The following is a 56,283-nucleotide window of genomic DNA, read 5'->3' as shown; positions in this document are numbered from 1 at the left end:
CAAGAGATTCGCGAACTCACCGACAAGATCACCGTGGTCGAGAACAACGAGCTGCCCGTGCGCAAGCCCTCGTTCCTGATCACCAACCCCGGCACCGACACCGGCCTGCGCTTTGCGGGCGTGCCGCTGGGCCACGAGTTCACCTCGCTGGTGCTGGCGCTGCTGCAGGTGGGCGGCCACCCGTCGAAGGAATCGGCCGAGCTGCTGGAGCAGATCCGCAGCCTCGACGGCGACTACCATTTCGAGACCTACTACTCGCTCTCGTGCCACAACTGCCCGGACGTGGTGCAGGCCTTGAACTTGATGAGCGTGCTCAACCCGCGCATCACCCACACTGCCATCGATGGCGGGCTGTTCCCCCAGGAAGTGGAGCAGCGCGAGGTGATGGCGGTGCCCATGGTGTTCCTCAACGGCCAGCATTTCGGCCAGGGGCGCATGGCGCTGGCCGAGATCGTCGGCAAGCTCGACACCAATGCCGATGCCCGCGAGGCGGCCAAGCTCAGCGCCAAGGAGGCGTTTGACGTGCTGATCGTCGGCGGCGGCCCCGCCGGCGCGGCAGCCTCCGTGTATGCGGCGCGCAAGGGCATCCGCACCGGCATCGCCGCCGAGCGCTTCGGCGGCCAGGTGCTGGACACGGTGGACATCGAGAACTTCATCTCGGTGCAAAAGACCGAAGGCCCGCAGTTCGCCGCGGCGCTGGAGCGCCATGTGCGCGACTACGACGTGGACATCATGAACCTGCAGGCCGCGACCGAGCTGGTGCCGGCCGCGGACGCGGGCGGGCTGATCGAGGTGAAGACCGCCTCGGGCGGCAGCCTCAAGGCCAAGACGGTGATCCTGTCGACCGGCGCGCGCTGGCGCAACATGAACGTGCCCGGCGAGGACGAGTACCGCACCAAGGGCGTGACCTACTGCCCGCACTGCGACGGCCCGCTGTTCAAGGGCAAGCGCGTGGCGGTGATCGGCGGCGGCAACTCCGGCGTCGAGGCCGCGATCGATCTGGCCGGCGTGGTGGCGCATGTCACGCTGCTGGAATTCGCCCCCGAGTTGAAGGCCGATGCGGTGCTGCAGCGCAAGGTGCGCAGCCTGGAGAACGTGGACATCATCCTCAACGCGCAGACCACCGAGGTGAACGGCGACGGCAAGAAGGTGACCGGGCTGAGCTTCAAGGACCGCACCAACGACGAGCTGCGCCAGCTGCAGCTCGAAGGCATCTTCGTGCAGATCGGCCTGCTGCCCAATACGCCGTGGCTCAAGGGCGTGGTGGAGCTGACGCCGTTCGGCGAGATCAAGGTCGATTCGCACGGCCGCACCAATGTGCCCGGCGTGTTTGCCGCGGGCGACTGCACCGATGTGCCCTACAAGCAGATCGTGATCGCCGCGGGCGAGGGCGCCAAGGCCGCGCTCAGCGCCTTCGACTACCTGATCCGCACCAGCGCGCCGGCGGCATAAGCAGCCGAGTTGTTGGAGCGAAAAGCCAGCCCGTTCGGGCTGGCTTTTTTTCGGGTTCTTCACGGATTTGCGGGGAACCTGGGGCTGACTGGCGGCGATCGGCCAGGGGCGGTCGATCAGCATTTGCTGCTGGTAGCTATATCTAAGGTGTGCAGCGTTTTATAGAATTGGGCATGAATATCGACGACATCAGGGGCCGCTTGGCCTTTCTCCAGGAGGCTGAAAAGCTCAAGAGCGTGCTGCGAAGCTCGCACACTTCGACGGGCAGAGAGGAGAGCACCGCCGAACATACCTGGCGCTTGTGCCTGATGGCAATGACCTTCGCGGACGAGATGGCAGGCATGGACTTGCTCAAGATTCTCAAAATGTGCATCGTTCATGACCTGGGCGAAGCCATTCACGGGGACATCCCCGCTATAGAGAAGAACCAGCATCCTGACAAAAGCGCGCAGGAAAAGACCGACCTTTTGCACTTGACGCGCTCGCTCGATGAATCCCACCGGACTGCCATCTTAGAGCTCTGGCAGGAGTATGAGGACGCCTCATCACCCGAAGCGAAAGCTGTTAAGGCGCTGGATAAGCTTGAAACAATCCTTCAGCATAACCAAGGGGTCAACCCGCCTGATTTCGACTACGAGTTCAATCTGACCTATGGTCAGAAGCACACGAGCGCCGACCCACTTTTCGCATTGATGCGCAGCATCATTGATGAGGCCACGCGTCAAAGATTGGCCGAAAAAACCAGTTCTTTGTGACCGCAAAGGGTCGAACCACAACACCCACGGACATCCGCAAGATCCTTTTCATGCGCCTTGCCGCATGCGCATGCCTACAATTTTGGCCAGGGCGCTGTGCCCAGCCATGGGAGTGAAGCATGCGGATGCGTTTGAGGCGATTGCGGTTCTGGCTGGGGCTGGCGGCATGCCTGGCCCTGGCAACGGCCTCCCGGGCGGCCGACGAGCCGAGGGTGCCGCCCGAGGTGCTCAAGCTGGCGCTGCAGATCGGCGGCGAGCCTGTCGAGGTGGTGGCGCATCTGTACAAGCCGCCGGGCGACGGGCCGTTTGCGCTGGTGATCTTCTCGCATGGCCGCGCTTCCAACCGGCTTGACCGCGCCAGGCTGCGCAACCCGGTGCTGGCCGGGCATGCCAACTACTGGTTGAGCAAGGGCGTGGCGGTGGTCGCGCCGGTGCGGCCGGGCTATGGCGAGACCGGCGGCAGCGACCGCGAAGACTCGTTCACCCAATGGGATGGCGACCAATGCCGCAGCAACCCCGACTACACCCGCACGGCCGAACATGCGCGCGACACCGTGGTCGCCACCTACCGCTGGGCGCAGCAGCAGCCCTGGGTGCGCAAGGATCGCATCCTGCTGGAAGGCCAGTCGGTGGGCGGGCTGGCGACGGTGGCCGCCGGCGCGCTCAACCTGCCGGGCGTGGTGGGCTTGGTCAATTTCGCGGGCGGTGCCGGCGGCAATCCCGGGCGTTCGCCCGGCAGGAGCTGCATGCCGGGGAATCTGACGCAGACCTATGCCGCGTTGGGCCGCCAGGCCCGGGAGCCCAGCCTGTGGCTGTATGCCGAGAACGACCTGTACTGGGGGGCCGAGGCGCCGCGGCAGTGGCATGCGGCCTTCCAGGCGGGGGGCAGCGATACCCGCCTGGTCCAGACCGGGCCGGTGGAGGGGCACGACGGCCACCAGCTGCTGAACTACGGCGGCCGGATGTGGAGCGGGCCGCTCAATGCCTTTGTGCGGCAGATCGGTTTGCTATCAAATTGATTGCTTCTGGCGATTGCTGTGTATGAATTTTAGGTATTTTTATATTGGAAATCGTTGATAGGAGAGCGCCAGGCGCTCTCTTTTTTTGCTTAGCGCGCCGCCATGGCCTGCTCGATCCAGCCATCGAAGCTCTTTTGGTGGGCCTTGATCCAGGCGTCGACATGGCGTTCGATGTCCGCCGGCTTGTTCTCGCCGTCGCGCATGCGCAGGTTCTGCGCGGTGATGTCGGCCACCGGCACCTGCATCAGCGCGAACAGCTTGGCGGCGGCGGGATTGGCGTCGGTCCAGGCCTTGTTGGCCAGGATGTACTGGTTGTTGGGCTTGAAGCCGTAGTTCTTGCCGTTCGCCAGGCGGGTGTCGTCGTTGCCCTGGGCATGGGGTACGTTGGGCACTTCGAGCCAGCGCACTTCCTTGCCGGGGCGCAGCACGCCGCTGACCCAGTAGGGCGTCCACACGTAGTACAGCACCGGCTGGCCGGCCTTCTGGCGCGCGATGGTGTCGGCGATCAGCGCCGCATAGTTGCCCTGCACGTGGTGGATGCTGCCCTCCAGGCCGAGCAGCTTCAGGTGCCGGTTGATGGCCAGCTCGCAGCCCCAGCCGGGATTGCAGCCGGTGAGATCGGCCCGGCCGTCGCCGTCGGTGTCGAAGAGCTTGGCGATCTTCGGGTCCTTGAGCTGCATCAGGCTGGTGATCTTGTAGCGGTCGGCGGTCTTCTTGTCGATCAGGTAGCCCTGCGCCGCATCGCGCGAGAACACGCCCTTGCGGTAGTAGGCCTTGGCGCCGCCATTGCTGTCGTAGAAGCCCTGGTGCAGCGGAATCCAGTGGGTGGCGGTGAAGGTGGCGTCGCCGTTGGCGATGACGATGTGCTGGGTGCCGTTCTCCAGGCTCTTGGGTGGCTTGACTTCGTAGCCCAGGCGCTGCAGCGCGCGCGAGACGATCAGGGTTTGGAAGGCTTCTTCGTCCACCGTGCCCATCAGCGGCTGCACGCTGACGCCGGCACCGGGCAGGGGTTGCGGCTGGGCCGCTGCGCTGCTGCCGATGCCGGCGGCCAGCGCGCCGCACAGCGCGAGCGCGGCCAGGCGGATACGAGGGGTTGGGGTGTGCACGATCACGCGATAGATCTCCTTTCAGCAAAGAAAAATGGCGCACGCCGGCGCCGTTGAAACGGGGGGAGTTACTTGCCGGCCGCGGCCGCGGCCTTGGCCTGCGCGATCCAGCCGTCGAAGGTCTTCTGGTGGGCCTTGATCCAGCCGTCGGTGTGGCGCTCGATGTCGGCGGGCTTGTTCTGGCCGTTCTTCATGGCCAGGTTCTCGGCGTTGATGTCGCCCACCGGCAGCCGCATGACCTCGAACAGCTTGGCCGCCGCCGGGTTCTTGTCGGTGAAGGCCTTGTTGGCGACGATCTTCTGCGTGTTTAGCGGGAAGCCGTAGTTCTTGCCGTCGGGCAGCTCGGTCTTGACCTTGGCCTGGTCGCCGGGCAGCGCGGTGAAGGGCACCTGCAGCCAGACCACGTCCTTGCCGGGGCGCAGCTCGGCGCTGACCCAGAACGGCGTCCAGGTGTAGTACAGGATGGGCTTGCCGGCGCGGTAGCGGGTGATGGTGTCGGCCATCAGCGCCGCATAGCTGCCCTGCACGTGGGTCACGGTGTCGCGCAGCTTGTAGGCGCTGAGCTGGAATTCGATCGCTGCCTCGCAGCCCCAGCCCGGCGTGCAGCCGGTGAGGTCGGCCTTGCCGTCGCCGTCGGTGTCGAAGATCTTGGCGATCTTCGGGTCCTTGAGCTGCTCGATGCTGGTGATCTTGTACTGGTCGGCGGTCTTCTTGTCGATCAGGTAGCCCTGGGCGGCGTTGTTCGAATACTCGCCCTTGCGGTAGAGCTTGGCGTCGCCGCCGGCGTTCTTGTAGAAGTCGGCGTGCAGCGGGTCCCAGTGGTCGGCCATGAAGGTGGCGTCGCCGTTGGCGATGGCGACGTGGGCGGTGGCGTATTCCACTTCCTTGATGGGCTGCACGTCGTAGCCGAGCTTGCTCAGCGCGCGGCTCACCAGCAGGGTCTGGAAGGTTTCCTCGGCGATCGAGCTCTTGAGCGGCTGCACGCTCACGCCCTTGCCGGGCAGCTCTTGCGCCTGGGCGGTGGCCGCGGCCAGGGCGAGCAGGCTGGTGGCCAGCAGCGGATGGAAGGTCTTGGTCATAGGGCTCCTTTGCTTGGGTTTTGAGAAGATGTTGGGGTGGATCAATGCGCGGTGGAATGCAGCCCGGGGGAGGCGCCGTCCGCCTCGTTCGCGGCCGCCGCGGGGCGGCGCAGCAGCCGGGCGGCCAGGCCGGCGGGGCCGGTCTGCCACCAGTGGCGCACGCCGCGGCGGCTCTGGCCCAGCGCCTGGGTGATGCGGTCGAGCATGATGGCCAGCAGCACGATGCCGATGCCGCCCACGGTGGCCAGGCCCATGTCCAGGCGGCCGATGCCGCGCAGCACCATCTGGCCCAGGCCGCCGACCGCGATCATCGAGGCGATCACCACCATCGACAGCGACAGCATCAGCGCCTGGTTGATGCCGGCCATGATCGACGGCATGGCCAGCGGCAGCTGCACCTTGAACAGCATCTGCAGCGGCGAGGCGCCGTAGGCGCGGCCGGCCTCGATCAGGTCGGGCCGCACCTGGCGGATGCCGAGGTTCGTCAATCGAACCAGCGGCGGCAGCGCGAAGATGATGGTCACGATCACGCCGGGCACGTTGCCGATGCCGAACAGCATCACCACCGGCACCAGGTAGACGAAGGCGGGCGTGGTCTGCATGGCGTCGAGGAAGGGGCGGAACACGCGCTGGGCGCGGTCGCTCGATGCGAGCAGGATGCCGAGCGGCAGGCCGATGACGATGCAAAAGACCAGCGAGGTCAGCACCAGCGATAGCGTCACCATCGCCTCGTTCCAGATGCCGAGCATGGCCACGGCCAGCAGCGATACGACGGCCCCAATGGCCATCGCGCCGCCGGCGAACTGCCAGGCCAGCAGGCCGAAGATGGCGACGATGGCCAGCACCGGCGCCGCGGTGAGCAGGTGCTCCACACCCGAGAGCGTGCCGTCAATCGGCGCACGCACGGTCTGGAACAGCGGCCGGAAATGCGCCACCACCCATTGCAGTCCATGGTTGATCCAGTCTTCCACCGGCATCGAGCCGTCCCACAGCTGCTGGATGTGAAAGCCGCCATCGGGCAGCGCGCCCGCGGCCTGCTGGACGCCATCCACCGCATTGGCGGCTGCGCCATCGGTGCCGCCGCCCAGCCAGTCGCTGCTGCCGTCCGACGGCGCGGTGGCTGCGGCCCAAGGGTCATCCGCGGCGGCATTGCCTTGGGTGGCCGGCGCGGCTGCCGCGGCCGAGGTATCGGCCGCCGGGCTTTGCTGCAGCCACGAGGCGTCTTGGCCGCCGGTGAGCGGTGCCGGATCGGGGGCAACGGCGGGGTTGGCGGGGGTGGCGTTGGCGTTGTCTTGCAATTCGTTCATCTGGTTCATGCGGCGCTCCTGGGTTCAGCGGTGTTGGCGGCGGGGTCTGGATGGCTTGGCGGCACCGGCGGGGTGTCGCGGTCCAGAAAGCGCAGCAGGGTGTTCTTGCTGATCACGCCGGCAAAGCGGCCGTCGCCGCCCACCACCGGCACGGGGCAGGGCGATTGCGCCACCTGGCCGAACAGGCTGGCGACCTGGGTGTCGGCGGCAATCGGCTCCACCTGCGCCAGGTATGCGTGCTGCAGCCCCAGCGGCCCGACGTGGCCCTGCAGCGCGGCGCGCAGCGAGTCGGCCGAGACCGTGCCCAGGTATTGCCTGCGCGGCGAGAGCACGTAGGCGAAGTCGCGGTCGGCCTCTTCGAGCAGCTGCAGCGCGGCGCGCGAGCCGCGCTCGCGGCTTTCGGACACCACGGTGAGCGCGCGGCGGGCGATGTCGCCGGCCTTGAAGACCGCGGCCGCATCCACGCCGCGGATGAAGTTGCGCACATAGTCGTTGGCCGGGTTGCGCAGGATGTCATCGGGCGTGCCCACCTGCACCACCTGGCCATCCTTCATGATGGCGATGCGGTCGCCGATGCGCATGGCCTCGTCCAGGTCGTGCGAGATGAAGACGATGGTGCGGCGCTTGACCTCCTGCAGGCGGAGCAATTCCGACTGCATCTCGGTGCGGATGATCGGGTCCAGCGCCGAGAAGGCCTCGTCCATCAGCAGGATGGACGGATCGGACGCCAGCGCCCGCGCCAGGCCCACGCGCTGCTGCATGCCGCCCGAGAGCTCGTCGGGGTAGCTCGCGCCCCAGCCGCCCAGGCCCACCTGCTCCAGCGCCTGCGCGGCGGCGGCCTGGCGTTCGGCGCGGTCGATGCCCGCCAGCTCCAGGCCGAAGGCGGTGTTGTCCAGCACCGTCATGTGCGGCATCAGCGCGAACGACTGGAACACCATGGAGATGTCCTTGCGGCGCAGCGCGCGCAGTTCGCGGTCGCTCAGCTGGTTGATGTCCTGCCCGTCGACCAGGATGCGGCCGGCGGTGGGCTCGATCAGGCGGTTGAGCATGCGCACCAGCGTGGACTTGCCCGAGCCCGACAGGCCCATGACGACGAAGATCTCGCCGGCCTCGATGTTGAAATCGGCATCGAAGACGCCGATCGACTGCCCGGTCTGCTCCAGCACTTCCTTCTTGCTGGCGCCCTGGCGCACCAGGTCGAGCGCGGCTTGGGGGGAGTCACCGAACACCTTGAATACGTGTTCGATGCTGATGGATTTGGCCATGTTGTTGTTTCCCTCGATGGTTGGATGGCCCGGAGCGCGCTGCTGCGCAGCCCGGCGCAAAGCCGTGCCGCCATACCCTGAGGCCCGATCAATCCAATCACGGCGCCAATGTCGAAGGCGCCCAGGCAAGCACCCTCATCGCGAGGGTGAAACACACCACATGTGACCAACATCAAAACCCGCGCCATGAACGCCGGCAAAGGCCGGGCATGGCCACGGGGTCTCTCGTGCGCATCGGAAGAGGTCCGGTTGGGAGGACTTCCGATCACGCGAGCGCGGCGGAGGCTGTGAAAAGGCCGCCGCGCCGGGGCATCAGGGCCGGTAGCCGGCCTATAAGCTGACGGACTTCGGCGTGACCGAAGACCCGACGGAGACAATCTGCACGCGCGGAGCGCACAAATTACCTGCAATGCAGGTTGTAAAACACTGCGCTAGTCTATAAATTGATAGCGTATGTGTCAAAACACAGGTTTTTAATTTTGTGGTAATTGCGCCGGTTTTCGCATGCGCGCTGGCGCAGCTCGCCGCAGGTGTCAGTCGCATGTAAGTGCGGCAAGCCACAGTTGCATGGATTTCGTTTCACAATGATGCCCAAAAGGAGACCGTTTCTATGAGCAATGCATCCTCATCCTCCATCGAGTCCGTGCTGGTGGAAAACCGCGTTTTCCCGCCGTCCGAAGCCACCGTGAGCGCGGCCCGCGTCTCGGGCATGGCGGGCTACGAGACGCTGCGCGCCGAGGCCGAGAAGGATTTCGAAGGCTTCTGGGCCAGCCGCGCCCGCGAGCATGTGCAGTGGACCAAGCCCTTTACCCGCGTGCTGGACGAATCCAACCCGCCGTTCTTCAAGTGGTTCGACGACGGCGAGCTCAACGCCAGCGCCAACTGCCTCGATAAACATATGGGCACGCCGGTCGAGAACAAGACCGCGATCATCTTCGAGGCCGATGACGGCGCGGTCACCAAGGTCAGCTACAAGGAGCTGCTGGCGCGCGTGGCGCAGTTCGCCAATGCGCTCAAGGCCCAGGGCGTGCAAAAGGGCGACCGCGTGCTGATCTACATGCCGATGACCGTCGAGGGCATCGTCGCCATGCAGGCCTGCGCGCGCATCGGCGCCACGCACAGCGTGGTCTTCGGCGGCTTCTCGGCCAAGGCGGTCAACGAGCGCGTGATCGACGCCGGCGCCAGCCTCATCATCACCGCCAACTACCAGATGCGCGGCGGCAAGGAACTGCCACTGAAGGCCATCGTCGACGAGGCGCTCGCCATGGGCGGCTGCGACACGGTCAAGAAGGTGCTGGTGTTTGAGCGCACCGCCACCGCCTACCACAAGGTGGCCGGGCGCGACCTGAGCTTCGCCGAGGCGCTGGCCGGCCAGGGCAGCGAATGCGCGCCGGTGGCCGTGAACGCCGAACACCCGCTGTTCATCCTCTACACCAGCGGCTCCACTGGCAAGCCCAAGGGCGTGCAGCACGCCACCGGCGGCTACATCCTGTGGGCCAAGATGACCATGGAGTGGACCTTCGACATCCGCCCCGAGGACGTGTTCTGGTGCACGGCCGACATCGGCTGGATCACCGGCCACACCTACATCGCCTACGGCCCGCTGGCGGCCGGCGCCACGCAGGTGGTGTTCGAGGGCGTGCCCACCTACCCGGATGCGGGCCGCTTCTGGCAGATGATCGAGCGCCACAAGGTCAGCATCTTCTACACCGCGCCCACGGCCATCCGCTCGCTGATCAAGGCGGCCGACTCCGACCCCAAGGTGCACCCGAAGAACTGGGACCTGTCCAGCCTGCGCCTGCTGGGCTCGGTGGGCGAGCCGATCAACCCCGAAGCCTGGATGTGGTACTACCGGAACGTGGGTGGCGAGCGCTGCCCCATCGTGGATACCTTCTGGCAGACCGAGAACGGCGGCCACGTCATCACCCCGCTGCCGGGCGCGACGCCGCTGGTGCCGGGCTCGTGCACGCTGCCGCTGCCGGGCATCGCCGCCGCCATCGTCGACGAGACCGGCAAGGAGCTGCCCAACGGCGCGGGCGGCATGCTGGTCATCCTGCGGCCCTGGCCCTCGATGATCCGCACCATCTGGAATGACCCCGAGCGCTTCAAGAAGGCCTACTTCCCCGAGGAGATGGGCGGCAGCATCTACCTGGCCGGCGACGGTGCGGTGCGCGATGCCAAGACCGGCTATTTCCGCATCACCGGCCGCATCGACGACGTGCTCAACGTCTCGGGCCACCGCATGGGCACGATGGAGATCGAGTCGGCCCTGGTGGCCAAGACCGACCTGGTGGCCGAGGCCGCCGTGGTGGGCCGCCCCGACGACATGACTGGCGAGGCCATCTGTGCCTTCGTGGTCTTGAAGCGCGCGCGCCCCACCGGCGAAGAGGCCAAGCAGATCGCCAAGGAGCTGCGCGACTGGGTGGCCAAGGAGATCGGCCCCATCGCCAAGCCCAAGGACATCCGCTTCGGCGACAACCTGCCCAAGACCCGCAGCGGCAAGATCATGCGCCGCCTGCTGCGCTCCATCGCCAAGGGCGAGGCGATCACGCAGGACACGTCTACTTTAGAGAATCCGGCCATCCTGGATCAGTTGGCTGAAACCAACTGATCCAGGGCGCGCCGCGAGGCGCGGAGGGCGAAGCCCCTGGCCGGGTTGGGGGAGCACTCATGTCGCGTAGCGACGTGATGTGATCACCAGAACCCTTGTTGCGCTGGATCAGTTGGCCGAAACCAACTGATCCGCCGTACCTGCCACGAAAAACCGGAGCCCGCTCCGGTTTTTTCATTTTGATGCAATCTTGCCCGGAACGGGGAATGCGGCAAGCCGGCCGGCACATGCTAAGGTAATCACCATTCCAAGCATCCAGGAGTCTCTATGCGAACCATCGTCCTACTCATCATCGCGTTGGCGATCGCCGGCCTCGCGGCCCTGAACTGGCCCGTGCTGGCCGCGCATTCGGCGGTGAACCTGGGCTTTACCACGGTCGAGGCGCCGCTCGGGGTGGTGATGCTGGGGCTCACGGTTTTGCTGTGCGTGCTGTTCATCGCCTATGTGCTGTCGCTGCAGGGCTCGGTGCTGCTCGAAGCGCGCCGCCACAACAAGGAAATGCAGGCCCAGCGCGACCTGGCCGACAAGGCCGAGGCCTCGCGCATCACCGAGCTGCGCCAGCTGCTGGAGCGCCAGCATGCCGAGCGGCAGTCGTCGGTGCTGACGCGGCTGGATGCGCTGGAGGCCCGCATCGTGCAGCGCGCGCAGGAGTCCGACAACAGCAACGCAGCCTATATCGGCCAGCTGGAAGAGCGTTTGCGCCACGAGAAGGCCGCGCGCGATCTGGGCGAGATATCCAGCCACTCGTGATGTGGCCTGACTCGGAAAACCGTAGCAAAAAATCCAGCGGGGTAAACGCCTAAGAAAGCGCACCTAAAGAGTTTCCCTAGTGGACGGCCGTGCAGAAAATCATAGCATTGGCGCATCTGAAAAACGGCGTTGTCCGCTTGCGGGCCACGCCGAATTTTTTCCAGGAACCTGTTTATGGTGCGATGCCAATGAGTGATGTGATTCTTCAGACCACCGAGCTGACCAAGGAGTTTCGGGGGTTCACGGCGGTGAGCAACGTCAACCTGTCTGTGGCGCGTGGCTCCATCCACGCGCTCATCGGCCCCAACGGGGCCGGCAAGACCACCTGCTTCAACCTGCTGACCAAGTTCCTCACGCCGACCAAGGGTGTCATCCGCTTCAACGGCATCGACATCACCCGCGAAGAGCCGGCGCAGATCGCGCGCCGCGGCGTGATCCGCTCGTTCCAGATCTCGGCGGTGTTCCCGCACCTGACGCTGCTGGAGAACGTGCGCGTGGGTCTGCAGCGCGGCCTGGGCACGGCCTTTCACTTCTGGCGCAGCGAGCGCACGCTCACGCAGCTCAACGAGCGCGCGCTGGCGCTGCTCGACGAAGTGGGCCTGGCCCATATGGCCCACGAGATGACCGTCAACCTGCCCTATGGCCAGAAGCGGGCGCTGGAGATCGCCACCACGCTGGGCATGGAGCCCGAGCTGATGCTGCTGGACGAGCCCACGCAGGGCATGGGCCACGAAGACGTGGACCGCGTGACCCAGCTGATCAAGAAAGTCTCCGCGGGCCGCACCATCCTGATGGTCGAGCACAACATGAAGGTGATCTCCACCATCGCCGACCGCATCACGGTGCTGCAGCGCGGCGCGGTGCTGGCCGAAGGCGACTACCAGACGGTATCGCAGAACCCGCAGGTGATGGAGGCCTACATGGGCACGACCGACGGCCAACTCCAAGGGGCCCACTGAGCATGAACAACGCAACGACTCCCGCGCTCGAAATCAACGACCTGCAGGCCTGGTACGGTGAATCGCATGTGCTGCACGGCGTGCAGATGCGCGTGATGCCCGGCGAAGTGGTGACCCTGCTGGGGCGCAACGGCGCCGGCCGTACCTCGACCATGCGCGCGGTGATGGGCCTGACCGGCGCGCGCAAGGGCTCGATCAAGATCCACGGCGTGGAGACCATCCAGATGCCCACGCACCGCATCGCCCACCTGGGCGTGGGCTACTGCCCGGAAGAGCGCGGTATCTTCGCCAGCCTCTCGTGCGAGGAGAACCTGATGCTGCCGCCGGCGCTCAAGACCGGCACCGAAGGCATGTCGGTGGAAGAGATCTATGCCATGTTCCCCAACCTGGCCGAGCGGCGCCAGAGCCAGGGCACGCGGCTGTCGGGCGGCGAGCAGCAGATGCTGGCGGTGGCGCGCATTTTGCGCACCGGCGCCAAGCTGCTCTTGCTCGACGAGATCTCGGAGGGGCTGGCGCCGGTGATCGTGCAGGCGCTGGCGCGCATGATCGTGAGCCTGCGCCAGAAGGGCTACACCATCGTGATGGTGGAGCAGAACTTCCGCTTTGCGGCGCCGCTGGCCGACCGGCTATACGTGATGGAGCACGGGCAGATCGTGGAGCAGTTCGGCGCTGCGGAGCTGGAGGCGAAGATGCCCCTGCTCAATACCTTGCTCGGCGTCTGATCGGGCGCTTGGATTTTTTTGGTTCACATGGGAGCTTGATCATGAAAGTGAAAATGAAGTTGTTGGCCCAGGCCGCCTGCCTGATGGCGCTGTCCGCCGCCGCAGGTGCGCATGCGCAGGAGAAAGTGAAGATCGGTTTCATCACCGATATGTCGAGCCTGTACGCCGACGTCGAGGGCAAGAACGGCGCGGTCGCGATCCAGATGGCGATCGACGACTTCGGCGGCAAGGTGCTGGGCCAGCCCATCGAGATGATATCCGCCGACCACCAGAACAAGGCCGACATCGCCGCGTCCAAGGCGCGCGAATGGATCGACACCCAGGGTGTGACCCTGCTGTTCGGCGGCACCAACTCGGGCACCGCGCTGGCGGCGGCCAAGGTGGCGCAGGAGAAAAAGCGCATCTACTTCAACAGCGGCGCCGGCTCGTCGGCCCTGACCAACGAGCAGTGCAGCCCCTATACCGTGCACTATGCCTACGATACCGTGGCGCTGGCCAAGGGCACCGGCGGCGCGGTGGTGGGCCGTGGCGGCAAGAGCTGGTTCTTCCTGACGGCCGACTATGCCTTCGGCCACTCGCTGGAGAACGACACGGCAGCCGTGGTCAAGGCCAGCGGCGGCACCGTGGTGGGCTCGGTCAAGCACCCGCTCAACGCCTCCGACTTCTCCTCCTTCCTGCTGCAGGCGCAGAACTCCAAGGCCCAGGTGCTAGGCCTGGCGAATGCCGGCGGCGACTTCATCAACAGCGTCAAGGCGGCCAAGGAATTCGGCATCAACAAGACCATGAAGACCGCCGGCCTGCTGGTGTTCCTGACCGACATCCACAGCCTGGGGCTGAAGAATACCGAAGGCCTGCTGCACACGGTGAGCTGGTACTGGGACATGAACGACGCCTCGCGCAAGTTCGGCGAGAAGTTCTTTGCCAAGACCAAGCGCATGCCCACCGACATCCATGCGGCCGACTATTCCGCCACGATGAACTACCTGAAGGCGGTGGAGGCGGTGAAGTCCACCGACGCCGACAAGGTGATGGCCTACCTCAAGAGCCATCCGATCAACGATTTCTACGGCAAGGGCGTGATCCGCCCCGACGGCCGCTATGCGCACGACATGTACCTGGTGGAAGTGAAGTCGCAGGCCGAATCCAAGAAGCCCTGGGACTACCTGAAGGTGCTGCAGACGCTGCCCGCCGACACGGTCTGGACCACCAAGGCCGAGTCGAAGTGCGCGCTCTGGAAGTGAGTGCGTAGGTCGTTCATCCACTGCTGCGTGAGCCCCCCATGGACATATTCGGAGTTTCAATGCCCGCGATGCTGAGCCAGCTGCTGCTGGGTCTGGTCAACGGCTCGTTCTACGCCATCCTCAGCCTGGGGTTGGCAGTCATCTTCGGCCTGCTCAATGTGATCAACTTTGCGCACGGCGCGCTGTTCATGCTGGGGGCCATGGCAACCTGGATGGCCATGACCTACTTCCAGATCAACTACTGGTGGATGCTGCTGCTGTCGCCGCTGATCGTGGGGGTCATAGGCGTGTTGATCGAGCGGCTGCTGCTGCGCTGGATCTACAAGCTCGACCACCTGTACGGGCTGCTGCTCACGCTGGGGCTGGCGCTGATGATCGAAGGCGTGTTTCGCTCGCTCTACGGCGTCTCGGGCCTGGGCTACGACACGCCCGAGCTGCTCGAAGGCGCCACCAACCTGGGCGTGATGATGCTGCCCAACTACCGCATGTGGGTGGTGGTGGCCTCGCTCGTGGTCTGCATCGCCACCTGGTTCGTGATCGAGAAGACCCGCCTGGGCGCCTACCTGCGCGCCGGCACCGAGAACCCGCGCCTGGTGGAGGCCTTCGGCGTCAACGTGCCGCTGATGATCACGCTCACCTACGCCTTCGGCGTGGCGCTGGCCGCGTTCGCCGGCGTGCTGGCCGCGCCGGTCTACCAGGTCACGCCGCTGATGGGGCAGAACCTGATCATCACCGTGTTCGCGGTGGTGGTGATCGGTGGCATGGGCTCCATCATGGGCGCCATCGTCACCGGGCTGGGGCTGGGGGTGATCGAAGGCCTGACCAAGGTGTTCTACCCCGAGGCCTCGGCCACCGTGGTGTTCGTCATCATGGTGCTGGTGCTGCTGGTGCGCCCGGCCGGCCTGTTTGGCAAAGCGAAGTGAGGACGAGGGGATGAATTCCAAGAAGTTTGCCAAATGGGGCTACGGCCTGCTGCTGCTGGGCCTGCTGCTGGCACCGGCGATGGGCGCCTACCCGGTGTTCGTGATGAAGCTCATGTGCTTCGCGCTGTTCGCCTGCGCCTTCAATCTGCTGCTGGGCTACACCGGGCTGCTGTCGTTCGGCCACGCGGCCTTCTTCGGCGGCGCGGCCTACATCACCGGCCACACCATCAAGACCTGGGGCCTCACGCCCGAGCTCGGCATTCTGGCTGGCGTTGCATTCGGCGCGCTGCTGGGCCTGGTGTTCGGCTGGCTGGCGATCCGCCGCCAGGGCATCTACTTCTCGATGATCACGCTGGCGCTGGCGCAGATGCTGTTCTTCGCCTGCCTGCAGTTGCCGTTCACCGGCGGCGAGGACGGCCTGCAGGCGGTGCCGCGCGGCAAGCTGTTCGGCGTCATCAGCCTGGAGAGCGACCTGGCCATGTACTACCTGTGCCTGGTGGTGGTGGCGCTGGCCTTTTTGCTGATCGTGCGCGCCGTGCACTCGCCGTTCGGGCAGGTGCTCAAGGCCATCAAGGAAAACGAGCCGCGCGCCACCTCGCTGGGCTACGACGTGGACCGTTTCAAGCTGCTGGCCTTCGTGATCTCGGCGGCGCTGGCCGGGCTGGCCGGCTCGCTCAAGACCGTGGTGCTGGGCTTCGCGACGCTGACCGACGTGCACTGGACCGCTTCGGGCCAGGTGATCCTGATGACGCTGGTGGGGGGGCTTGGCACGCTGTCGGGCCCGATCATGGGCTCGGCGCTGATCGTGGCGCTGGAAAACAAGATCGGCGACATCGGCACCGCGCTGTCGCGCATGACCGGCGTGGAGTGGTTCAGCACGCTGGGTGAGTCGGTGACGATCGTCACCGGCCTGATCTTCGTGATCTGCGTGCTGGCCTTCCGCCGCGGCGTGATGGGCGAGGTGATCGCCTGGCTCGACCGCAAGAAGGCGCATTGAAGAGCAGCGCGGAGCGCCCTACGCTCCCCGCTACTGCGTTGGGTCGCTGCCCCTCCAAGAGGGGTAATGCCGTTCACTTAAGCCAGTGAACTGAATGAGTCCCTCAGGAGCCCCCGCGTAGCGGGCAAGCATGAAGCCTTGTTTTGAGGCCAGAGGCCGGGGCGAGTCCCGGCCTCTGCCATCAAACCTGCGCACTGGCTGGCAGCAGTTTCGGCTTGCCTAAGTGAACGGCATTACTTCAAGAGGGGCGCTTTTTATCTTGGGGCGGCCCGGAGATAAAAATAGGAGCTGCTAGCGCCCAATGGGTATGGGTTTCAGATAGAAAACTATCTGAAACCCTTTTGTATCATGCGCTGAAAGCTTCTTTTTTTGATAGCTTTGCCGGCAGCCGCCGTCAGCCCTGCAACTGCTGCACGGCCGCATCCAGCCACTGCTGCAGTGCATCGGGCGCATCGCAGGCGATGGCGCGGCGCGCGGGCATGCTGCGCAGCCAGGTGATCTGGCGCTTGGCGAGCTGGCGCGTGGCGGCGATGCCGCGCTCGCGCATCTCGGCCCACAGCGGCGGGGGCACGTCGGACTCGGCCTGCACCTGGATGCCCTGGGCCGCGCAGGCATCGAGCATTTCCCACATCTGGCGGTAGCCCACGCAGCGCATCGAGGGCAGGCCCAGGTGCAGCGATTCGTCCTGGCGCAGCGCCAGCACTTCCTGCAGCAGGCCCTGGCGCAGCATGGCGTCGTAGCGCAGCGCGATGCGCTCGTGCAGCCAGCCGCGGCTTGCGGGCTCCAGGCTGAAGAGGGCAAAGCCGGGCGCCAGGCGCAGCAGGGGCGAGGCGCCGGGCGCCTGGTCGCGGGTATGAAAACTCGACAGCGGCCTGCCAGTGCTGCGCCAGACCTCCAGCGCCCGCTGGATGCGCTGGCTGTCCGCCGGGGCCAGGCGCGCCGCGGTGGCCGGATCGACCTGGGCCAGCTGCGCATGCAGCGCCGGCCAGCCCAGCCGCGCGGCCTCGGCATCGATGGCGGCGCGCAGCTCGGGGGCGGCGGACGGGATGTCGTCGATGCCGTCGATCAGCGCCTTGAAGTACAGCATGGTGCCGCCCACCAGCAGGCTGGCGGCGCCGCGGCGGTGGATGTCCGCGATCAGCGCGAGCGCCTCGCGCACGAACTCGGCGGCGCTGTAGGAATCGCGCGGGCTGCGGATGTCGAGCAGGTGGTGCGGAATGCCGGCCTGCTCCGCTGCCGTGGGCTTGGCCGTGCCTATGTCCATGCCGCGGTAGATCAGCGCTGAATCCACGCTGATGATCTCCACCGGCAGCCGGGGCGCCAGCCGCTGGGCCAGCGCGATCGCGGCGCCGGTCTTGCCGGATGCGGTCGGGCCGGCCAGGCCGATGCACAGGGGAGAGCGGGGATTCAAGGTGTTGGTGGGCTTGGGATTGAGTGCAGCGCGAGTGTAGAACGAAAAAGGGAGCCCGAGGGCTCCCTGCGCATGCGGAGGCAAGAAGGCTTACAGCACGCCCTGGGCCAGCATGGCGTCGGCCACCTTGACGAAGCCGGCGATGTTGGCACCGTCGATGTAGCTCACCGTGCCGTCCTCGCGCTTGCCGTGTTTGAGGCAGGCGGCGTGGATGCCCTGCATGATCTGCAGCAGGCGGGCATCGACTTCGTCGCGCGTCCACGACAGGCGCATGGCGTTCTGGCTCATCTCCAGGCCCGAGGTGGCCACGCCGCCGGCGTTCGATGCCTTGCCGGGCGCATACAGCACGCCCGCGGCCTCGAAGGCCTTGGCGGCCTCGATGGTCGAAGGCATGTTGGCGCCTTCGGCCACGCACTGCACGCCGTTGGCGATGAGCTGCTTGGCGTCGGCCTCGTTCAGCTCGTTCTGCGTGGCGCAGGGCAGGGCCACGTCGACCTTGATGTGCCACGGCGTCTTGCCGGCGAAGAATTCCACGCCCCGCACCTTGGCGGCGTACTCGTTCACGCGGCCGTAGTGGTGGTTCTTCACGTCCATCAGGATGGCCAGCTTCTCCGGCGTGAAGCCGTCCGGGTCGTACACCGTGCCCGACGAGTCGGACACCGTAACCACCTTGGCGCCCAGCTCCATGGCCTTCTCGACCGCATACTGCGCCACGTTGCCCGAGCCCGAGACCGAGACGGTCTTGCCGGCGAACGACTGGCCGCGCGTGGCCAGCATCTCTTGCGCGAAGTAGACCGTGCCGTAGCCGGTGGCCTCGGGGCGGATCAGCGAGCCGCCGAAGGACAGGCCCTTGCCGGTGAACACGCTGGCCGAGCTGTTGGACAGCTTCTTGTACATGCCGGCCATGAAGCCGACTTCGCGGCCGCCCACGCCGATGTCGCCGGCGGGCACGTCGGTGTCGGGGCCTACGTGGCGGAACAGCTCGGCCGCGAAGGCCTGGCAAAAGCGCATCACCTCGGCCGGGCTCTTGCCCTTGGGGTCGAAGTCCGAGCCGCCCTTGCCGCCGCCCATGGGCAGCGTGGTCAGCGCGTTCTTGAAGGTTTGCTCGAAGGCCAGGAACTTGAGCACCGACAGCGTCACCGACGGGTGGAAGCGCAGCCCGCCCTTGAAGGGGCCGATGGCCATGCTGTGCTGGATGCGGTAGCCGCGGTTGACCTGCACCTGGCCGTGGTCGTCGGTCCAGCACACGCGGAAGCTGATGGCGCGCTCGGGCTCCACCAGGCGCTCGAGCAGGCCATGTTCGGCATAGCGCGGGTGCTTCTCGATGAAGGGCCACAAGCTCTCCATCACTTCGGTCACGGCCTGCAGGAACTCAGGCTGGCCGGGGTTGCGCTGCTCTACATAGCTCAGGAACTGCTCAAGGGACTGGTACTTCATGACGGCAAGGCTCTTTCTTTTAGAAGAAATTCACAGAAGACCGGATCGTCTCCGGCGTGCACAACGGTGGTGCGCAATGCACCAAAACCCATCATTATGCCGAAAAGTTATGCCGGCATGCATAGAAATTTACAGCAGAAGACTTGCAACCAAATCACCATGAATGCGTTTCAGGCCAATTTGGTGCATTTCTGGCGCATCCGTTGCACCAAATTGGCGGATGGCAACCGATGTCCAGCCGGTGACAGCAGGCTATTCATTCGTGGCGAACAGGGCTTTTGCGCGCCGAGATGGCGGTATGCAGTTGCGTGCTTAATAATTGCCTGGGAAATAATTTCATCTGTCATGATTAAGCAGGCAAGCAATTCAATAACCGAGCCGCCGGACGCTCCGGCCGCGGGCGGCTGCGCGCCGCCGCTGCTCAATGCAATGGACTACCACTGCTGGCTGATGCGCATCGTCACCGTGATGGCGCGGGCCGAGGTTGACCGGCGCATGGAGCCGCTGGGGCTGACGCAGGCGCAGTGGATGCCGGTGCTGCACCTGGCCGCAGGCCGGGCGCAGACCGCGGCCGAGCTGGCGCGCAACTGCATGCAGTCGCCCGGCGCGATGACGCGCATGATCGACCGCCTGGTAGACAAGGGCATCATCGAGCGCGAGCGCTCGACCACCGACCGCCGCGTGGTGCGGCTGCGCCTCACGCCCGAGGGCCAGCGCTGCGCGGCGCAGCTGCCCGACATCGTCAAGGGCGTGAACCACGACGTGCTCAGCCCGCTGGATGCCGAAGAGCGCCAGCAGTTTCAGCGCTATCTGCTGCGCGTCTACACCGCGCTGCCGCAGACCGTCCATTGCAATGCCGAGCTGCTGCCGGTGCGCGTCAACACCGACGGCACCTGGCAGTTCGGCTCGCCCTGCGCGGGCCGCCATCCGAATCCAGAGAAGGAAGATTCATGAACCTCGATAACAGCAGCATGCCGCGGCGTGCCGTGGGTGCGGCGGCATTGGCCTGCCTGGCCTGCATCGCGCTGGCCGGCTGCGCCGACATGGGCGGCATCCATACCACCGCGCAGCTGCGCACGCCCGAAACCCTGGGCCTGGCCGGCCATTCGGCTGCCGACCAGGCGGCGCGCATTTCGTCCGTCGATGCGCAATGGTGGAGCCAGCTCGGCGACGAGCGGCTCGACCGCTATGTGGCCGAGGCGCTGGCCGACAGCCCCTCGCTGCGCATCGCGCAGGCGCGCATCGCCAAGGCGGCTGCCGCGGTGCAGCTGGCGCATGCCAACCAGCTGCCGCAGCTCAGCGGCCAGACCAGCGTGATGCGCCAGCATTTCAGCGCCAACGCGATCTACCCGGCGCCGCTGGGCGGCTCGAACCAGACCATGGCCTCGGCGGAGCTGGACGGCCGCTGGTCGCTGGACCTGTTTGGCAAGGACCGCGCCTTGCTGGAAGCGGCGGTGGGCGGCGTGCGCGCCGCCGAGGCCGACCGCGATGCCGCGCGCGTGCTGCTCGCGAGCCGCATCGTGCAGACCTATGTGCAGCTGGCGCGGCTGCAGGAGCAGGAGGCGGTGGCCGAGCGCGCGGTAGCGCAGCGCAGCGACACGCTCAAGCTGGTGCGCGAGCGCTTCGACGCCGGCCTGGACACGCGCCTGGAGGTGCGCCAGAGCGAGGGCGGCGTGCCCGAGGCCCGGGTGCAGCTGGCCCAGGTGCAGGAGCAAAAGCAGCTGGCGCGCAATGCGCTGGCCGCCTTGCTCGGCAGGCCGGCCGAGGCCGCGTCGATCAGCGCTTCGCCGCTGGCCGCGCTGAAGCTGCCGGCGCTGCCGCAGCAGCTGCCGGCCAACCTGCTGGGCCGCCGCGCCGACGTGGCGGCCGCGCGCTGGCGCGTCGAGGCCGCGCAGCACGACATCGCCGCGGCCAAGGCGGCGTTCTATCCGGACATCAATCTCAGCGCCTTCGTCGGCCTGTCCAGCCTGGGCCTGAATGAATTCCTCAAGGGCAGCAGCCGCCAGTGGGGCGTGGGGCCGGCGCTGAGCCTGCCGATCTTCGACGGCGGCCGCCTGCGCGCCAACCTGCGCGGCAAGTCGGCCGACTACGACTCCGCGGTCGAGAACTACAACCAGACGGTGATCGAGGCGGTGCACGACGTGGCCGACCAGATCGTCGGCGTGCAGTCGGCGCAGGCGCAGCAGGACGACCAGCGCGCCGCGGCGCAGGCCGCGCAAAGCGCCTACGAGCTGGCGCGCCAGCGCTATGCCGCGGGGCTGGGCACCTATCTCAATGTGCTGTCGGCTGAAACCAATGTGTTGCAGCAGCGCCGCTCCGCGGTGGACCTGCAGGCCCGCATCCTCACCAGCCATGCCGCGCTGGCGCAGGCGCTGGGCGGCGGCTATGCCGATACCGGCGCGGCCGCCAATCCCGCAGCCGCCACGGCGCAAGTGGCGGCGCGCGGCGGCTGAGCGCATCTGCGAATCCACCCATAACTTTGCAAAAAATACTTCGCACGGAATCCAATATGTCCAACAATGCATCGAATACCGCAAGCCCGGCACCCGCTCCCGCGTCGCAGCCGCCGAGCCGCAAGAAATGGCTGGTGCGCCTGACCGCGCTGGTCGTGCTCGCCGGCGCCGCCTATGGCGTCTACGACTGGGTGCTCAACAGCCACTTCGAGGAAACCGACAACGCCTACGTGCAGGGCAATATCGTGCAGATCACGCCGCAGACCGCGGGCACGGTGCAGGCCATCATGGCCGACGAGACCGACTATGTGAAGGAGGGCCAGGTGCTGGTGCGGCTCGATCCGGCCGATGCCAACGTGGCTTTCGAGCAGGCCAAGGCCAACCTGGCCCAGGCGGTGCGCCAGGTACGCACCCTGTATGTGAACAACGGCTCGCTGAACGCGCAGATCGCGCTGCGCGAGGCCGAGGTGGCCAAGGCCCGCAACGATGTGGAGCGCGCGGCCAGCGATCTCAAGCGCCGCCAGGCGCTGTCGGGCAATGGCGCGGTCTCCAAGGAAGAGCTCAGCCATGCGCAAAGCCAGCTCGATGCCGCACGGGCCGCGCTCAGCGCTGCGCAGGCCGCGGTGAAGACCGCGCGCGAGCAACTGGCGAGCAACCAGTCGCTGACCGAGGGCATCTCCATCCCCGACCATCCGAACGTGCAGGCCGCGGCCGCCAAGCTGCGCGAGGCCTATCTGGCCCAGCAGCGCTCGGCGCTGGTCTCGCCGGTGGACGGTGTGGTGGGCAAGCGCTCGGTGCAGGTGGGCCAGCGCGTGTCGCCGGGCACGCCGCTGATGACGGTGGTGCCCATGCACGCGCTGTGGGTCGAGGCCAACTTCAAGGAAAACCAGCTGCGCAACCTGCGCCTGGGCCAGCCGGCCAAGCTGGTGGCCGACCTCTACGGCAAGAAGGTGGAATACACCGGCACCATCGAAGGCCTGGGCGTGGGCACGGGCGCGGCCTTCTCGCTGCTGCCGGCGCAAAACGCCACCGGCAACTGGATCAAGGTGGTGCAGCGCGTGCCGGTGCGCATCGCGCTCGACCCCAGGCAGCTCGATGAGCACCCGCTGCGCGTGGGCCTGTCGATGGTGGTCGATGTGGACATCCGCAACCAGGACGGCAAGATGCTGGCCGAGGCGCCGCGCAAGGAGCCGCTGGCGCAGACCGATGTCTACGCCGCGCAGGACAAGGGCGCCAACGCGGTGATCGCCCAGGTGATCGCCGACAACGCGGGCAAGCGCCTGTAAGCGGACGGGCGGGGCAAACATGGCTTCTCCCAACCAGGCTGCGCTGCCGCATCCGCCGCTGGAAGGCTCGGCGCGCGCGCTGGGCACGGTGGCGCTGTCGGCCGCGGTGTTCATGAACGTGCTGGACACCTCGATCGCCAACGTCTCGCTGCCCGCGATCGCGGGCGATCTGGGCGTCAGCACCAACCAGGGCACCTGGGTGATCACCAGCTTTGCGGTGGCCAATGCGATCTCGGTGCCGCTGACCGGCTGGCTGTCGATGCGCTTCGGCCAGGTGCGGCTGTTCGTGCTCAGCGTGCTGCTGTTCGTGATCTCCTCGTGGCTGTGCGGCATGGCGCCGAACATGACGCTGCTGATTGCCTTTCGCGTGCTGCAGGGCTTCGTCGCCGGGCCGATGATCCCGCTGTCGCAGTCGTTGCTGCTGGCCAGCTACCCCAAGGCCATGGCGGGCACCGCCATGGCCTTCTGGTCGATGACCACGCTGATCGCGCCGGTGATGGGGCCGCTGCTGGGCGGCTGGATCACCGACAACATGAGCTGGCCGTGGATCTTCTACATCAACGTGCCGGTGGGCATCCTGGCGGTGGTGGCCACCTGGAGCATCTTCCGCAACCGCGATACGCCGCGGCTGTCGCTGCCCATCGACGGCATCGGGCTGGCACTGTTGGTGGTGTGGGTGTCGTCAATGCAGATCATGCTGGACATCGGCAAGGAGCACGACTGGTTCCAGTCGCCGCTGGTGGTGGCCTGCGCCGCGATCGCGGCCATCGGTTTCGCGTACTTCCTGGTCTGGGAGCTGGGCGACAAGCACCCGGTGGTGGACCTGCGCCTGTTCAGGAACCGCAACTTCTGGGCCGGCACGCTGGCGATCTCGGTGGGCTACGGGCTGTTCTTTGGCAACGTGGTGCTGCTGCCGCTGTGGCTGCAGCAGTTCATGGGCTATACCGCCACCGACGCCGGCATGGTGATGGCGCCGGTGGGCCTGCTGGCCCTGGTGCTGTCGCCAGTGGTGGGCAAGACCATTCACAAGGTCGATCCGCGCCGCTATGCCACCGCGGCCTTCCTGGTGTTCGCGCTGGTGCTGTGGATGCGCTCGCGCTTCAGCACCCAGGTGGACCTGACCACGATCATGATCCCCACCATCATCCAGGGCGTGGCCATGGCCGGCTTCTTCATCCCGCTGATGACGCTCACGCTCAGCGAGATACCGCCCGAGAAGATGGCCAGCGCCTCGGGCCTGTCGAACTTCGTGCGCATCACCTGCGGCGCGGTGGGCACCTCGATCTCCACCACGCTGTGGGAGCGGCGCGCCAGCCTGCACCATGCGCAGCTGGTGGAGCACATCAGCCTTGGCGACGGCCCCACGCAGCTGGCGCTGAACGGCCTGCAGGCCGCCGGCCTGAGCCAGCAGCAGGCACTGGCGCAGATCGACCGCATGGTCAACCAGCAGGCCTTCATGCTCGCGGCCAACGACATCTTTTGGGGCTCGGCGCTGCTGTTCCTGCTGTTGATCCCGCTGGTGTGGCTGGCCCACCGCGGCGGCGGCGCGGGCGCGGATGCGGCCTCGGCCGCGCATTGAGGGGGCGCTGGCTATAAGGCCAGCCTTCAATCCAGCCGTATCGAGCCGCGCAGTCGCTGGTTGATGTAGTCCACCAGCCACAGCAGGCTGCCGCGCCAAAAGCCATGCAGCCGCGCCTGGTGGCTGCGGTACAGCATCACATGGCTGAGCTGGGCCAGGCGCCCCTGGATGGTCGTGCCTTCGAGAAAGCCGAACTGGCCCAGCGACGCGAAGGCGTCGTACTCGCCCAGCGACACGATGGAGCCGAAGTTGCGGTACTTGAAATCCGGTATCGGCCGGCCTTGCAGCATGGCGCCGGGCAGGTAGCGGATCAGGTGCTGCGCCTGCTGGTGCGCGACCTGCGCGGTCGGCCCCAGCGGGCGCTGCATGCCGGGCAGGGTGAGGCTGGCGCAGTCGCCCACCGCGTAGATGCGTGCATCGAGCGTGGTCTGCAGCGACGGCAGCACCACCAGCTGGTTGTTGGGGCTGGTGGCCAGGCCATCGAGGCGCGTCAGGAAATCGGGTGCCTTGACGCCGGCGGCCCATACCGGCAGCGACACCGGAATGCGCTCGCCGTTTTTCAGCACGAAGCCCTCGGCATCCACCGCGCCGACGAAGGCCTCGGTCAGCACGCGTATGCCCAGCGCTTCGAGCCGCGCTCGGGTGGCGGCCGAGATGTCTTCGGGAAAAGCCGCCAGCAGCCGCGGGCCGCTTTCCAGCAGCGTGATGGTCACATGCTCGCGCAGCCCATGCGCGCCATAGCCCACGCTGCTTTCCACCAGCTGCACCAGCTCGGCCGCCAGCTCCACGCCGGTGGCGCCGCCGCCGACGATGCCGATGCGCAGCCGGGACTGCTGCGACAGGCATTGCAGCAGGCGCAGCCGCACCTCGTCGTGGAAGGCATCGGCCTGCTGGCGCGAGTCGATGCGGTAGCAATACTCGGCGGCCCCGGGGGTGCCGAAATCGTTGGCCTCGCTGCCGATGGCGATGACCAGCGTGTCATAGCTCAGCTCGCGCGCGGGAATCAGCAGGCGTCCGTCCGGCGCATGCACCGGCGCCAGCTGGATCTCCCGCGCGGTGCGGTTCAGCCCCTGCAGCGCGCCCGGCTGGAAGGTGAAGCCCGCCTGCCGCGCCTGCGCGAGAAAGGCGGTCTGCTGTTGCGAGATATCGCTGGTGCCGGCCGCGATCGTGTGCAGCATGGGCTTCCACACATGGGCCGAGTCGCTGTCCACCAGGATCACGTCGAGCGCGCCCCGCCAGCGCCGCTGGCGCGCCAGCGTGCTGGCGATCTCCAGCCCGGCCACGCCGCCGCCAACGATCACCAGGCGATGCGATGGGGTCTTGCCGGCCATGGGTTTTCTCCTGGTAATTCAAGCTCGGGATGAGCATAGCGCATCCAGCCCAGGCCACGCATCTGGGCCATGTGAGATATCCGTGAAAGTGCTGAGGATCTGACTGGACGAAGAGTACTCACAGGGTGGCAATGGCACATCCGAGCCATTGATGGATCGGGGCGCGGCTTGCCGCTTGCATTTTTGCCGGGTTGAGAAAATATCAAAAACAATAGCAATAAATTATTTGTGCATCATTGATTTTCAGGTTTTTGACATAAAGAAATTTTGCCGACGAAATGTTAAAAATCCTGGTGTTTACACCTAGTTTCAAAGCTGGTGATTCGATAGTTTTGTGCATAGAATTGCAATAAATTGTGAAAAAGTGAATTTCTTAACAAAGTGAGTGAATCCATGCAAACCAGCTATCCAGCAAGCGCGGGTATGCGCAGGCGAACCGATTGGAGACGACAGGCAGCCACCGCGGTGTGCATGGCCGGCATCGCATGGGCGGGGGGCGCGCACGCGGCTTACACCGTGTCCGGCTCGCCGGCCACGCTGTCAGACGGCTCCATGGACTTGCAATGCGAAGACCTGGTGGTCACTGGCACGTCGCTCACCGTCACCAATTACACCTTCCAGAACGTGGGCCACATCATCATCGGCCCCGGCGCTTCGATCGCCGCTACCAACAGCACCTTCGATGTTTCGGTAACCAACGTGCAGAACAGCGGCTCTTTCAGCGGTGCCTCCTATACCCGCAACTACAGCTGTGGTGGTGGCAGCGGCATCAATCCCCTGCCATCCGCAGCCCCGGTGCCGTCCAACAGCCCGCTCGGCCTGGCGCTGATGAGCCTGTTGCTGGGCGCTGCCATCCCGGCGCGGCGCTGGCTGGGCAAGCGCCGGCAGAACGCACGCTGATACCCCATTCCATTGAACTTGCGAACCACTCAGAAAGTCATCACCATGCAAAAGCACATTTCTTCCCGCGCCGTGGCCAGCCCCTTGCTGGCCGGTCTCCTGCTGGCCCTGGGAGCCTCGGTCCATGCCGCACCGGCCACCGTATCGGGGAATGACGGCGTCGATATCAAGCAGGGCGGCACCACGGTCACCCAGTTCAGAAGCACCGGGGTGACGATGCCGGTGCTGGGTGCGACGGCAGGGTTTGTGAGGGCAGATGCCAGCGGCAATCTGTCGGTGGATCCGACCGGACCGGTGGGGCCGACGGGTGCAACCGGGGCGACTGGCTCGACGGGTGCAACCGGGGCGACTGGGCCTACTGGACCGACGGGCTCGGCGGGAGCTACGGGCTCGACGGGCCCTACCGGAGCCACGGGTGCGACGGGAGCAACAGGCCCTACAGGGGCGACAGGCGCTGAAGGACCGGTGAATTTCTCTGCCTTGGGTGCTGAGTGGGTTGTTGCAACTGGCACGGCTGGCTCTGGTGATCCCAGCCGCTATCAGGTGACGGCAACTTGCCCAAGCGGGAAGGTTGTCATTTCCGGAGGCGGTTCGAACAGCAATGATGTGGCATCTGTGCGTAGCAGTGCGCCCACCGCTGCCCGTGATGGTTGGACAGTGCGCTTCGCAGGTATCCTCATCAATGGGACGGCCACTGCATATGCACTGTGCGTCCCCAGCGCTCCTGCCCCTTGATTCCAGCGCGGGCGCACTGCCCGCGCAATCGCTGGATGGCCGCCATGTGCGGCCCTTTTTGCGCCTGGGCCTGGGATCAATGGCTTGCCTGCGCGAAAGCCATTGATGGCGCACCCTAGCGCCCGCGCAAAAACAGCCCATCCAGCTCGCGCATGCTCAGCTGCCGCCAGGTGGGGCGGCCATGGTTGCACTGGTCCGAGCGCTCGGTGTGCTCCATGTCGCGCAGCAGGGCGTTCATCTCGTCGATGGTGAGCTGGCGGTTGGCACGCACCGCGCCATGGCAGGCCATGGTGGCGAGGATTTCGTTCTGCGCGCGCTGCACCACGGTGCTGGCGTCGTGCTGGGCCAGTTCGGCCAGCACGTTGCGCGCCAGCTCCACCGGATTGCCCTGGGCCAGCGTGGTGGGGGTGGCGCGCACCGCCAGGGTCTTGGGTGAGAAAGGCGCGATCTCCAGCCCCAGCTGCTGCAGCGTGGCCTGGTGCTCTTCCGCGCAGGCCACTTCCTGCGGCGTGGCGGCGAAGGTGGCGGGGATGAGCAGCGGCTGGCTGGCAATCGCATGGGAGCCCTGGATCTGGTTTTTGAGCCGCTCGTAGACGATGCGCTCGTGCGCCGCATGCATGTCCACGATCACCAGGCCCTGGGCATTCTCGGCCAGGATGTAGACGCCATGGATCTGTGCCATCGCACGGCCCAGCGGCCAAGGGGTTGGCGCAGGTGCTGGCGCGGATGGCTGGGGGCTTGGCACGGCGGCTGGCGCGATGTTCGCGCCGGCATCCGGCGCGCTGGTCGGCAGATTCAGGCTCCAGGGTGCGCCGGGCTCCTGGGCGGTGGGCGCCTCGGCAGGTGCTGCCGCAGGGCTGCCCCACAGCACCGCCGCCTGCTCCAGCGCCCGGCGCGAGTCGCCTGCGCGCGGGCTGTCGAAATGCATGGCGGCCTGCGCCTGCCAAAGAGGCGCCGGGGCCTGGGCAGGCGTGGGGTTTTCTGCTGCGGCCGTGGCTTCACCGGCCGCCGCCAGCGCCTGGGCGCGCGGCGCGGCCAGGGCGTTTTCCACGCCGTGGCGCACGGCCTGGTGGACTTCGCGGCTGTCGCGAAAGCGCACCTCGATCTTGGTGGGGTGCACGTTCACGTCCACGCGCATCGGGTCGATGCTGACATAGAGCGCATAGACGGGCTGGCGCTGGCCGTGCAGCACGTCTTCATAGGCGGCACGGGCGGCATGCGTGAGCACCTTGTCGCGCACGAAGCGGCCGTTCACATAGCAGAACTGCTGGTCGGCGCGCGAGCGCGCCGCATCGGGCAGGCCGGCGCGGCCGCGCACCAGCACTGGTCCGGCGCGGTAGTGCACGGCAAGCGACTGCTCCAGAAACTCCTGCCCCAGCACGTCGGCCAGGCGGCGCTCCAGCGCCCGGTCGTAGCTGGCTTCGCGCCCGGCCTCGTCGTCGGGCAGCTCATCCGGCTGCCAGGTGGCGCGCCATTGTTCCACCAGCTTGCCTTCGTGCCAGATGGCAAAGCCCACCTCGGGGCGGGCCAGCGCGTGGCGGCGCACGGCCTCTATGCAGTGGGCCAGTTCGGTGGCGTCGCTCTTGAGGAACTTGCGCCGCGCGGGGGTGCTGAAGAACAGCTCCTTCACCTCCATGGTGGTGCCGGTCTGGCGCGCGGCGGGGCGCAGCTCGCCGCTGCGGGCATCGAGCAGGCAGGCGCCGTCCTGCTCAGCCGGGCGCGAGAGCACGCTCATCTCCGACACCGAGGCGATCGCGGCCAGTGCCTCGCCGCGAAAGCCCATGGTGGCCACCGATTCCAGGTCGTGCAGGTTGCGGATCTTGCTGGTGGCATGGCGGCGCAGCGCGATCGCCAGTTCGCCCTGCGGAATGCCGCAGCCATCGTCCTCCACGGTGATCAGGCGCACACCGCCGGCCATCAGCCGCACGGTGATGCTGCGCGCGCCGGCATCGAGCGCGTTGTCCACCAGCTCGCGCACCACCGAGGCGGGGCGCTCCACCACCTCGCCCGCGGCGATCTGGCTGACCAGTTCGTCGGGCAGATCCTGGATGGGGCGGCGCTGCGCGGGCGCAGGCGTGGCAAGATCGGTTTCAGTCGTCATGGGCGGGGATTCTAGAGTAGAGTAGCCAGCCTGCTGGTTCCGCGGGAATGCAAAAAACATAGCTTTTGGCGCTTGTCTGTATTGGTCTTGAAGGAGTTTTCGTTGGAATATGTTTCGTTGTTGATCGACTTCATCCTGCATGTCGACAAGTACCTGGAATCCTTTGTGGCCAGCTATGGCATGTGGGTGTATGCGCTGCTGTTCGCCATCGTGTTCGTCGAGACCGGCGTGGTGGTGATGCCCTTCCTGCCGGGCGATTCGCTGCTGTTCATCGTGGGCGCGCTGTGCGGCGCCGGGCTGATGGATTTTCCGCTGGCGGTGGCGGTGTTGCTGGTGGCGGCTTTCCTGGGCGACCAGTGCAACTACCAGATCGGGCACCACATCGGCCCCAAGGTATTCCAGTGGGAGGATTCGCGCTGGTTCAACCGCAAGGCCTTCGACCGGGCGCACGCGTTCTATGAGCGCTATGGCGGCATCACCGTGGTGCTGGCGCGCTTCATGCCCTTCATCCGCACCTTTGCGCCTTTTGTCGCGGGCGTGGCGCGCATGAGCCGGGGCAAGTTCGTCGCCTACAACCTGCTCGGCGCCCTGGTCTGGGTGCTGGGCATCTGCACCGCGGGTTATTTCTTCGGCAACCTGCCGCTGGTCAGGCAGCACCTGGAAAAGATCATCTGGGGCTTGATCCTGATCCCCGGCCTGCTGGCCATCTGGGGGGCTTGGCGCGCCGGCAGGAACAGCGGGCAGGAGGCCTGAAGGCCGTTTTCAGGCACGGAATATTCAAATACTGTTAATAATAGGCACACATTATTTCTTCTTGAAATAATTTGGCATGGATGGGGTCCCATCCATGCCTGGAGCGATTGATCTGCCCGAGCTATCGATGGTTCGGGTCTTGCTGCCGGGGCTGCACTGTCTTCAATAGGGGCAATCCTATGTATCTCCGGCATATTTCCCGGCGCACCCTGCGGTGCCTGGCCGCAGGCGTTTCTTTGATGGGTGTGGGCATGGCCTGGGGGGCGGACTACTGGGCCTCCTATTCAGGCGCCGGCGGCGCATCGCTGTCGGGAACCCTGCATGGCACTGCGTTGACCATTGTGAACCAGGACAGCAATTACACGGCCTTGGCGTACCTGAACAATGGCGTGGCCTGGGGCAATACGAATGCCGGCATTTACCCAGCCAGTTTCAACACGAACCCCTACGAGTTCGTGCGTTCGCCCAATGCGAACACCATTTCCCCCGGCAGCCCGTCGGTAGCCGCGATCCAGTTCGCGCAGCCGCTGATCGACCCCATTCTCATCTTCTACAGCCTTGACAATTCGGGGGTCACCGTCCAGGGCACGAAAGACAGTTCCGGCAATGACGCCGTGGTGGACATCCAGTCGAACCAGCCGTCGATGATCAATGCGGCAGCGGCAACGCTGTCCGTGAGCGGCCCGTATCCTGCGGGAACGCCGACTCGCCTGGAGGGATGCATTGCCGGTTCGCAGCGGGTCTGCGGCATCTATCGCTTCACTGGCAGCTATAACGAGCTGAAGCTGGGGCAGTTCCTGGTCTTTGGCGGCCAGGATGGCGTGGGTTTCCAGTTGAGCGTAAGCATCACGCCCACAGCCACGGACGATGCCGGGACGGCGGTATTGGGCAAGTCCGGCGTGGCGGTGGCCAATATCCGCGGCAACGACAAGCTGACCGGCGCGCAGGGCACCACGGTGCCTGCCGATGCAGCCAATACCGTGATCGCTGCCGGCGGCGGCTGGCCCGCGGGTTTCACGCTGGATACCAGCACCGGCTCGGTCAGCGTGGCCAGCAATGTGGCGGCCGGCAGCTATACGCTGCCCTACCGCCTGTGCGACGTGGCGGATGAGCAGAACTGCGCGGATGCCAACATCACGATCACGGTGGCGCCGGCAGCTGCCGCAGCGCCGGTGCCGGCGCTGAATGCGGCGGCTCTGGCGTTGCTGGGACTGTTGACCGCCGGGGCAGGTGTATGGCAGCGGCGCCGCAGCGGCAACTAAGAGGCAAAAAAAGGCCAGCTGTCGCTGGCCAAGGAGGGGTTCGTTGCTGCGGTATCGATGGGGCTTATCTTGCATGAGCCGCGCATAGCAATCCCGAAGTTTGTGTATGCACAGGTGTCAATTTGTCAGGGCTTCTTCACCGCGTCCTTGGCGGCTTCCTTGACATCGCCCGCCGCCTTTTGCAGCTTGCCCTCGACCTCCAGGGCCTTGCCCTTGGCCACCTGCGTGGGGCTGTCGATGGCCTTGCCGACACCGGCTTGCACTTCGCCGGCCACATCCTTGATTTTGCCGACGACTTGATCCTTGTTCATGGAAGCACTCCTTTGATGGCTTGGTGAATGACAAGTCCATTGTTGCGGCCAGCAGGCGCCGAGCGTGTGGGCGGTGTCTGCAAAGCGCGTCGGCATCGCCTGCATGCCCTTGTACGGCCAGGCTGACAGGGCAAGATTTGCTTACATCTCCGGCACTTGCTTGAACGGCGTGCCTTGCTCCAGCGTCTGCAGATAGTGGCGCATGCCGTCGCCTTCGCGGTCCAGAAAGCGCTCCACCGCCGCGGCGAAGCCCGGATGGGCCAGCCAGTGCGCGCTGGGCGTGGTGGTGGGCAGCAGCGCGCGGGCCATTTTGTGCTCGCCCTGGGCGCCGCCCTCGAAGCTGCCAAAGCGCTGCGCTATGCACCACTGCAGCGGCTGGTAGTAGCAGGCCTCGAAGTGCAGGCAGTCCACGCGCTCCAGCGCGCCCCAGTAGCGGCCGTAGGCGCGGGGGGCTGCGCCGCCATCGTCGACGGCGATCAGGCTGCTGGCGATGGGCCGGCCGCCCCGCTCGGCCACGAAGAGCAGCCAATGCTCGGCCATGTGGGCCGCCATGGCCTCGAAGAAGGCCGGCTTCAGGTAGGGCGGGTTGCCGTGCTCCAGGTAGGTGCGCTCGTAGCAGCGGTAGAAGAACTGCCAGTCCTGTGCGGCGATATCCCGGCCTCTTGCGTGGCGAAAGCTCACACCGGCCTCGGCCACCTTGCGCCGCTCCTGGCGGATCTTCTTGCGCTTGTCCTGTTGCAGGGCGGCCAGGAAGTCGTCGAAGTCGCGGTAGGGCTCGGCGCTGCGGTTGTGCCAGTGGAACTGCACCGTCTGGCGCTGCATCAGGCCAGCGGCCTCGGCGGCCTGCAGATCGCTGGCGCTGCCGAACAGCAGATGCAGCGACGAGATGCCCCGCGATTCGCAAAACTGCAGCGCGGCGCGCAGCAGTTGCCCGCGCAGCCCATCGTCCTGCGCCAGCAGCCGGCTGCCCGGCACCGGCGTGAAGGGCACGGCGATCACCGCCTTGGGATAGTAGGCCAGCCCATGCTCGGCATAGGCGCGGGCCCAGGCGAAGTCGAACACGTATTCGCCATAGGAGTGCGCCTTGAGGTACAGGGGGCAGGCCGCCACCAGCACGCCATCGCGCTGCAGCGTGACATGGCAGCTTTGCCAGCCGGTGTCCGCGCCTGTGCTGCCGCTTTCCTCCAGTGCCAGCAGGTATTCGTGGCGCATGAAGGGCGTGGCGTGCGGCGCCTCGCGCCACAGCCGGTTCCAGGCGGCGGCGGGTATGGACTGCATGCGGTCGTGGATATGCGCGGTGATGGAAGACATCGCGCAATGGTAATTTGTGCGATAGTTCCCCGCTGGACGAACCTGACCGATTGCACGATGACTTTCGCAATAGCCGTGGCCCAGCTGAATCTGGTGGTGGGCGACATGCAGGGCAATGCCCGCAAGATGGTGGAGGCGGCTGCGCAGGCCGCGGGCCAGGGCGCTAAGCTGCTGCTCACGCCCGAGCTGGGCATCTGCGGCTATGCGGCCGAAGACCTGTACCAGCGGCCTTCGTTCCTGGCCGAATGCGACGCCGCGCTGGCCGTGGTGGTTGAGGCCTCGGCCCAGTGGCCCGGGCTGACGCTGGTGGTGGGCCATCCGATGCAGGCGCCGCGGCAGGGCCGGCCGCTGTGCTACAACGCCGCCAGCGTGGTGCGCAACGGCGCCGTAGCCGCTACCTACTACAAGCGTGCGCTGCCCAATTACCGCGAGTTCGACGAGGAACGCTATTTCGCCACCGGCGATGCACCCTGCGTGTTCGAGGTCGAGGGCCTGCGCGTCGGCCTGCTGATCTGCGAAGACGCCTGGCGGCCCGAGGCGGCGCTCAGCGCGCAACGGGCCGGGGCGCAGCTGCTGGCGGTGATCAATGCCTCGCCGTTCCAGATCGACAAGCCGCAGCAGCGCGAGGCGGTGATGGCCGAGCGCGTGCGCGAAACCGGCCTGCCCATGGTCTATGCCCACCTGGTGGGAGGGCAGGACGAGCTGGTGTTCGACGGCCATTCGTTCGCGCTGCAAGCGGACGGCAGCGTGGCGGCGCGGGCGCCGGGTTTTGTGGAAGAGCTGCTGCTGGTGCAGGTGGATCAGGCGCCGGCCGGCATCGGCTTGTCCGGTGCCGTTGCCGCGCTGGGCGACACCAACAGCCAGCTGTGGCATGCGCTGGTGCTGGCGGTGCGCGACTACCTGGGCAAGACCGGTTTTCCCGGCGCGGTGCTGGGCCTGTCGGGCGGCATCGATTCCGCGCTGGTGCTGGCGATCGCGGTGGACGCGCTGGGTGCCGGCAAGGTCCGCACGGTGATGATGCCGTCGCCCTACACGGCCGACATCAGCTGGATCGACGCCCGCGAGATGGCCGAGCGCCTGGGCGTGCAGTACGAGGAGATTTCGATCGCGCCCATGTTCGAGGGCTTCAAGGCCGCGCTGGCCGCGGACTTTGCGGGCCGCGCCGAGGACACGACCGAGGAGAACCTGCAGGCGCGCATCCGCGGTACGCTGCTGATGGCGTTGTCCAACAAGTTCGGCTCCATCGTGCTGACCACCGGCAACAAGAGCGAGATGGCCACCGGCTACTGCACGTTGTACGGTGACATGGCGGGCGGCTTTGCGGTGCTGCGCGACGTGCTCAAGACCCGGGTGTTCGAGCTGGCGCGCTGGCGCAATGCCCACGACCCGTACGGCACCGGCCGCGACCCGATTCCCGAGCGCATCATCACCCGCCCGCCCAGCGCCGAGCTGCGGCCGGACCAGAAGGACCAGGACAGCCTGCCGCCCTACGAGGTGCTCGATGCCATCATCATGCGCTACATGGAGCGGGACGAGGGCATCGAGAGCATCGTGCAGGCCGGCTATGCGCGCGCCGACGTGGAGCGGGTGGTGCGGCTGATCCGCATCAACGAATACAAGCGCCGCCAGGCCGCGGTGGGGCCACGGCTGTCGGAGCGGGGCTTCGGCCGCGACTGGCGCTATCCGATCACCAACCGGTTCCGGGGCTGAGGTGGTGGCCGTGCCACAATAGGCCATCCAGCCCCTTTCGCTAATTCCAGGAGAGTTCCCCATGAAGATGATTACCGCCGTTATCAAACCGTTCAAGCTCGACGAAGTGCGCGAGGCGCTGGCCGAAGTGGGCGTGACCGGTCTGACGGTGAGCGAGGTCAAGGGCTTTGGCCGCCAGAAGGGGCACACCGAGCTGTACCGCGGCGCGGAATACGTGGTGGACTTCCTGCCCAAGATGAAGATCGAGGTGGTGGTCAAGGAAGAAGACGTGGAGCGCTGCGTGGATGCGGTGGTCAATGCCGCGCGCACCGGCAAGATCGGCGACGGCAAGATCTTCGTCACCGAGGTGCAGCGGGTGATCCGCATCCGCACCGGCGATCTGGACGAGGCCGCGGTATAGGCCGGAAATTGCGGCGTGCGTGCTGCCAGCCATAGGAAAAAATGCGCCTTCAAGGCGCATTTTTTATCGCCGGGCCGCCCCAAGATAAAAAAGCGCCCCTCCCGGAGGGGCAGCGACCCAACGCAGTGGGGAGCGTGGGGAGCCATTTTTTATTGGGGGCGGCTGGGCGCTAGAGCACTTGGCGCAGCTCGTCCGAGATGGTGCTCAGCCCGGCGTTCTCCACCATGCGGGCCAGCAGCGTTGGCACCTCGGCATGGGACTCGATCAGCCCCATCTGCCATTCGCCCATGAAGCCGTGGCCCACGCACTGCTGCAGGAACTGCAGCATGCTGTCGTAGTAGCCGCCGGCGTTCAGCAGTCCGATGGGCTTGTCGTGGTAGCCCAGCTGGCGCCAGGTCCAGACCTCGAACAGCTCCTCGAAGGTGCCTATGCCGCCGGGCAGGGCCACGAAAGCATCGCTGCGCTCGGCCATCATCGCCTTGCGCTCATGCATGGTGGCCACCACATGCAGCTCGTCGCACAGCTCGTTGGCCAGCTCCTTGTCGACCAGGGCCTGCGGAATGATGCCGACGACGCGGCCGCCGGCTTCGCGCGCGGCGTGGGCTACCGTGCCCATCAGCCCGGTCTTGCCGCCGCCGTAGACCAGCTGGCCGCCATGCCGGCCTATCCAGTGGCCTACCGACTGCGCGGCCTGCGCGTAGGCGGCATCGTCACCCGGGCGCGAGCCGCAGTAGACGCAGATGGAAAAGGCCGGAGCGGGGGATGTGGAGCTTGGGTTCATGCAAATCTTTCATAGAGCGCCGCGCCCCAGACCGCGATGCACAGGCCCACGGACAGCAGCACGGCGGCGCTGCCCATGTCCTTGGCGTTCTTGGACAACTCGTGCCACTGGGGGCCGAAGCGGTCGATGGCCGCTTCCACCGCGCTGTTGAGCAACTCGACCACCAGCACCAGCACCACCGGCGCGGCCAGCAGCGCCCATTCGCGCCAGTCGCGCGCCAGCCAGGCGGCCGTGGGCAGCATCACCACGGCGGCGATCACCTCCTGGCGGAAGGCGGTCTCGCGCCAGGCCGCGCGCAGCCCGGCCATCGAGTAGCCCGCGGCATGCCAGATGCGGCGCAGGCCGGCGCGGGCCTTTTGCGGATTGACCTCGGCAAAGGGGTCGGGGGAAGAGGGCGGGTGGGACATATCGAAACGAAACCGAAGAGCGCATGCGACACGAAAGTGCGGCCGGACCAGCGCGGCTGCCGCAGGCGGCAGGCTGCTACGCTAGAGGGGGCAGCCGGCGCGTGCTATTTCTTCGCAACAGGCTGATTTTGCACCAAACGCGTGCCCGCCAGCGCATCGTGCCAGAACTGTTGCTGCGGATGCAGCCGGCTGGCCAGCGCCCAGACCGTAATCCAGCCGGCCAGCAGCACGCTGGTCTCTAGCACCGGCAGGTGAAAAGGCAGGGTGACCACCAGCGGTGGCAGAAACCACAGCCAGCTCAGGCAATAGCGCGCCAGGGCCCGCAGCTGGGTCAGCGGCCGGCCCTGGCGGTCCACCACGCGGATGTGCCAAGTCTTCATCGCCAGGGTCTGGCCCTTGTGCCAGAACCAGCCGAAGTAAATGCCGAAGATCACAAAAAGAAACAGTTGCAGGCCATGCCGGTTGTCCATGGCGTTGCGGGTCTGGCTCAGGGTGCCGTAGAGATAGCCGGCGATGAACACCACGCCGAACAGCAGCATGCCCTCGTACAGCCAGCAGGCCATGCGGCGGGCCAATCCTGGGGCCTGCAGCGCGGTGCTAGAGCCGGAAGCGATCGTGCTCGCAGGCTGGGCAGTGGCGGGATGAGGCATGGCGGATCAGGAGCCTTCGCCAAAGACGGGCCGCTCGGCCATCGCGCCCTGGTGGATGGCGGGGGGCAGCGGGGTCGGCGTGACCGTGCCTGGGGTTTGCACCGGCGAGGTTTCGGCTGGCGGTGGCGGCAGCGGAGGGGGCGGCGAAGAGAGCGAAGCAGGCGGGACTGGCGGGCTTGGCGGCAGCGGGGCCGGCGTGCCGATCTCCACCGTGGTGACCGGCGGGCGCGACTGGATCTTGATTTCGGGCGGCGGCAGGATCTTGGGCGGGTTGGCCCGGTTGGGGTTGATGGCCGCCGCGGGAATCTTCACCAGCCGGGACGACGCCTTGGAGCTGGGCCGCAGCGCCAGCGCCACGCCGGGCGTGTGCGGACCGCCCTGGGCCAGGCGTTTGCGTTCGCGCGCGCTCAGCGCCTGGTATTCCTCCCAGAGTTCGCGCTTGCGCTCCGAAGGGAGGCTGTTGACGTTGGCATAGTTGAGCCGGGCCTGGCTCTGCTCGTGCAGGCTGAACTTGGCCCAGTCCTTCATGTGCTCGCCGATGCGGGCCTGCTCATCGGCCGAGAAATCGTCGAAGCTGTCGGCAATCAGGATCCAGCGGCGCTTTTGCGGCACGCTGATCGCGTCCCACTGGGCCTGCAGCGGCGCGAGGACCTTCTGCTCGTCCTCGTCGAGGCTGTCCCAGTCCGGGCCTTCGCCGGGGCGGGGCGTGCTGTAGCGGATCGTGGCCGGGGCACTGACCCAGTCGGTCGGCGCGCTGCCGTAGATGTTGCTGGAGCGGGGCACGGCCCAGATGCCGCCCATAGCGAAAGCAGCCAGCAAGATGCTGGCTGTCGCGGTGAGAAGCAGGGCGGGCCTGGGGCTCTCGTCGGATGTAAGGTGATGCTGGTCGTGTCTCAATGCTGGTCAACAGGCTTGGTGGCGGGCTTCGCCATCGTCGCAGTTTTCAGATACTGGGCGAATCCAGGATCAGTATAGGCGCTGGGAGGCAGCTCGTCAGCGAGCAGCGTGGCATCGAAGGCGGCCATTTCGCTGGCGCCTTCGTCCGCCTGCACGCCATTGAAGAACACCAGGCCGGCCGCGAGCGCGCCCAGCGGCACCGCCGACACGGCGGCGCGCCACCATTTGCGTACGCCCGAGATCGCGGTGCTGCTGCTCTCAGGGGCCGGATGGCGGGCGATGGCGGGCTCGGCCACCACCTTGCGGCGGGCCAGCGCCTGCTCGCGGGCGGCGCGCAATCGCTCGCCGATGTCGTATCCGAGCTCGGATTCACCTTCCGCCAGGCGAGCGGCGATACGGCGGGCGAATGCGTCGGCGCTGGCGGTCTGAAGAGAGGCTGGTTGGTGGCGGTTCATAGCTCGATTCCTTTGGCCTTGAGCACTTTGCTCAAGGTTTGGATGGCCCGGAAGCAATGGGTCTTGACGCTCCCTTCGGAGCAACCCATGGCTGCAGCAGTCTCTGCAATGTCCATCTCTTCCCAGTAACGCATGAGAAACGCTTCGCGTTGACGCGCTGGCAACTCTTGTATCTCTTTTTCGATCAATGCAAGTGTTTGTACCCGGCGGGTATGGTCCTCGGCGCTCTGTTCGGCCTCGCCCGAGGACGCATTGTACGTCTCCAGCAGGTCGAAGTCGCCATCGTCGTCCGGGCCTTCGAAGTCGCTGAGATTGCTGAAGATGGCGTTGCGCGTCTTCTGGCGGCGGAACCAGTCCAGCGTGCTGTTGGACAGGATGCGCTGGAACAGCATCGGCAGCTCCGCCGGCGGCTTGTCGCCATAGTGCTCGGCCAGCTTGAGCATGCTGTCCTGCACGATGTCCAGGGCCGCGTCCTCGTTGCGCACATGAAAAAGCGAGCGCTTGAAAGCTCGCTTTTCAACGCTTTTGAGGAAGTCGGAGAGTTCTCTTTCGGTAGCCAATCTCAGTCAGACCTAGAGCATTTCGGGATGCGGTGTTGTGCTTTTTGTACATCCAAGATGCACCATGAAAGCGTGCGATTATCGCATTGCAGCTAATTTTTTCCAGCTTAGTCGCACAAATGCGATGCTGCAGTGCGATAATCTATTTTCATCTATACAAATGGCAAAAGGGTCACGGTCCGGCGTCGCAAGCATCTCGCCTATGTCCTTGGCCTCAAGTTCCGAGTGGGCTTCACAAGAGCTGCGCAAGGGGCACCCTAGGTTTTTCGTTAGAGAAATTCGCAAAGGTTGATCATGGAAATGTCCAAAGCTGAACTCTCCTCAGCAGCCGCTGCCGCGCAGCAACCCCAGGAATTGATGGGCGCCGAAGTGCTGGTCAAGGCACTGCAGGCCGAAGGCGTGAAGTACATCTGGGGCTACCCGGGCGGCGCCGTTCTCTATATCTACGATGCCCTGTACAAGCAGGACACCATGCAGCATGTGCTCGTGCGCCATGAACAGGCGGCGGTGCATGCGGCCGACGGCTACGCCCGTGCCACGGGCGATGTGGGCGTGGCGCTGGTCACGTCCGGCCCCGGCCTGACCAATGCGGTCACCGGTATTGCCACTGCTTACATGGACAGCATCCCGATGGTGATCGTCTCGGGCCAGGTGCCCACCGCGGCGATCGGCCTTGATGCCTTCCAGGAATGCGACACCGTCGGCATCACCCGCCCCATCGTCAAGCACAATTTCCTGGTCAAGGACGTGCGCGACCTGGCGGCTACGATGAAGAAGGCCTTCCATGTGGCGCGCACCGGCCGTCCCGGCCCGGTGGTGGTCGACATCCCGAAGGACGTGTCGTTCAAGAAGGTGCTGTACAGCGGCTATCCGCAGACGGTGGAGATGCGCTCGTACAACCCGGTGAAGAAGGGGCACAGCGGCCAGATCCGCAAGGCGCTGCAGCTGCTGCTGTCGGCCAAGCGCCCCTATATCTATACCGGTGGCGGCGTGTTGCTGAGCGGCGCCGAAAAAGAGCTGCGCACGCTGGTGGACATGCTGGGCTATCCCGTGACCCACACGCTGATGGGCCTGGGCGCCTATCCGGCTTCGGACCGCAAGTTCCTGGGCATGCTGGGCATGCACGGCACGATCGAGGCCAACAACGCCATGCAGAACTGCGACGTGCTGCTGGCCGTGGGCGCGCGCTTCGACGACCGCGTGATCGGCAATCCCAAGCACTTCATGTCGGTGCCCGAGCGCAAGATCATCCATGTGGACGTCGATCCGTCCAGCATCTCCAAGCGCGTGCGCGTCGATGTGCCCATCGTCGGCGATGTGAAGGAAGTGCTCACCGAGCTGATCGCGATGATCCGCGAGGCCACTGCCCGGCCCGATGCCGCCGCGCTCGAGGCCTGGTGGAAGACCATCGAGGGCTGGCGCAGCCGCGACTGCCTGCGCTACGACCGCGAGAACACCGAGGTCATCAAGCCGCAGTACGTGGTCGAGACGCTGTGGAACATGACCAAGGATGCGGACACCTACATCACCTCCGACGTGGGCCAGCACCAGATGTGGGCTGCGCAATACTACCGTTTCGATGAGTCGCGCCGCTGGATCAACTCGGGCGGCCTGGGCACCATGGGCGTGGGCATCCCGTACGCCATGGGCATCAAGCTCGCCAAGCCCGACAGCGAGGTGTTCTGCATCACCGGCGAAGGCTCGGTGCAGATGTGCATCCAGGAGTTGGCCACCTGCCGCCAGTACGAGACGCCGATCATCATCTGCTCGTTGAACAACCGCTACCTGGGCATGGTGCGCCAGTGGCAGGAGATCGAGTACTCGGGCCGCTACAGCCACAGCTACATGGATTCGCTGCCCGATTTCGTGAAGCTGGCCGAGGCCTATGGCCACGTGGGCATGCTCATCGAGAAGCCCCAGGACGTGGAGGCCGCGCTGCGAGAGGCGCGCCGCATCGCGCGCGAAGAGCGCAAGAGCGTGTTCCTCGACTTCCGCACCGACCCCACCGAGAACGTGTTCCCGATGGTGCAGGCCGGCAAGGGCATCACCGAAATGCTGCTGGGGGCCGAGGATCTTTAAAGAGGCTGCTGCCGGCGCCGGCTCGGCAGGTGCGGGCCGCGCTTCTTTGCATAGTATTTTTTGACGAATCTATTGTCTGCCAAGCCCAGTGCTTACCGGTGCTGGGGGAGGGCAGCGAAAAGAGGAATCTTCTCTCATGAAACACATCATTGCCGTTCTGCTGGAGAACGAACCCGGTGCGCTGTCCCGTGTGGTGGCGCTTTTCTCGGCCCGTGGCTACAACATCGAGTCGCTGACCGTGGCGCCCACCGAGGATGCCTCGCTGTCGCGCATGACCATCACCACCGCCGGCTCGGACGACGTGATCGAGCAGATCACCAAGCACCTGAACCGGCTGATCGAGGTGGTCAAGGTGGTTGACCTGACCGAAGGCGCCTACACCGAGCGCGAGCTGATGATGGTCAAGGTGCGCGCCGTGGGCAAGGAGCGCGAGGAGATGAAGCGCATGGCCGACATCTTCCGCGGCCGCATCATCGACGTCACCGAGAAGAGCTACACCATCGAAATCACCGGCGATCAGTCCAAGAACGACGCCTTCCTGAACGCCATCGAGCGCAGTGCCATCCTGGAGACCGTGCGCACGGGCTCCAGCGGCATTGGCCGCGGCGAACGCATCCTGCGCGTATAAGCCAGGCTTTGCCACGCAGTTTTCTTTTCTTCACCCCCGAATTTTCCGATTCATCAGGAGCCAACATGAAAGTTTTCTACGACAAGGACTGTGATCTGTCCCTCATCAAGGGCAAGACCGTCGCCATCATCGGCTACGGCAGCCAGGGCCATGCCCACGCCCAGAACCTGAACGACAGCGGCGTGAAGGTGGTGGTCGGCCTGCGCAAGGGCGGCGCCTCCTGGCCCAAGGCCGAGAAGGCCGGCCTGACGGTCATGGAAGTGAACGATGCGGTCAAGGCGGCCGACGTAGTCATGATCCTGCTGCCCGACGAGGACATCGCCAAGGTCTACACCGAGAACGTCAAGGACAATATCAAGCAGGGCGCTTCGCTGGTGTTCGCCCATGGCTTCAACGTGCACTACAACCAGGTGATCCCGCGCGCCGACCTGGACGTGTGGATGGTGGCTCCCAAGGCCCCCGGCCACACCGTGCGCAACACATACACTCAGGGCGGCGGCGTGCCCCACCTGATCGCGGTGCACCAGGACAAGAGCGGCAAGGCCCGCGACCTGGCGCTGTCCTATGCCATGGCCAACGGCGGCGGCAAGGCCGGCATCATCGAGACCGACTTCAAGGAAGAGACCGAGACCGACTTGTTCGGCGAGCAAGCCGTGCTGTGCGGCGGCGCGGTCGAACTGGTGAAGATGGGCTTCGAGACCCTGGTGGAAGCTGGCTACGCGCCCGAGATGGCCTATTTCGAGTGCCTGCACGAGCTCAAGCTCATCGTGGACCTGATCTACGAAGGCGGCATCGCCAACATGAACTACTCGATCTCGAACAACGCCGAGTTCGGCGAGTACGTGACCGGCCCTGAAGTCATCAACGAGCAGTCGCGCGTGGCCATGCGCAATGCCTTGAAGCGCATCCAGAACGGCGACTACGCCAAGATGTTCATCCAGGAAGGCCGCCTGAACTACCCCGCGATGACGGCCCGCCGCCGCAACACCGCCGATCACCAGATCGAAAAGGTGGGTGGCCAACTGCGCGCAATGATGCCCTGGATCGCCAAGAACAAGCTGGTGGACCAGACCCGCAACTGATCTGCACCGCGCTGCGGCAGCGCAAAGGGCCATTGCGAAGGCAATGGCCCTTTGTTTTTTTAGGGCGTCAGCCGAAGGGCTTACTGGTCCAGCACGCGCAAGCTCAGCGTGTAGTTGTGGCCATACATCGGCGCGGCGGCGCCTGCGGGAGCCGGCGCGCGGTGGCGCACCAGCGCGAGGTAGAGGCCGGACTTGGCCGGTGTCCAGGCGATGCGGCCCTGCGCGTCGGTCTTCAGGCTTTCGGCGCTGTGCTGGCTCGACAGGTCCATCGGCGAACGGTAGATGTCCACTTTCTGGTTCGCCAGCGGCTGGCCATCGAATTGCACGCTGAACTCGAATTTCTCGCCCGCGAAGAGGTCGCTCGGATGCGTGCCGGGCACGATCTCCAGCCCCTTGGCGTACGGCGCCAGCGCGGTGCGCGTGGGCGCGCCGGCGGTCACATAGGCTTCGGAGATGGACAGCGACTGGTAGTGTGCGGTCAGCTTGGCGCCTTCGGGCAGCGGCTGGTTCGGGTCGCGCGCCACCTCGGTCTTGCCGTTGCGCTCCCAGGCGCGGAAGATGGCGCCCAGCCTCGGGCCGGTGCTCAGCCGGTAGGTGCCCTTTTCATCGGGCAGCTTTTGCTCGGCGACGGTGCGGGTCTTGAACTGGTGGATGTCCGAGAACGGCAGGCTTTGCCCGCTGGGAGTGGTGATGGTGAAGGGCGTGCTGCCGAAGGCCACCTCGGGAATGAAGAATTTCTCGGTGAAGCTGGCATCCACGCTGATGGTGGATTTGGGCTGCGCGTCGAAAGCCGCCGGCAGCAGGTAGGGCGTGTGGGCATGGGCGCCCAGCGCGAACGCAGCCGCCAGTGCCGCAAGAAGACGGTGTGCCTGCATGGTCTTACTGGCCTGCCATGTCGGCGGCGTTGACCACGCCGTCGCCGTTGCGGTCGGCATTCTTGAAGGTCTTGCCGGCGATCGCGATCTCTTCCTCGATGCTCAGCTTGCCGTCCTTGTTGGTGTCGAGGATGCCGAAGCGCACATGGGCCTGCTTCATCGAGCCTTCGTACTGCTTGTCGGGCTGGCGGTTCTGGGCCTGGTATTCGGCCTTCAGCCGGCCCTCGAATTCGGTCACGTACTCGGTCTCGCTGAGCCAGCCGTCACGGTTGGTGTCGGCGGCGACGAAGCGCTGCTTGCGCACGGTGTCGTACTCGTCGCGGGTGACGGTGCCATCGCGGTTGGCATCGTAGCTGCCGATGAATGCATTGTGGCCGTGGCCGCCGACCGGGCGGGCGGGGCTGGTGGTGGCTGCGCTTGCCGCTGCGGCCTTGCCTGCGTCGCTCGATGCGCAGGCGGCCAGCAGGCCCGCGGCGCAGGCCACGGCGGCCCAGCGGGCGGCGGTGCGGGTGAGGTGGTTCATGGTGAGGTCCTTTCAGGTTCAGAAATTGACATTCAGCGAAACGGCGAAGGTGCGGCCCGGGCTGCTCAGCAGCTCGATGTCGCGCTGGTCGCGCGGCACATTGGGCTGCAGGCTGCGGCTGCTGGAATAGTCCCAGTAGCGCTTGTCGCCGATGTTGTAGATGCCGGCATTGAGGCGGGCGTTCTTGGAGAGCTGCCAATAGCCCGCCAGGTCGAACACCGCGTAGCCCGGCGCCCGGAACAGCACGATCGAGGAGTCGGTGAGGGCGCTGCCGGCGTTCATGTAGCTGTCGCGATTGGTGGCGGTGGCGCGCTTGCCGGCGACGAAGGTGCCGGTCAGGTTCATGCCCCACTGCTTTGCCGGGGCGTCGTAGCCCACGCCGATGATGGCCTTGCGGGGGAGCACGGTCTCCAGCGGCACTTTCTTGTCGCCTTGGTAGTAGGACTGGGAGGTGCCGCGGCTCAGGCCCAGCGCCCAGGTGGTGTACAGGCCCTTGGCGGCCGGGCTCCACTGCCCATGGTCCAGCCGCGCGCTCAGCTCAAAGCCATAGATCGTCGCCTCGTCGCGGTTTTCCGCCTGGTAGATGGTGCCGATGTGCGCCGGTATGTTGGTGAACATCGACGGCGCGCTGCCGCGCAGATAGCGGGTGTAGGCGATAAAGTCCTTGTAGCGGGTATAGAACAGCGAGGTGTTCAGCGCCACGCCGGCCATGGGCGAGCCCTTGAGCCCCAGCTCGAAGGCGTTGCTGCTCTCGGGCTTGAGGTTGGGGTTGCCCACCAGCGCGTACTGGTTGCCGGTGTTGTAGTTGCTGGCCATGTTCCAGGAGCCGAAGATCTCGCCGGGCGACGGCGCGCGGCCGCTGTGCTTGTATTGCGCATAGGCCATGAAGCGCGGCGCCAGGTCGTAGGTCAGGCCCAGGCTCGGGCTGTAGATGGTGTTGGAGGTCTTCTTGCCGTAGGCCTTTTCCACATCGGCCTCGGTCAGCACGCCGGAGACGAAGTTGCTCAGGTCGCGTGGTTCGATCTGCACCCAGTCCACGCGCAGCGCGGGGATCACGCCCAGCCGCCTGCCGCCCACATCGAAGCCGATGTCGTCCTGCACGAAGGCCCCGAGCCGGGTGGTGGTCGTGTCGGGCTGGGGCTTCATGTATCCGTCCACGTTCCAGGGGCGGTCCACGTCCTGCGTCGAGGCATTGACGCCAAAGCTCAGCCGGTGGCGGTCGAAGCGCTTGTCGGCGGTGCTCGAAAATCCCCAGGTGCGGGTTTTGTTCTGGGACAGGTTGCGCACCATGCTGTTGTTTGCCAGCGTGGTGGAGTCGGTCACGTCCTTGGTGTCGGTGTTCTGGAAGTACACGCGCGTGTCCAGCTGATCGACGAAGGCATGGGCCGGGGTCCACAGGTGCGAGAGCTGCAGCGTGTTGCGGCTGGTGTCGCTGTCCTGCCGGTTCGACTGGACGATGTTGGCGTTGTTCGTGTCCCAGCCGTAGAACAGGGTCTGGTTGTTGCGCCGGTACAGGTCGGCCGACAGTTCCAGGCGGTTGCTGCCATCGACCTGCATGCCGCCCTTGAGCAGCAGCGCGTCGGAGCGCCAGTCGTTGGGCATGCTGCCCACTACGCTGCTGTTGTTGCGCAGCTGCTTGCCGTCGCGGTGCGAATAGGCGATCAAGCCATCGAAGCCGCCGCTGCGGCCGGCGGCGGTGATGCTTTCGTTCCAAGAACGGTCGGCCGAATCGTAGCCCAGCTTGCCGCCGAAATAGCGGGTCTTGTCGCCTTTCAGATAGTCCAGCGCCGACTTGGTGCGAAAGCTCACCGCGCCGCCGATGCCGCCCGCCGAGCGCCTGGCCGTCGTCGTGCCCGACTGGATGCCGACCGACGAGAACATCTCCGGGTCGATGAAGTCGCGCCCCACGCCGAAGGTGTTGGCGCCCGCGCGGCTCACGTAGGGGCGGGTGGTGGCGTCGGGCATTTCCACCCCGTCCACATCCATGCCGACGCGGTTGCCTTCGATGCCGCGGATGTTGTAGCCCGTGGTGCCCGAGCGGTCGAAGCTGCTGCGGTTGCGGCTGGTGCCGGCGGCGGTCCCCGGGGCGGACACCAGGGGTTGGTTGCGCACCACGTCCTTCATGTTGTTGGCCTGCTCCAGCGCCTCGCCGCTCACGGTGGTGAGGGTGCCGGGCGTGCGCTCGGCCTCTGCCACCACATCCACCTGCGGCAGCTGTATGGTCTGTACCGGCTCGGCGTTCGGTGCCTGCTGGGACCAGGCGGGTGCCGACAGCAGGGCGAGCAGCGCCGCATGTGCCAGGGGCCGCAAACGATGCTGGGGAAACGGGAGGTGATCGGAGCGGGACCGCAAGGTGTCCGCATGCAAGCTATGGGCCATAGGGTTCAATGGATGGGCGGAGCTTGCGCAGGCGAAAGCAGGGCCAGCCGCGCCGCCGGCCGGCTTGCAAACTGCTGCTTGCGCAAGTCGCAAAAGGGTTGTCGGCTGGATACCCTGCGTGCGTGTCGGGCATGGATGCACGCGCCATTGGGCTTTCTGGCTGCAGCACAAATCTTAGCATTGAATAATATTGATTCTCATTTGTTTTGCGGTATTGACGCGCTATCGCGTGGTTCTGAGTGCGCGGGCGTGGCTTTTTTGCCATGAATGGAGGTGTGGGCGCGGGCTTCTGCGGAAAGTCGATGCGCGTGACAATGCCTACTGCGCCTGCGATTGACTACACTGCAGCCCTTGCCATCGCCATTGGTGGCCATGTTTCCCGTAGCCGGCCGGGCCCATGCGGCCGGCCCTGGAGTTGTATTTGATGTCTGAAGACCCATTCCTGGACGAACCGCTGCCGCGCCGGCGCCGCAAGGGGATTTACATACTGCCCAATCTGTTCACGCTGGCGGCGTTGTTCGGCGGCTTCTACGCCATCGTGATGGCGATGAACGGCCGCTTCGAGTCCGCTGCCGTCGGCGTGTTCTGCGCCATGGTGCTCGACAGTCTGGATGGCCGGGTGGCCCGCATGACGCATACCCAAAGCGCCTTCGGCGAGCAGATGGACTCGCTGTCGGACATGGTGTCGTTCGGCGCCGCGCCGGCGCTGATCGCCTACGAGTGGGCGCTGCGGCCGCTGGGCCGCTGGGGCTGGATCGCGGCCTTCGTGTACTGTGCCTGCGGCGCGCTGCGCCTGGCGCGCTTCAACGTCAACACCGGCGTGGTCGACAAGCGCTACTTCCAGGGCCTGCCGTCGCCGGCCGCGGCTGCGCTGGTGGCGGGCTTCATCTGGCTGACCAGCGCGCTGCTGGTGTCGCACCGCGACGTGCCGCTGTTCGGCGACGTGATCTCGCTGTTCGGCGGCCTGCCCGCCAGCCGCGAGGACCTGAGCTGGATCATGTTCGCCGTCACCATGTTCGCCGGCCTGACGATGGTGACCAACATCCCGTACTACAGCTTCAAGGACTTCGGCGGCCGCCGCAGCGTGCCCTTCGTGATCCTGGTGGTGATCGCGCTGCTGATCGGCGTGGTCAGCATCGAGCCCGCGACCATGCTGTTCCTGATCTTCGTCGGCTACTCGCTGTCGGGCTATGCGATCTATGCCTGGCGCAAGGCCAAGGGACATCCGGTCAGCATCGTCGCGACCTCCAAGGACGAGCCCGACGAACGCGGCCTGCATGATGATTGATTTTTTGCATGCACGGCTTGCGCAGCGCAGCAGCTGTGGTACAGTGGGCCGCATGCAAAACCTGTCTCTAGCTCTACTACTGATGTCCCACGGGCAGAGGCGGTAGCGCGCGTACCAACGACAGTCAGCAGGTACGACAAGCAAGTACCAATCCTATCGGCCCGTTAGCACCAGCAACGGGCCGAATTGTTTTTGCAGGTTGCTGGTCTCTGAATCGCCACCCATGATTTGAGAAAGACCATCCATCATGTTGAAGAACCCAGCAGCCAAGTACCGAGCTTTTCCCGGCATCCAATTGCGTGACCGCACCTGGCCCGACGCCCAGATCACCAAGGCTCCGATCTGGCTGTCCACCGACCTGCGCGACGGCAACCAGGCCTTGATCGAGCCCATGGACCTGGCACGCAAGCTGCGCATGTTCGAGTTGCTGGTGAAGATCGGGTTCAAGGAAATCGAGGTGGGCTTTCCGGCCGCTTCGCAGATCGAATTCGACTTCGTGCGCAAGCTGATCGAAGAGGGCCGCATCCCCGACGACGTCACGATCCAGGTAATGTCGCCCGCCCGCTCCGAATTGCTGGAGCGCACGGTCGACGCGGTGCGCGGCGCGCCCCGCGCCATCGTCCACATCTACAACGCGGTGGCGCCCACTTGGCGCAAGGTGGTCTTCAACATGTCGGTGCCCGAGGTGATGAACCTGGTGCGCACCCACGTCAGCCAGTTGAAGGAGCTCACCGACGCGCGCCCCGAGACCGAATGGGTGCTGCAGTATTCGCCCGAGTGCTTCTCGCTGGCCGAGCTGGAGGTGTCGCTTGAGGCCTGCGAGACCGCCATTGAGGCCTGGGGCAAGGGCCGGCCCATCATCCTGAATCTGCCCACCACGGTGGAGAACGCCACGCCGAACATCTTCGCCGACCAGATCGAGTGGATGGCGCGCCGCTTCAAGAGCCGGCCCGAGGTGGTGCTGTCGGTGCATCCGCACAACGACCGCGGCACGGGCACCGCGGCGGCCGAGTTCGCCATCATGGCCGGCGCGCACCGGGTGGAAGGCTGCCTCTTTGGCAACGGCGAGCGTACGGGCAACCTCGACATCGTCAACGTGGCCTTGAACATGTATGTGCAGGGCGTATCGCCCGAACTCGATTTCTCGAGCATCGATGCGATTCGCGCCGAGGTCGAGCACTGCAACCAGCTGCCGCTGTCGCCGCGCCATCCCTATGTGGGCGAACTGGTCTACACCTCGTTTTCCGGCTCGCACCAGGATGCGATCAAGAAGGGCTTTGCGGCGCGCAAGGAGGGCGACATCTGGGAGATGCCCTACCTGCCCATTGATCCGAAGGACCTGGGCCGCAGCTACGAAGCGGTGATCCGTGTCAACAGCCAGTCGGGCAAGGGCGGCATCTCGTACCTGCTTGAGGAAAGCCACGGCCTCGTGATGCCGCGCCGCCTGCAGATTGAGCTCAGCCAGGTGGTGCAGCGCGCGATGGACGTGGAGGGCAAGGAGTTCACCGCCGGCGACATCTGGCAGTTGGTGGACCGGGAATACCGCGTCACCTCGACCCGCAGCCTGTCGCAATGCCGCATCGCGGACGATGGCTCGCAGGTCAGCATCTCGGGCGACATGCACTGGGGCGGGGTGACCTATCCGGTGCAGGGCGTGGGCAACGGCCCGCTGGAGGCCTTCGTCAATGCCGCGTCCACGGTGTTCGGCACGCCGGTCGCGGTGCTCGACTACCACGAGCATGCGATCGCCTCGGGCGCCGGTGCCCAGGCGGCCGCCTATGTGGAATTGCGCATCGGCGACGGCGAGACGCTGCACGGCATCGGCATGGACAGCAACATCACCCAGGCCGCGATCCGCGCGGTGCTGAGCGGCCTGCAGCGCAGCGCGCAGATCGTGCAGCCCGAGGAGCAGGCCGCCGGGGCGTGAAAGCGCTTAAACTGCCGGATTAGGCTTGGCGGGGTCCAGCGCGGCCAGCTCCGGCCTCCGGCAGCAAAAGCATGCATACCCATTGGAGATTGACACGATGAGCGACCAACTGATTATTTTCGACACCACCTTGCGCGACGGCGAGCAATCCCCTGGCGCGTCGATGACCAAGGACGAGAAGCTGCGCATCGCGCGCCAGTTGGAGCGCCTGCGCGTGGATGTGATCGAGGCGGGCTTCGCCGCCAGCTCGAATGGCGATTTCGAGTGTGTGCAGGCCATCGCCGCGGCCATCAAGGACTCCACCATCTGCTCGCTGGCGCGCGCCAACGACCGCGACATCGCCCGCGCGGCCGAGGCGCTCAAGCCCGCCAACCGCGCGCGCATCCACACCTTCATCGCCACTAGCCCGCTGCACATGGAAAAGAAGCTGCGCATGTCGGCCGACGAGGTGTTCGAGCAGTCGCGGCTGTCGGTGCGCTTTGCGCGCAACCTCTGCGGCGATGTGGAGTTCAGCGCCGAGGACGCCTCGCGCAGCGATCCCGACTTCCTGTGCCGGGTCTTCGAGGCGGTGATCAACGAAGGCGCGACCACCATCAACGTGCCCGACACCGTGGGCTATGCGGTGCCCGAGATGTATGGCGAGTTCATCCGAAGCCTGCGCGAGCGCATCCCCAACAGCGACAAGGCCATCTGGTCGGTGCACTGCCATGACGACCTGGGCATGGCGGTGGCCAACTCGCTGGCCGGCGTGAAGCTGGGCGGCGCGCGCCAGATCGAATGCACGATCAATGGCCTGGGCGAGCGCGCGGGCAACTGCTCGCTCGAAGAGATCGTGATGGCGGTCAAGACCCGCAAGGACTATTTCGGACTCGACCTGAACATCGATCCGCAGCATATCGTGGGCATCAGCAAGATGGTCAGCCAGACCACCGGCTTCGTGGTGCAGCCCAACAAGGCCGTGGTGGGCGCGAACGCCTTCGCGCATGCCTCCGGCATCCACCAGGACGGCGTGCTCAAGGCCCGCGACACCTACGAGATCATGCGCGCCGAGGATGTGGGCTGGTCGGCCAACAAGATCGTGCTGGGCAAGCTGTCCGGCCGCAATGCCTTCAAGCAGCGCCTGCAGGAGCTGGGCGTGGTGATGGACAGCGAGGGCGAGATCAACGCCGCCTTCGCGCGCTTCAAGGACCTGGCCGACCGCAAGAGCGAGATCTTCGACGAGGACATCCTGGCGCTGGTCAACACCGAAGGCGCCGAGGCCAGCGGCGAGATCTACCGCCTGGTGTCGCTGTCGCAATCGAGCGAGACCGGCGAGCAGCCCCATGCCGAAGTGGTGTTCGTCGCCAACGGCGCCGAGGTCAAGGGCGCGGCCACCGGCAATGGCCCGGTGGATGCGTCGATGAAGGCCATCGAGTCGCAGGTGCACAGTGGCGCGGAAATGGTGCTCTATGCCGTCAATGCCATCAGCGGATCCACCGAGAGCCAGGGCGAGGTGACGGTGCGCCTGCAGCGCAGCGGCCGGATCGTCAATGGCGTAGGCGCAGACCCCGATATCGTGGTCGCGTCGGCCAAGGCTTACATCAGCGCATTGAACAAGTTACAAGATCAAACCGAGCGGGTGGCTGCCCAAGGCTGAGGCTTCGGAATATAATCTCACTTAAATAATTGAAGAATCGCGTAACTCCATGAAATTGCGCGATTTTTTAATTGTAGATATGTGATAGCAGCTCAGTTTTCTTGTTGGGGATAGCACCATGGCAGCCCGTAATCGCAGCGTTTTACGTCGTTTTTCGCAAATTTTTACAATTTTGGCGTTGACGGTGAGCGTATCGCTGCCGGCTGCCCAGGCGGCTCAAAAGAAGAAGGCCGTGGCTGCTTCGGCGCACAAGACGCAGGCGGCGGCCAAGCCGACCAAGAAGGTGGCCGTGGCCAAGGGCGAGCGCAATGGCCGCGCCAAGAAGGAGGTGGCGGCCACCACCAAGAAGGGCGGCAAGCACACCCAGGTGGCCGAGCGCAGCGCGCGTAAAGGGGGCGGCAAGGGCGACAAGATGCTGACGGCCAAGCTACGCAAGCACGGCGCGCATGCGGCGGCTGTGGCGGTGGCGGCGCCGGTGACCATTCCCGAGCGCATGTCGTTCGGCCAGATGGCCGGCCTGCACGACGTGAGCGACCCGCTGTCGCTGAAATCGAGCGTCGCCCTGGTGATGGACCAGGACACGCATGAGGTGCTCTTCAGCAAGAACGACCAGGCCGTGCTGCCGATTGCCTCCATCACCAAGCTGATGACCGGCCTGATCATTTCGCAAGCCGGGTTGTCGATGGATGAGATGCTCACCATCACCCAGGACGATGTGGATACCGAGAAGAACAGCAGTTCGCGGCTGCGCGTGGGCACGACGCTAAGCCGTGGCGAAATGCTGCACCTGGCGCTGATGTCCAGCGAAAACCGCGCCGCCCATGCGCTGGGCCGCACCTATCCGGGTGGCCTGCAGTCCTTCGTCTACCAGATGAACCTGAAGGCCCGCATCCTGGGCATGACGGATACACGCTATGTCGAGCCCACCGGCCTGTCCAGCTCCAACCAATCGAGCGCGCGCGATCTGGCCACGCTGGTGAATGTGGCGCATGCCGACCCGCTGATGCGCGAGCTGACCACTTCGCGCTCCTACGAGGTGGAGGTGGGCCAGCGCATGCTGCAGTTCAACAACACCAACCGCCTGGTGCGCAGCCCCGACTGGAATATCGGCCTGCAGAAGACCGGCTACATCAACGAGGCTGGGCGCTGCCTGGTGATGCAGGCCCAGGTGGCCGGACGCAAGCTCATCATGGTGTTCCTGGATTCGGCCGGCAAGTTCAGCCGGCTGGCCGATGCCGAGCGCGTGCGCACCTGGCTGGAAGGCCACCATGGCGAGCTGGTGGCCACCAAGCATTGAGGCGCTGCCTACCCCATGACAAACGCGAGCCAAGGGCTCGCGTTTTTTATCGCCGGGCCGCCCCAAGATAAAAAAGCGCCCCTCTTGGAGGGGCAGCGACCCAACGCAGTGGGGAGCGTGGGGAGCCATTTTTATTGCCCCAGGCCTTCAGCGCGCCCGCTGGCGGCTGCGCTCGGCGCTGTAGCCCAGGGCTTCGGAGATTTCGCTGGCCGTGGCCTGCAGGCGCGGAATCCAGTTCTCGTCAAGGCGATCGGCGGGTGCGGATACCGACAGCCCGGCGACCAGCCGGCCCTGGTCGTCGTGGATGCCGGCGGCCATGCAGCGCACGCCCAGCTCCAGCTCCTCGTTGTCGCGGCCGATGCCGTATTGCCGCGCCTTCGACAGCTCGCGCTCGAGCACGGCCAGGTTGGTGATGCTGTTCTTGGTATTGCCGGCAAGCCCGGTGCGCATGGCGTAGGCGCGCACGCGCTCGGGCTCTTCCGCCGCCAGAAAGAGCTTGCCTGCCGAGGTGAGGTGCAGCGGCGCATGGCCGCCGATGGCGCGCACCACCTGCATGCCCGAGCGCTCGCTGTAGGCGCGCTCCACATAGACGATCTCGTCGCCCTGGCGCATGCTCAGGTTCACCGCCTGCTGGGTCGCCAGGTGCAGGCGGCGCATGGGTTGCAGCGCCGCCTCGCGCACGTTGATGCGCGCCTTCACCAGATTGCCCAGCTCCAGCAGGCGCATGCCGAGCCGGTAGCTGCCGGATTCGGGTCGGTCCACGAAGCGGCCGATGGTCAGGTCGTTGAGGATGCGGTGCGTGGTGGACGGGTGCAGGCCCGTGATCTCGCTCAGCTCCTTCAGCGAGACCGCCTCTTCGCGCGATGCCAGCACGTCGAGCAGCGTGAACATGCGCTCGATCACCTGTACGCTGGGCTTGGAGGTCGGGGCGGGGGAAGGCTTGGTCATGCAGGTATGTGGGGTGAGAGCAGGGGAGGCTCCTGATGCATCAGGCGCGGCCTGCCTCTGAGCCGTTGGTTTCTTGTGGGGTGATCCAGCCTTGCTGGCGGTAGATCTCGTAAGGGTGGAAGTCGGCCTTGTAGCGCATCTTCGGGCTTTCGGCGATCCAGTAGCCCAGGTACAGGTAGGGCAGGCCCATGGCCCGGCATTGCTCTATCTGCCAGAGCACGTTGAAGGTGCCGTAGCTGGCGCCCGGGTCGGATTCGTAGAAGGTGTAGACCGCTGAGAGGCCGTCGTTGAGCACATCGATGATCGACACCATCTTCAGCGCGCCCAGCGCATGAGCGGGTGCCGGGTTGCCGGCATCCGGGGCGGGTGGCTCACGGAATTCCACCAGCCGCGAATTCACCCGGCTTTGCAGCATGAACTGCGAATACTGCTCGACGCTATCGTGGTCCATGCCGCCGCCGGCATGGCGCGTGGCCTGGTAGCGCAGGTAAAGGTCGTAGTGCTCGCGCAGAAAGCTCAGCGGCAGCACCCGGGCCTGCAGCTGCCGGTGCCTGGCGCCGGCGCGGCGCTGGCTGCGGCTGGGCGTGAACTCCAGCGCCTTGATGCGCAGCGGAACGCAGGCCTGGCAGCCGTCGCAATAAGGCCGGTAGGTGAACAGGCCGCTGCGCCGGAAGCCCTGCTGGATCAGGCCCGAATACACGTCCTGCTGGATGGCGTGGCTAGGCGTTGCCACTTGCGATCGGGCAAGGCGTGCGTCCAGGTAGCTGCACGGATAGGGGGCCGTTGCATAGAACTGGAGCGTCTGCAGGGGGAGCTCGTTGAGCCTACTCATCCACGATTGGAGATGTGATTTCGGATAGTGGGATTATGTCAGCCCAATCCGCGCGTGAAAACTCCCATTGCATCGGCGCCAGGGCAATGCCGGCGCGCACCGCCTCCAGAAATTGCTCGCGGGGCACTTCGGCGCCGCCCATGAAGGCCAGGTGCCGGGTGTTCTGCTGGCAGTCGATCATGGCCACCTGGTGGCGCCGGCACAGCTGCACCAGCGCGGCCAACGCGATCTTGGAGCCGTCGCTTTCGGTGGTGAACATGGATTCGCCGAACACGGCCCGGCCGATGGCCACGCAATACAGGCCCGCCACCAGCCGCTCGCCGCGCCAGACTTCCACGCTGTGGGCCAGGCCTTCGCGGTGCAGATCGGTGTAGGCGGCCTTGATGTCCTCGACGATCCAGGTGCCGTCCTGGCCGGCGCGTGGAATGCGGCTGCAGGCATCGATCACCTGGGCGAAGGCGGTGTCGATGCGCAGCTGCGCCGCCGGGTCTTGCGCAAACTGGCGCAGGCGCTTCTCCAGCGAGCGGCGCAGCCGGAAGTTGCGCGGCTGCAGCACCATGCGCGGATCGGGCGACCACCACAGCGGAGGCGAGTGCGGGCTGTACCACGGGAAAATACCTTGTGCGTAGGCGGCTTTCAGGTGTGCGCTGTCGACCACTCCGCCGGCGGCCAGCAGGCCGGGGTGCGGGGTGTCGGGCCCCCAGGCTTCGTCTGCCGTGGGGAAGGGATCGCCTGCGCTCAGCCAGCACAGTGCGGGAGACGCGGGTGTTGTGGTCATGCAACGGTCGGGATGCTGTCGGGGGATGGGGGCCATTTTGCCCGAGGGCTGCGGGCGCGCGGCGAGATGGGGCATCCAGCTATCAGTTTTGCGGCATGCTCAACCGCTTCGCGGCGAGCAATGGGCCGGGGTTTGCAAAAGCATGTCAACCGAGGTCTGGCGAGGCAATTGCTTACAGCCGCGCCCCGGCTTTGCTGTAACCATGGAAACCGGGCCGCGATCAATGGCGCGGCCCCAATTTAGGAGGTCGCCATGTTGTTTTTCAAAGGAGTGGGCAAACTTTCCGATCCCAAGCATATTCGTCGTGCCAGGGCTTATCTGGAAGAGGCCCGCATGTCCATGCTGGAGCATTCGATAGCCGCCGAGCATTACCAGGCCATGGCCGAGATGTATGCGCAGCGCGTCAGCCGTCTGGAGCAGGAGATCGCCGCCTGGGAGGCTGGCGCGGACGCAGTCCAGGCCCGGATGCCGCCTGCCCGCGCAGCCGCCGGCTCCGTGGAGCACCATGCACCCAGCCCGCAGCGGCCTTCGGGGGTGATCAAGCCGCTGGCGTCGGAAGGCGACCTGCCGGGGCAGATGCGCGCTGCCTGATGGAGCAATAGGCAAGAAAAAAGCCTGCACCGAAGTGCAGGCTTGTACTGGCTCCTCAACCTGGGCTCGAACCAGGGACCTACGGATTAACAGTCCGGCGCTCTACCGACTGAGCTATTGAGGAATATGTCGGCTGACAATGGTGTTGCACGGGTCCTGTGCGATTGCAGGACCGAAAATCTTGGCTCCTCAACCTGGGCTCGAACCAGGGACCTACGGATTAACAGTCCGGCGCTCTACCGACTGAGCTATTGAGGAATATGTCGGCTGACAATGGTGTTGCACGGGTCCTGTGCGATTGCAGGACCGAAAATCTTGGCTCCTCAACCTGGGCTCGAACCAGGGACCTACGGATTAACAGTCCGGCGCTCTACCGACTGAGCTATTGAGGAATATGTCGGCTGACAATGGTGTTGCACGGGTCCTGTGCGATTGCAGGACCGAAAATCTTGGCTCCTCAACCTGGGCTCGAACCAGGGACCTACGGATTAACAGTCCGGCGCT

The 56,283-nt window shown here is 65.7% G+C and carries 49 protein-coding genes and 3 tRNA genes (1 of these 52 only partly in view); 27 read left to right on the top strand and 25 right to left on the bottom strand.

The annotated features are described in order from the left end of the window. The 3 genes from ahpF to ACODRX_RS08140 all read left to right on the top strand — a co-directional run. On the top strand, nt 1–1,452 hold the 3' portion of the coding sequence (ahpF, locus tag ACODRX_RS08150) for an alkyl hydroperoxide reductase subunit F (RefSeq protein ID WP_488870821.1). 120 nt of this gene lie to the left of the window's left edge; 1,452 of the gene's 1,572 nt are visible here — the last part of the coding sequence; the start codon falls outside the window, past its left edge; it ends in the stop codon at nt 1,450–1,452. 173 nt (nt 1,453–1,625) lie between these two features. After that, entirely contained in the window at nt 1,626–2,207 is a 582-nt protein-coding gene (locus ACODRX_RS08145) for an HD domain-containing protein (protein WP_488870819.1), read from the top strand. 119 nt (nt 2,208–2,326) lie between these two features. After that, complete coding sequence (locus tag ACODRX_RS08140; RefSeq protein ID WP_488870818.1) at nt 2,327–3,226, top strand: dienelactone hydrolase family protein; 900 nt, start codon at nt 2,327–2,329, stop codon at nt 3,224–3,226. A gap of 89 nt (nt 3,227–3,315) precedes the next feature. Here ACODRX_RS08140 and proX (ACODRX_RS08135) read toward each other — a convergent pair whose 3' ends face one another. From proX (ACODRX_RS08135) to proV, 4 genes are all read right to left on the bottom strand, one after another. Beyond that, entirely contained in the window at nt 3,316–4,338 is a 1,023-nt protein-coding gene (gene proX / locus ACODRX_RS08135; RefSeq protein ID WP_488870816.1) for a glycine betaine/L-proline ABC transporter substrate-binding protein ProX, read from the bottom strand. Nucleotides 4,339–4,400: 62 nt separating this feature from the next. Next, nucleotides 4,401–5,411 (bottom strand): glycine betaine/L-proline ABC transporter substrate-binding protein ProX, encoded by a 1,011-nt coding sequence (gene proX / locus ACODRX_RS08130; RefSeq protein ID WP_488870815.1) that lies wholly within the window; start codon nt 5,409–5,411, stop codon nt 4,401–4,403. 41 nt (nt 5,412–5,452) lie between these two features. Next, nucleotides 5,453–6,727, bottom strand: coding sequence for a glycine betaine/L-proline ABC transporter permease ProW (proW, locus tag ACODRX_RS08125; protein ID WP_488870814.1), 1,275 nt, complete (start codon nt 6,725–6,727; stop codon nt 5,453–5,455). Next, complete coding sequence (gene proV / locus ACODRX_RS08120; RefSeq protein WP_488870813.1) at nt 6,724–7,983, bottom strand: glycine betaine/L-proline ABC transporter ATP-binding protein ProV; 1,260 nt, start codon at nt 7,981–7,983, stop codon at nt 6,724–6,726. Before proV ends, proW begins: the two co-directional genes overlap by 4 nt. Before the next feature lie 610 nt (nt 7,984–8,593). Here proV and acs point away from each other — a divergent pair. The 7 genes from acs (at nt 8,594) to ACODRX_RS08085 (ending at nt 16,186) form a co-directional block, all read left to right on the top strand. Next, complete coding sequence (gene acs, locus ACODRX_RS08115) at nt 8,594–10,594, top strand: acetate--CoA ligase (RefSeq protein ID WP_488870812.1); 2,001 nt, start codon at nt 8,594–8,596, stop codon at nt 10,592–10,594. Between the two features lie 267 nt (nt 10,595–10,861). After that, entirely contained in the window at nt 10,862–11,344 is a 483-nt protein-coding gene (locus ACODRX_RS08110) for a LapA family protein (RefSeq protein ID WP_488870810.1), read from the top strand. Nucleotides 11,345–11,532: 188 nt separating this feature from the next. Continuing rightward, nucleotides 11,533–12,303, top strand: a complete 771-nt coding sequence (locus tag ACODRX_RS08105) for an ABC transporter ATP-binding protein (protein ID WP_488870809.1) — start codon at nt 11,533–11,535, stop codon at nt 12,301–12,303. 2 nt (nt 12,304–12,305) lie between these two features. Further along, a complete protein-coding gene (locus ACODRX_RS08100) occupies nt 12,306–13,025 on the top strand; it encodes an ABC transporter ATP-binding protein (RefSeq protein WP_488870808.1) in 720 nt (239 codons plus the stop codon). A 47-nt stretch (nt 13,026–13,072) separates the two neighbouring features. Further along, complete coding sequence (locus ACODRX_RS08095; protein ID WP_488870937.1) at nt 13,073–14,266, top strand: ABC transporter substrate-binding protein; 1,194 nt, start codon at nt 13,073–13,075, stop codon at nt 14,264–14,266. A 38-nt stretch (nt 14,267–14,304) separates the two neighbouring features. Then, nucleotides 14,305–15,189 (top strand): branched-chain amino acid ABC transporter permease, encoded by an 885-nt coding sequence (locus ACODRX_RS08090; RefSeq protein ID WP_488870807.1) that lies wholly within the window; start codon nt 14,305–14,307, stop codon nt 15,187–15,189. Between the two features lie 10 nt (nt 15,190–15,199). Next, nucleotides 15,200–16,186 (top strand): branched-chain amino acid ABC transporter permease, encoded by a 987-nt coding sequence (locus ACODRX_RS08085; RefSeq protein WP_488870806.1) that lies wholly within the window; start codon nt 15,200–15,202, stop codon nt 16,184–16,186. Nucleotides 16,187–16,580: 394 nt separating this feature from the next. Here ACODRX_RS08085 and miaA read toward each other — a convergent pair whose 3' ends face one another. Beyond that, nucleotides 16,581–17,597 (bottom strand): tRNA (adenosine(37)-N6)-dimethylallyltransferase MiaA, encoded by a 1,017-nt coding sequence (miaA, locus tag ACODRX_RS08080; RefSeq protein ID WP_488870804.1) that lies wholly within the window; start codon nt 17,595–17,597, stop codon nt 16,581–16,583. 90 nt (nt 17,598–17,687) lie between these two features. After that, entirely contained in the window at nt 17,688–19,034 is a 1,347-nt protein-coding gene (gdhA, locus tag ACODRX_RS08075; RefSeq protein ID WP_488870803.1) for an NADP-specific glutamate dehydrogenase, read from the bottom strand. A gap of 345 nt (nt 19,035–19,379) precedes the next feature. On the opposite strand from gdhA, the gene ACODRX_RS08070 reads away from it, so the two are divergent. The 4 genes from ACODRX_RS08070 to ACODRX_RS08055 are packed head-to-tail and all read left to right on the top strand — an operon-like array spanning nt 19,380 to nt 24,352. Continuing rightward, the gene (locus ACODRX_RS08070) at nt 19,380–19,988 is read left to right on the top strand and encodes a MarR family winged helix-turn-helix transcriptional regulator (RefSeq protein ID WP_488870801.1); all 609 of its coding nucleotides are present in this window, start codon (nt 19,380–19,382) and stop codon (nt 19,986–19,988) included. Then, a complete protein-coding gene (locus tag ACODRX_RS08065) occupies nt 19,985–21,487 on the top strand; it encodes an efflux transporter outer membrane subunit (RefSeq protein ID WP_488870799.1) in 1,503 nt (500 codons plus the stop codon). Before ACODRX_RS08070 ends, ACODRX_RS08065 begins: the two co-directional genes overlap by 4 nt. Before the next feature lie 56 nt (nt 21,488–21,543). Continuing rightward, complete coding sequence (locus ACODRX_RS08060; protein ID WP_488870797.1) at nt 21,544–22,773, top strand: EmrA/EmrK family multidrug efflux transporter periplasmic adaptor subunit; 1,230 nt, start codon at nt 21,544–21,546, stop codon at nt 22,771–22,773. Nucleotides 22,774–22,792: 19 nt separating this feature from the next. Next, the gene (locus ACODRX_RS08055; RefSeq protein ID WP_488870795.1) at nt 22,793–24,352 is read left to right on the top strand and encodes a DHA2 family efflux MFS transporter permease subunit; all 1,560 of its coding nucleotides are present in this window, start codon (nt 22,793–22,795) and stop codon (nt 24,350–24,352) included. A gap of 26 nt (nt 24,353–24,378) precedes the next feature. Here the strand turns inward: ACODRX_RS08055 and ACODRX_RS08050 are convergent, their stop codons facing one another. Continuing rightward, nucleotides 24,379–25,683: an NAD(P)/FAD-dependent oxidoreductase gene (locus ACODRX_RS08050; RefSeq protein ID WP_488870793.1), complete on the bottom strand. Its 1,305-nt coding sequence runs from the start codon at nt 25,681–25,683 to the stop codon at nt 24,379–24,381. 471 nt (nt 25,684–26,154) lie between these two features. Between ACODRX_RS08050 and ACODRX_RS08045 the strand changes: the two genes are divergently transcribed. Further along, the gene (locus ACODRX_RS08045) at nt 26,155–26,583 is read left to right on the top strand and encodes a hypothetical protein (protein WP_488870791.1); all 429 of its coding nucleotides are present in this window, start codon (nt 26,155–26,157) and stop codon (nt 26,581–26,583) included. Nucleotides 26,584–27,433: 850 nt separating this feature from the next. Here the strand turns inward: ACODRX_RS08045 and mutL are convergent. Further along, nucleotides 27,434–29,419 carry a DNA mismatch repair endonuclease MutL gene (gene mutL, locus ACODRX_RS08040; RefSeq protein ID WP_488870790.1) on the bottom strand — a complete coding sequence of 662 codons (1,986 nt, stop codon included), beginning with the start codon at nt 29,417–29,419 and terminating at the stop codon, nt 27,434–27,436. A gap of 102 nt (nt 29,420–29,521) precedes the next feature. Here mutL and ACODRX_RS08035 point away from each other — a divergent pair, with 102 nt between their 5' ends. Both ACODRX_RS08035 and ACODRX_RS08030 read left to right on the top strand, forming a co-directional pair. Further along, a complete protein-coding gene (locus tag ACODRX_RS08035; protein ID WP_488870788.1) occupies nt 29,522–30,172 on the top strand; it encodes a DedA family protein in 651 nt (216 codons plus the stop codon). An 821-nt stretch (nt 30,173–30,993) separates the two neighbouring features. Continuing rightward, entirely contained in the window at nt 30,994–31,434 is a 441-nt protein-coding gene (locus ACODRX_RS08030; RefSeq protein WP_488870936.1) for an IPTL-CTERM sorting domain-containing protein, read from the top strand. 125 nt (nt 31,435–31,559) lie between these two features. Here the strand turns inward: ACODRX_RS08030 and ACODRX_RS08025 are convergent, their stop codons facing one another. Together ACODRX_RS08025 and ACODRX_RS08020 are read right to left on the bottom strand one after the other, a co-directional pair. Further along, nucleotides 31,560–31,745 (bottom strand): CsbD family protein, encoded by a 186-nt coding sequence (locus ACODRX_RS08025; protein ID WP_488870787.1) that lies wholly within the window; start codon nt 31,743–31,745, stop codon nt 31,560–31,562. Nucleotides 31,746–31,886: 141 nt separating this feature from the next. Beyond that, nucleotides 31,887–33,056: a GNAT family N-acetyltransferase gene (locus ACODRX_RS08020; protein WP_488870786.1), complete on the bottom strand. Its 1,170-nt coding sequence runs from the start codon at nt 33,054–33,056 to the stop codon at nt 31,887–31,889. 57 nt (nt 33,057–33,113) lie between these two features. On the opposite strand from ACODRX_RS08020, the gene ACODRX_RS08015 reads away from it, so the two are divergent. Continuing rightward, a complete protein-coding gene (locus ACODRX_RS08015) occupies nt 33,114–34,766 on the top strand; it encodes an NAD+ synthase (protein WP_488870784.1) in 1,653 nt (550 codons plus the stop codon). A gap of 61 nt (nt 34,767–34,827) precedes the next feature. Continuing rightward, on the top strand, nt 34,828–35,166 hold the full coding sequence (locus tag ACODRX_RS08010) for a P-II family nitrogen regulator (protein WP_488870782.1): 339 nt from the start codon (nt 34,828–34,830) through the stop codon (nt 35,164–35,166). A gap of 169 nt (nt 35,167–35,335) precedes the next feature. Here the strand turns inward: ACODRX_RS08010 and ACODRX_RS08005 are convergent, their stop codons facing one another. The 6 genes from ACODRX_RS08005 to ACODRX_RS07980 form a co-directional block, all read right to left on the bottom strand. After that, nucleotides 35,336–35,947, bottom strand: coding sequence for an LOG family protein (locus ACODRX_RS08005; RefSeq protein ID WP_488870780.1), 612 nt, complete (start codon nt 35,945–35,947; stop codon nt 35,336–35,338). Beyond that, nucleotides 35,944–36,354, bottom strand: coding sequence for a diacylglycerol kinase (locus ACODRX_RS08000; RefSeq protein ID WP_488870778.1), 411 nt, complete (start codon nt 36,352–36,354; stop codon nt 35,944–35,946). The genes ACODRX_RS08005 and ACODRX_RS08000 overlap by 4 nt, the downstream gene beginning before the upstream one ends. 104 nt (nt 36,355–36,458) lie before the next feature. Next, on the bottom strand, nt 36,459–37,004 hold the full coding sequence (locus ACODRX_RS07995; protein ID WP_488870776.1) for an RDD family protein: 546 nt from the start codon (nt 37,002–37,004) through the stop codon (nt 36,459–36,461). Between the two features lie 6 nt (nt 37,005–37,010). Beyond that, nucleotides 37,011–37,787, bottom strand: a complete 777-nt coding sequence (locus tag ACODRX_RS07990; protein WP_488870774.1) for a DUF3106 domain-containing protein — start codon at nt 37,785–37,787, stop codon at nt 37,011–37,013. A 110-nt stretch (nt 37,788–37,897) separates the two neighbouring features. Continuing rightward, nucleotides 37,898–38,356, bottom strand: a complete 459-nt coding sequence (locus ACODRX_RS07985; protein ID WP_488870772.1) for a DUF3619 family protein — start codon at nt 38,354–38,356, stop codon at nt 37,898–37,900. Further along, complete coding sequence (locus ACODRX_RS07980) at nt 38,353–38,916, bottom strand: RNA polymerase sigma factor (RefSeq protein ID WP_488870770.1); 564 nt, start codon at nt 38,914–38,916, stop codon at nt 38,353–38,355. Before ACODRX_RS07980 ends, ACODRX_RS07985 begins: the two co-directional genes overlap by 4 nt. Nucleotides 38,917–39,210: 294 nt before the next feature. Between ACODRX_RS07980 and ACODRX_RS07975 the strand changes: the two genes are divergently transcribed. From ACODRX_RS07975 to ilvC, 3 genes are all read left to right on the top strand, one after another. Continuing rightward, on the top strand, nt 39,211–40,995 hold the full coding sequence (locus tag ACODRX_RS07975; protein ID WP_488870768.1) for an acetolactate synthase 3 catalytic subunit: 1,785 nt from the start codon (nt 39,211–39,213) through the stop codon (nt 40,993–40,995). 136 nt (nt 40,996–41,131) lie between these two features. Further along, nucleotides 41,132–41,623 carry an acetolactate synthase small subunit gene (gene ilvN / locus ACODRX_RS07970; protein ID WP_488870767.1) on the top strand — a complete coding sequence of 164 codons (492 nt, stop codon included), beginning with the start codon at nt 41,132–41,134 and terminating at the stop codon, nt 41,621–41,623. Nucleotides 41,624–41,688: 65 nt separating this feature from the next. After that, nucleotides 41,689–42,705, top strand: coding sequence for a ketol-acid reductoisomerase (gene ilvC, locus ACODRX_RS07965; RefSeq protein ID WP_488870766.1), 1,017 nt, complete (start codon nt 41,689–41,691; stop codon nt 42,703–42,705). Nucleotides 42,706–42,785: 80 nt separating this feature from the next. Here the strand turns inward: ilvC and ACODRX_RS07960 are convergent, their stop codons facing one another. The 3 genes from ACODRX_RS07960 to ACODRX_RS07950 are packed head-to-tail and all read right to left on the bottom strand — an operon-like array spanning nt 42,786 to nt 46,413. Further along, on the bottom strand, nt 42,786–43,580 hold the full coding sequence (locus tag ACODRX_RS07960; protein ID WP_488870764.1) for a DUF4198 domain-containing protein: 795 nt from the start codon (nt 43,578–43,580) through the stop codon (nt 42,786–42,788). 4 nt (nt 43,581–43,584) lie between these two features. Next, entirely contained in the window at nt 43,585–44,103 is a 519-nt protein-coding gene (locus tag ACODRX_RS07955) for an EF-hand domain-containing protein (RefSeq protein WP_488870763.1), read from the bottom strand. An 18-nt stretch (nt 44,104–44,121) separates the two neighbouring features. Then, a complete protein-coding gene (locus ACODRX_RS07950) occupies nt 44,122–46,413 on the bottom strand; it encodes a TonB-dependent hemoglobin/transferrin/lactoferrin family receptor (RefSeq protein WP_488870761.1) in 2,292 nt (763 codons plus the stop codon). A gap of 493 nt (nt 46,414–46,906) precedes the next feature. Here ACODRX_RS07950 and pssA point away from each other — a divergent pair, with 493 nt between their 5' ends. The 4 genes from pssA to pbpG all read left to right on the top strand — a co-directional run bounded on the left by pssA (nt 46,907) and on the right by pbpG (nt 52,630). After that, nucleotides 46,907–47,770, top strand: coding sequence for a CDP-diacylglycerol--serine O-phosphatidyltransferase (pssA, locus tag ACODRX_RS07945; RefSeq protein ID WP_488870760.1), 864 nt, complete (start codon nt 46,907–46,909; stop codon nt 47,768–47,770). A 247-nt stretch (nt 47,771–48,017) separates the two neighbouring features. Then, complete coding sequence (leuA, locus tag ACODRX_RS07940) at nt 48,018–49,697, top strand: 2-isopropylmalate synthase (RefSeq protein WP_488870758.1); 1,680 nt, start codon at nt 48,018–48,020, stop codon at nt 49,695–49,697. 97 nt (nt 49,698–49,794) lie between these two features. Continuing rightward, a complete protein-coding gene (locus tag ACODRX_RS07935) occupies nt 49,795–51,333 on the top strand; it encodes a 2-isopropylmalate synthase (RefSeq protein ID WP_488870757.1) in 1,539 nt (512 codons plus the stop codon). Between the two features lie 118 nt (nt 51,334–51,451). After that, nucleotides 51,452–52,630 carry a D-alanyl-D-alanine endopeptidase gene (gene pbpG, locus ACODRX_RS07930; RefSeq protein WP_488870755.1) on the top strand — a complete coding sequence of 393 codons (1,179 nt, stop codon included), beginning with the start codon at nt 51,452–51,454 and terminating at the stop codon, nt 52,628–52,630. A 147-nt stretch (nt 52,631–52,777) separates the two neighbouring features. On the opposite strand, the gene ACODRX_RS07925 is transcribed toward pbpG, so the two are convergent. The 3 genes from ACODRX_RS07925 to aat are packed head-to-tail and all read right to left on the bottom strand — an operon-like array spanning nt 52,778 to nt 55,188. After that, the gene (locus ACODRX_RS07925) at nt 52,778–53,578 is read right to left on the bottom strand and encodes an IclR family transcriptional regulator (RefSeq protein WP_488870753.1); all 801 of its coding nucleotides are present in this window, start codon (nt 53,576–53,578) and stop codon (nt 52,778–52,780) included. Nucleotides 53,579–53,618: 40 nt separating this feature from the next. After that, complete coding sequence (locus ACODRX_RS07920) at nt 53,619–54,410, bottom strand: arginyltransferase (protein WP_488870752.1); 792 nt, start codon at nt 54,408–54,410, stop codon at nt 53,619–53,621. Further along, nucleotides 54,403–55,188 (bottom strand): leucyl/phenylalanyl-tRNA--protein transferase, encoded by a 786-nt coding sequence (aat, locus tag ACODRX_RS07915; protein WP_488870750.1) that lies wholly within the window; start codon nt 55,186–55,188, stop codon nt 54,403–54,405. Before aat ends, ACODRX_RS07920 begins: the two co-directional genes overlap by 8 nt. A gap of 252 nt (nt 55,189–55,440) precedes the next feature. Between aat and ACODRX_RS07910 the strand changes: the two genes are divergently transcribed. Continuing rightward, nucleotides 55,441–55,779 (top strand): hypothetical protein, encoded by a 339-nt coding sequence (locus ACODRX_RS07910; RefSeq protein WP_488870748.1) that lies wholly within the window; start codon nt 55,441–55,443, stop codon nt 55,777–55,779. Between the two features lie 48 nt (nt 55,780–55,827). Here the strand turns inward: ACODRX_RS07910 and ACODRX_RS07905 are convergent. The 3 genes from ACODRX_RS07905 to ACODRX_RS07895 form a co-directional block, all read right to left on the bottom strand. Next, a tRNA-Asn gene (locus tag ACODRX_RS07905) sits at nt 55,828–55,903 on the bottom strand. A 58-nt stretch (nt 55,904–55,961) separates the two neighbouring features. Beyond that, nucleotides 55,962–56,037 (bottom strand) — tRNA-Asn (locus ACODRX_RS07900). 58 nt (nt 56,038–56,095) lie between these two features. After that, nucleotides 56,096–56,171, bottom strand: a tRNA-Asn gene (locus tag ACODRX_RS07895). Between the last annotated feature and the right edge of the window lie 112 nt (nt 56,172–56,283).

It is taken from the genome of Comamonas sp. FG99 (assembly GCF_057808605.1).
This window is presented reverse-complemented; position numbering and strand designations above follow the sequence as displayed.

Excerpts from the sequence above, each read along its gene's own strand:
- ACODRX_RS07995 (WP_488870776.1), bottom strand. The coding sequence starts at position 37,004 with ATGCCTCATCCCGCCACTGCCCAGCCTGCGAGCACGATCGCTTCCGGC.
- ACODRX_RS08145 (WP_488870819.1), top strand. The coding sequence starts at position 1,626 with ATGAATATCGACGACATCAGGGGCCGCTTGGCCTTTCTCCAGGAGGCT.
- gdhA (WP_488870803.1), bottom strand. The coding sequence starts at position 19,034 with ATGAAGTACCAGTCCCTTGAGCAGTTCCTGAGCTATGTAGAGCAGCGC.
- ACODRX_RS08140 (WP_488870818.1), top strand. The coding sequence starts at position 2,327 with ATGCGGATGCGTTTGAGGCGATTGCGGTTCTGGCTGGGGCTGGCGGCA.
- ACODRX_RS08025 (WP_488870787.1), bottom strand. The coding sequence starts at position 31,745 with ATGAACAAGGATCAAGTCGTCGGCAAAATCAAGGATGTGGCCGGCGAA.
- ACODRX_RS07955 (WP_488870763.1), bottom strand. The coding sequence starts at position 44,103 with ATGAACCACCTCACCCGCACCGCCGCCCGCTGGGCCGCCGTGGCCTGC.
- proW (WP_488870814.1), bottom strand. The coding sequence starts at position 6,727 with ATGAACCAGATGAACGAATTGCAAGACAACGCCAACGCCACCCCCGCC.
- ACODRX_RS08060 (WP_488870797.1), top strand. The coding sequence starts at position 21,544 with ATGTCCAACAATGCATCGAATACCGCAAGCCCGGCACCCGCTCCCGCG.
- aat (WP_488870750.1), bottom strand. The coding sequence starts at position 55,188 with ATGACCACAACACCCGCGTCTCCCGCACTGTGCTGGCTGAGCGCAGGC.
- ACODRX_RS08085 (WP_488870806.1), top strand. The coding sequence starts at position 15,200 with ATGAATTCCAAGAAGTTTGCCAAATGGGGCTACGGCCTGCTGCTGCTG.
- ACODRX_RS08010 (WP_488870782.1), top strand. The coding sequence starts at position 34,828 with ATGAAGATGATTACCGCCGTTATCAAACCGTTCAAGCTCGACGAAGTG.
- ACODRX_RS08105 (WP_488870809.1), top strand. The coding sequence starts at position 11,533 with ATGAGTGATGTGATTCTTCAGACCACCGAGCTGACCAAGGAGTTTCGG.
- ACODRX_RS07935 (WP_488870757.1), top strand. The coding sequence starts at position 49,795 with ATGAGCGACCAACTGATTATTTTCGACACCACCTTGCGCGACGGCGAG.
- ACODRX_RS08050 (WP_488870793.1), bottom strand. The coding sequence starts at position 25,683 with ATGGCCGGCAAGACCCCATCGCATCGCCTGGTGATCGTTGGCGGCGGC.
- ACODRX_RS08100 (WP_488870808.1), top strand. The coding sequence starts at position 12,306 with ATGAACAACGCAACGACTCCCGCGCTCGAAATCAACGACCTGCAGGCC.
- ACODRX_RS08005 (WP_488870780.1), bottom strand. The coding sequence starts at position 35,947 with ATGAACCCAAGCTCCACATCCCCCGCTCCGGCCTTTTCCATCTGCGTC.
- ACODRX_RS07920 (WP_488870752.1), bottom strand. The coding sequence starts at position 54,410 with ATGAGTAGGCTCAACGAGCTCCCCCTGCAGACGCTCCAGTTCTATGCA.
- ACODRX_RS07985 (WP_488870772.1), bottom strand. The coding sequence starts at position 38,356 with ATGAACCGCCACCAACCAGCCTCTCTTCAGACCGCCAGCGCCGACGCA.
- proV (WP_488870813.1), bottom strand. The coding sequence starts at position 7,983 with ATGGCCAAATCCATCAGCATCGAACACGTATTCAAGGTGTTCGGTGAC.
- acs (WP_488870812.1), top strand. The coding sequence starts at position 8,594 with ATGAGCAATGCATCCTCATCCTCCATCGAGTCCGTGCTGGTGGAAAAC.
- ACODRX_RS08015 (WP_488870784.1), top strand. The coding sequence starts at position 33,114 with ATGACTTTCGCAATAGCCGTGGCCCAGCTGAATCTGGTGGTGGGCGAC.
- ACODRX_RS08110 (WP_488870810.1), top strand. The coding sequence starts at position 10,862 with ATGCGAACCATCGTCCTACTCATCATCGCGTTGGCGATCGCCGGCCTC.
- ACODRX_RS07925 (WP_488870753.1), bottom strand. The coding sequence starts at position 53,578 with ATGACCAAGCCTTCCCCCGCCCCGACCTCCAAGCCCAGCGTACAGGTG.
- pssA (WP_488870760.1), top strand. The coding sequence starts at position 46,907 with ATGTCTGAAGACCCATTCCTGGACGAACCGCTGCCGCGCCGGCGCCGC.
- ACODRX_RS08055 (WP_488870795.1), top strand. The coding sequence starts at position 22,793 with ATGGCTTCTCCCAACCAGGCTGCGCTGCCGCATCCGCCGCTGGAAGGC.
- ilvC (WP_488870766.1), top strand. The coding sequence starts at position 41,689 with ATGAAAGTTTTCTACGACAAGGACTGTGATCTGTCCCTCATCAAGGGC.
- ACODRX_RS08045 (WP_488870791.1), top strand. The coding sequence starts at position 26,155 with ATGGCCGGCATCGCATGGGCGGGGGGCGCGCACGCGGCTTACACCGTG.
- ACODRX_RS08065 (WP_488870799.1), top strand. The coding sequence starts at position 19,985 with ATGAACCTCGATAACAGCAGCATGCCGCGGCGTGCCGTGGGTGCGGCG.
- leuA (WP_488870758.1), top strand. The coding sequence starts at position 48,018 with ATGTTGAAGAACCCAGCAGCCAAGTACCGAGCTTTTCCCGGCATCCAA.
- ACODRX_RS08020 (WP_488870786.1), bottom strand. The coding sequence starts at position 33,056 with ATGTCTTCCATCACCGCGCATATCCACGACCGCATGCAGTCCATACCC.
- proX (WP_488870815.1), bottom strand. The coding sequence starts at position 5,411 with ATGACCAAGACCTTCCATCCGCTGCTGGCCACCAGCCTGCTCGCCCTG.
- pbpG (WP_488870755.1), top strand. The coding sequence starts at position 51,452 with ATGGCAGCCCGTAATCGCAGCGTTTTACGTCGTTTTTCGCAAATTTTT.
- ACODRX_RS07960 (WP_488870764.1), bottom strand. The coding sequence starts at position 43,580 with ATGCAGGCACACCGTCTTCTTGCGGCACTGGCGGCTGCGTTCGCGCTG.
- ACODRX_RS07910 (WP_488870748.1), top strand. The coding sequence starts at position 55,441 with ATGTTGTTTTTCAAAGGAGTGGGCAAACTTTCCGATCCCAAGCATATT.
- ACODRX_RS08000 (WP_488870778.1), bottom strand. The coding sequence starts at position 36,354 with ATGTCCCACCCGCCCTCTTCCCCCGACCCCTTTGCCGAGGTCAATCCG.
- mutL (WP_488870790.1), bottom strand. The coding sequence starts at position 29,419 with ATGACGACTGAAACCGATCTTGCCACGCCTGCGCCCGCGCAGCGCCGC.
- ACODRX_RS08090 (WP_488870807.1), top strand. The coding sequence starts at position 14,305 with ATGGACATATTCGGAGTTTCAATGCCCGCGATGCTGAGCCAGCTGCTG.
- ACODRX_RS07975 (WP_488870768.1), top strand. The coding sequence starts at position 39,211 with ATGGAAATGTCCAAAGCTGAACTCTCCTCAGCAGCCGCTGCCGCGCAG.
- ACODRX_RS08070 (WP_488870801.1), top strand. The coding sequence starts at position 19,380 with ATGATTAAGCAGGCAAGCAATTCAATAACCGAGCCGCCGGACGCTCCG.
- ilvN (WP_488870767.1), top strand. The coding sequence starts at position 41,132 with ATGAAACACATCATTGCCGTTCTGCTGGAGAACGAACCCGGTGCGCTG.